Raw genomic sequence first — 55,381 nt, forward strand, 5'->3', positions numbered from 1 at the left:
GACCGACCCTGCACGACGTGCGCGAGGTGATGATCGACGGGGCGTCGGGGCTGAGGTCGCTGCCGCGCTGGGGGACGGGGGCGCGGCCGGTGTTCGAGTCGAGCCGGCGGCGGCTGGTGTTTCCCAACGGGGCGATGGCTTACGCCTTTTCGGCGGAGGATCCGGACAGCCTGCGCGGGCCGCAGTTCTCGGCGGCCTGGGCGGACGAGTTCTGCGTCTGGCGGAATGGAGGGGAGGTTCTCGCGTTGCTGAGGATGGGTCTGCGCTTGCCTCTTTCCGGGGCCGCGGTCGTCGGCCCTTCGGGACCTCCCGACCCTGAGCCTGTCCTCGGGCCGACCAAAGGTCGGACCCGGGGGCGGCCTGGCGCTTCGCGCACGTCAAACCCCGCGGGCGAAGCGCTGGACGGCGCTCAGGCAGCGAGCGCCCGCGGCGCGAGCGGTAGCGCCCCCAGATTATGCGTGACGACCACGCCGCGGCCGACGGCGGCGTTGCGGGGGCTGCGGGCGGAGGCGTCGTGCGTGGAGACCCATGCGGGGACGCGGGAGAATGCGGCGCACCTGTCGCCAGGGTTCCTGGCCGGGCTGGAGGCGCTGTACGGCGGCACGCGGCGGGCGGCGCAGGAGCTGGAGGGGCGGGTGGTCGAGCTGGACGGGGCGCTGTTCACCGCGGAGATGCTGGCGGCGGCGCGGCGACCCCACGGCTCAGGTAGCCCGAAGGGCGGCAGCCCCTGGGACAGGGTGGTGGTGGCGGTGGACCCCAGCGTGACGGCGGGCGGGGACGCCTGCGGCATCGTGGCGGCGGGGCGCTGCGGCGACCGGGCGGTGGTGCTGGCCGACCGCTCGGCGCGCGGGCTGTCGCCGGAGGGCTGGGCGCGGCGGGCGCTGCGCACGGCGGAGGAGTTCGGGGCCCGGACCATCGTCGCCGAGGTCAACCAGGGCGGCGACCTGGTGCGGGCGGTGCTGGCGGCGGCGGGGTCGAGGGTGAAGCTGCGGGCGGTGCGGGCGACGCGCGGCAAGCGGGTGCGGGCCGAGCCGGTGGCGGCCCTGTACGAACAGGGGCGGGTGACCCACGCGGGGACGTTCGGTCCGCTGGAGGAGGAGCTGATGGCCATGGGCGGGCCGGACGAGGCGGCGGAGAGCCTCGACCGCGCCGACGCCCTGGTGTGGGCGATCACCGACCTGCTGATCGACCGCGTCAACGCCGGGGCGGGGCCGCAGGCGCGGCTGCTGGACTGGCGCCCGCCGCCCTCGGGCATTTCCGGCCGGGCGTGGTAGAGGGCGGCGATGAAACCGCTCGAGATCGACGTGCTGGTGGTCGGCGCCGGGGCCGCCGGGATGATGTGCGCCGGGGAGGCCGGGCGGCGCGGGCGCTCGGTGCTGGTCGTGGACCATGCGCGGGCGCCGGGGGAGAAGATCCGCATCTCCGGCGGCGGGCGCTGCAACTTCACCAACCTCGGCTGCGGGCCGCACGCCTTCCTCGGCGAGAACCCCCGCTTCGCCACCAGCGCGCTGAAGCGGTTCACCCAGCACGACTTCCTGAAGCGGGTGGAGGCGGCGGGGATCGCCTGGCACGAAAAGACCCTCGGCCAGTTGTTCTGCGACGACTCGGCGAAGCAGATCGTCCGCATGCTGACCGACGGCATGGCGGCGGCCGGGGCGACGCTGCGGACGGGGACCGGGGTCGACCGGGTGGAGCGGCGCGGCGAGGGGTTCGAGGCGGCGCTGTCGGACGGGTCGGTCGTGCGGGCGCGGTCGCTGGTGCTGGCCACCGGCGGCAAGTCGATCCCGAAGATGGGGGCGACGGGCTGGGCGTACGACGCGGCGCGGCGGTTCGGCCTGCGGGTGACGGAGACGCGGCCGGGGCTGGTCCCGCTGACCTTCGAGGCGGGGCTGCTGGAGACGCTGGCGCCGCTGGCCGGGCTGTCGGTGGAGGCGGTGGTGCGGCACGGCCGGACGAGCTTCGCCGAGGGCCTGCTGTTCACCCACCGGGGCCTGTCGGGGCCGTCGATCCTGCAGATCAGCTCGTACTGGCGCGAGGGCGAGGCGATCACTGTCGCCCTGGCCCCCGGCGTGGACGTGCTCGCGGCGCTGAAGGCGGCCAAGGCGGCGAACGGCAAGCAGGCCGTGCACACGGCGCTGGGCCACATCACCCCGCGGCGGCTGGCCGAGAGCCTGTGCGCGCGCGAGGGGGTGCACGGCAGGCTGGCCGAGGTCGGCGACGCGGCCCTGCGCCGGCTGGACGAGGCGGTGAACCGCTGGACGGTGAAGCCGGTGGGCAGCGAGGGCTACCGCACCGCCGAGGTGACCTTGGGCGGCGTCGCCACCGACCAGCTGGACCAGCAGACGATGCAGGCGAAGTCGGTCCCGGGCCTTTACGTGATCGGCGAGGCCGTCGACGTCACCGGCTGGCTGGGCGGCTACAACTTCCAGTGGGCGTGGTCGTCGGGCTGGGCGGCGGGGCAGGTTTGCTAGGTTCCAGGTTCTAGGTTCTAGGTTCTAGGGTCCAGGTGCTAGGGAAGCCGCCCCGATGTCGCCTCCTGTCCCTTCCTTGTCCCTAGAACCTAACCCCTAGAACCTAACCCCTATGTTCACCGCCACCGTCCTGACCATGTTTCCGGAAGCGTTTCCGGGGCCGCTCGGCGTGTCGCTGATCGGCACGGCGTGGCGCGAGAAGGGGCTGTGGAGCCTCGAAACCCTTGACATCCGGGCCTTCTCCGACGATAGGCGCGGCTTCCTGGACGACACCCCTGCGGGCGGCGGACCGGGAGCGGTGTTGAAGGCGGACGTGGTGGCCCGGGCGGTGGACAGCCTTTCCGGACCGCGGCGGCCGCTTTTGTACATGAGCGCCCGGGGCCGGCCCCTGACCCAGGCGCGGGTGAAGGAATGGGCGCAGGCCGACGGCATCGTCGTGCTGTGCGGCCGTTTCGAGGGGGTGGACCAGCGGGTGCTCGACAGCCGCGGGTTCGAGGAGGTCTCGGTCGGAGACGCGGTTCTCGCCGGCGGCGAGGCGGCGGCGATGGTCGCGATCGAGGCGTGCGTAAGACTGATCCCCGGAGTGCTGGGCCAGGCCGAAAGCCTGGGTTCGGAGAGCTTCGAGGACGGGCTCCTGGAATATCCGCAGTACACGCGACCGCGGAGCTTCGAGGGGCTCGGGATTCCCGAGGTGCTGCTGTCCGGCGATCACAGGAAGATCGCGGAATGGCGCCAGGCGCAGCGGGAAGAGACCACGCGGGAGCGACGGCCGGACCTCTGGGCGGCGCATCTCGCCAACTTACAGGCAAGGGGCGAAAAAGCCCGAGGAGAATAGAGATGAACATCGTCCAGCAGCTCGCTGCCGAAGAAAAGGCCCGCCTCGTCGAGAAGCGCGCCATCCCCGACTTCCAGCCGGGCGACACCCTGCGCGTCAACGTGCGCATCAAGGAAGGCGAGCGCGAACGCGTCCAGGCCTTCGAGGGCGTGTGCATCGCCCGCGCCGGCGGCGGCGTGAACGAGAACTTCACCGTCCGCAAGATCTCGTTCGGCGAGGGCGTCGAGCGCGTCTTCCCGATCCTGTCGCCGAACATCGAATCCATCGAGGTCAAGCGCCGCGGCGTCGTCCGCCGCGCCAAGCTGTATTACCTGCGCGACCGCCGCGGCAAGTCGGCCCGCATCGCCGAACGCCAGACCCAGCGCGCGGTCAAGGGCGAGGTCGCCGTGCCGGAGACCGGCGCCGCCGAGACGCCGGCCGCGGAGAACACCGAAGGCTGATCCGGCTTTCGGATGTGAGATGAACAAGGCCCCGGCGGGAGACCGCCGGGGCCTTTTCTGTGGGGAAGGTCCGGGAAGCGCCAGAAGCGGACATTGGCTTCGGCCCCGTAAGCAGTCGTCCCGTTGGCTCATTCGGCACCCCGGCCTCACATCACCGCCCGTAGATCGGATGCGGCGACGCTGTCGGCAGCCCTCTGTTTGCCCACGAAGGGAACTTTCTGTCGGAGGTTGCTCACCGTGCGAATATGAGCTCCTGCCGAATCGTTCCACTTTTGTCCCATGACACTAGGCTTCGATCCTGACGCGGCTGACCACGTCACCCCCGGCATGAGGCCGTCCGAATACATGCGGATTGCGCGCCCCGAGCTGTTCTCTGACTCGGGGGGACGCTCAGCCTATCGCCTAGATCGCGCCGTATTCGACCATCACCTCGAGACCCTTACCTCACGCAATCAGCATCAGGCTTTTGAGCTCTTCTGCCGCGACCTCTGCGGCCGTCTAATCTGCCCTAACCTGAAGCCGGCGACCGGCCCAGAAGGTGGCGGGGACAGCAAGGCGGATACCGAGACGATCTCGGTCGCCGAGGAGATCAAGGTTCTTCACTATATCGGCCAGCCGGCGGCCGGTCAGGAGCGCTGGGCCTTCGCCTTCAGCGCCAAGGAAGATTGGGCGAGCAAGGTCCGCAGCGATGTAGCAGGCCTCGCGGCTACGGGCCGTCCTTACACGAAGGTGATCTTTGTCACGTCGCGCTTCGCCCCGGCCAAAACGCGGGCCAAGATCGAGGACGAGTTGACTAGGGCAAACGCCTTTACGGTGGAGATACACGACCGAACATGGCTCCTGAAAGCCGTTATAGACGACCGGAACATCGACCTAGCGATCGACCGACTTGGTGTCGGAGAACGCATTGGGGACGCTACGCTTGGGCCCGAAGACTACCGCCGGTCGCAGCGGCTGGAGGCGCTCGAACGCCAGCTTCAGGACCCAACGGCCTACGACCAACGCGAAATGGAGCGCGTCAACGACGCCCTCGCCGCCGCGATTATCTCGCGCAATCTCGAGCGGTCACGCTTTGAGACCGATGGCAGGTTTGACCGCGCTATTCGGTTGGCAGATCGTTTCGGATCGCGGCGTCAGCGCGTAGAGACCAGGTATGAGCAGCTTTGGGCCGCCTTCTTTTGGTTCGACGACATTGATCGCCTGAACGAGGGCTTCGACGCGGTCGCGTCAATCGCTTACGAATCCGACGACGCTGAAACGATCGAGCTCATCAGCAATCTCGTCCAAAACCTCGCGAACGCCGCAGGTCTAGGTCACGCGCCGGCGGAACGCCTCAAGCTCGAGGAGCGTCGCGACGCCTTGGTGGCGGCGCTGGAAGTCCTCGCCGCCGATCCCGAACGCCCGAACAATGCGCTCGAGGCCCGCACGTCACTGCTCTTCACGGCGGCGACCCGGGCGATGATGGCGCGCGACAAAGGCGCCCTGAAGGCCCTCTGGCCCCAGTTCTCGGAGGTGATCACGAGGGCTGAGGGCCTCTCGGAGTATCGCGCAGAGCGTCTCGAGACGATCGTCGAACTCTTCGGGCGCGCGGCTGGCAGTGACGAGACTTACAACCGCCTCGTGGAAGACATGGCCGCCTTTATCTCGAAGCGGACCGGGGACGCTCGAGGCGGCTTGGTTCTGCTCAAACGTGCACATCAACTCGACATCGAGGAAGACCGGCTCGACGTCATCCGGCTGCTGGGCCGCGCCACTAGGCAACTGGCTCAACGGAGTCATGTCGAAAGCTTCATTGAGGCAGCCTATTCGCTCGCGGTGGCCTACCGCGGGGCAGGCATGCTGTGGGCAGCGCGGGCTGCCGCCATGTTTTCGGTTGCGACCGTCTTCGCCGAGACCGAGCGTGAGTCGGACGCACCGGTCTCGATTGTCCCCACCCTGATGCTCCTGGGTTGGATCGACGCCGAACTCAGACTGCTCCCTGAGTTTCTCGACGTGGTCAGGCTAATCAGAGGATGCCGCGCCATGCTCCCCCTAGATGAGCCCTCCCAGGCGAGGGTCGACGAGCGTCTGACGGAGTTCGACGCTCTTCTGGCAACCTCGCTCTTGCGCACGAGCCTGGAGGAACGGCGCGCGCTCGCGGGACTGCCGGATGTTCTGGGTGCGTTGGACCTGCATGCGAGTCAGGCCGCATTGCTCTATGCCCTCGGCCACCAGGATGTCCTCGACGGCGACAGCGCGGACGGCGAAGCAGTCGTCTGGGGAGATGTTTTCAGCAAGTGGGCCGCCGAGCTTCCCGAAGACATCGCCGAGCGCCCTCTGCTCCTGAATGGCGAGAATCCGCAGACGCAGGTCACGAGAGTGGCGGGAATGGAAGTGCGCGTCACGACCTCAGGCTCATCGACGGCGATCGTCGCGGGTCAGGCGCTGCTGACTGTCATCGATGCGGTCTTCTCGACCATGCTGGAGGCCGGCGTGGCCGCCCACGTCGAGCGGTTCGACGTTCAGGTCATCGAGAATGCGACTCTCGCCACGCCGGCCTTTGATTTCGACGAGCTGTCGATGACAGCGCGGTTGAACTGGCCGGCGGGAGAAACGCCCACCTCATCGAAGCTCGACGGCGCCGCCCAGGACGCGTTCACGGACCTGACAGTCCACATCGTGCTGGCCGCCTGCATTGTCAGAGACCCGATGGGTCTGTTTCAGACGCTCTACGAAAAGGAGGCGCTCGGTGAGCGGATTCACGCGGCGATTGGCAGCGTCAACAGCCGGAGCAGGGCGTTCAGCAGCCCCCTGTCACGGATCGAGTCGTGGTCCGAACTGAGCGGTGCGGAATACCCGCTCCGGCCAAACGCCCCGATCTTCGCTGCCGCCCGATCGTCACGTCCCGCAACGACCGTCGAGCATAAACTCGATCGCGAGAGCTGGAAGCGTGACCATCGAAAGGTCGCCGCAAAATCGATCATCAACTATCGGCTCTGGGAACGGGCCGGCTGGCTCGGCCTCATGCTCGCCGTCTATCCCGACGGCGTGCCGCCGCTGATCGGACTGTATTTCACCAACGCGGAGTTGGGCCAAAAGATTTTCGCTGACTGGCGCGAGCGGTTCGGTGAAAGGGATGAGCAAGGCGCGATCCACCTTGCCATCATCAGAGATTTGCCTGGCCATCCATCGTCGCACTATGGGGCCCTGCTACAGCCCGGACTGGATGTGAACGATGAATCCGTGACGGTGATGGTGTCCAGTCGCTTGAAGATTCTCGAACCGGAGACGGACATCAACCTTCGGAGATTCCTGGAGGCCTACGATCGGGAGAAAGCCTACTGGGTGGCTCCGGCGGTCGTTGCGCCCGACGGTTCCCCCCGCATTTCACGCGAACTCGCCATTCTGAAGCATGGGCTTCCGGTTAAGCGCTTCGATGACATCGCGGATGACGATGTGGAAGTGATCGTGCGGACCCTGTTGCGGCCCACCGAAGCCGCGTGAACCCGCATCATCGCGTGTCAGTCGGCCCGTTAACTCGCATCGTCTGTACAGCGGACGTCGCAAACGGGTCCTCTGAGTCAGAACCCGCCCCCTACCGCGGATACAGCCCGCTGCCGGCGTCCCTCTGCCCCTGCAGGCGGTGCTTGAGGTCGCGCATCTGGTCGTGGCCGTCGCGGATGCGGTCCCAGGCGCGGCGGAGGGTTTCGCGGGTGGTGGCGGAGATGGCGGGGTCGTCGACGGCCTTTTCGAAGCGGGCCTTGACCTGGTCCTCGGCGGCCTCGACCGCCTCGACGACGGAGAGCTCGTCGCGCAGCAGGGCGTGCTTGACGTCGGCGAAGGCGCGCTGGGCCTTGGCGAGGATGGAGCCGTCGGCGTGGGGCTCGCCGCCCAGCTGGCGGACGGCGGCGGCCAGCTCGTCGGCGAGGGCGCGGCGCTCGTCGGCGCGGCGTTCGAACAGCGCGCGGTGGCCGGGGTCGGCCGTGCCCCCGGCCGCGTCGCGGTAGCCGTCGGCGCTGTCGAGCGTCGCCCCGATCAGGCCGTTGAGGACATGGACGTCGTGACGGTTGGCGTTGGACATGGGGAGCCTCGGGGGCGGGTCTCGGAACGGGTCGCCAAGGCAACGCCGGGTCGCGCCCGGAGGTTGCGCCCGGGGCGCGCCGGCGCTCAGCCCCCGGCCAGGGCCCGGCAGCGGACCACGAAGCCGTCCGGGGCCATGCCGTCGGCCGGCCGCAGCGGGCCGACCGACCGGGCGCCGTAGACCGCCGAGACCGGCCGGCCGTCGCCGATGCGGCGCAGCAGGTCGAGGTCGATGGCGCCGGAGGCGACCACGCCGGGCGAGGGGTCGGACAGGTCGGCGACGAGGGCGAAGGCCTCGTTCCCGGCGCCGATGGTCAGGCGGTCCTCGCTGCCGATCTTCTCGAACTCCGCCACGCTGGCGCGCAGGGCCGGGCGGGCGCCGCCGAGGCAGTCGAGCAGCAGGCGGGGCTTGCCGGACTCGTCGACGAAGGCGAGGCGCTCGGCGCCGGCGGGCGCGGCGGGAGCCTTCGGGGCGGCGGGCGGCTCCGGGGCGGCCGGGACCGCGGGCGGCGGCGGGCTGTCCGGCGCGGCGGGCGGAGGTTCGCGGCCGCAGGCGGCGAGGGCGAGGAGCAGGGCGGCGGCGACGGCGGGGCGGCGCATGGGGCGTCTCCTCAGAGCTTGCTGCGCAGGGACCAGAGTTCGGGGAAGCAGCGGCGCTGCAGGGTCTCGGCCAGATAGGCCACCCCCGCGGTGCCGCCGGTGCCGGGGCGGCGGCCGATGATGCGCTCGACGGTGACCACATGCTTGTGCCGCCAGGTGAGCAGGGCGTCGTCCAGATCGACCAGCTTCTCGGCCAGCTGGTAGAGCGGCCACCAGCGGGCGGTGTCGCGATAGACCTCCAGCCAGGCCGCCTCGACGGCCTCGGAGGGTTCGTACGGCTGGCGGACGTCGCGGTTCAGCACCGCGGCCGGCACCGGCAGGCCGGCGGCGGCGAGCTGGGACAGGGCGTCGTCGTAGAGGCTGGGGGCGGCCAGCGCCGCCTCGAGGGCGGCGTGGGCGTGGGGGCGGTGTTCGTGGAAGCGCAGGAAACGCGCGTCCTTGAGGCCGAGCATGTATTCGAAGCGGCGGAACTGGTCGCTCTGGAAGCCGGAGGAGGTCCCGAGCTCGCGGCGGAAGCGCAGGTAGTCGGCCGGGGTCATGGTGGCGAGGATGTCCCAGCTCAGGGTCATCACCGTCTGGATGCGGCTGATGCGGGCGAGGCTCTTGTAGGCGGGGACCAGGTCGCCGGCGCGGACCATGGACTGGGCCAGGGCCACCTCGTGCAGGATCTGCTTGAGCCACAGCTCCTTGGTCTGGTGGATGATGACGAACAGCATCTCGTCATGCTGGTCGGACAGCGGGTGCTGGGCGGCGAGCAGCTCGTCGAGGGCGAGGTAGCCGGAGTAGGTGATGTCGGCGGGGGCGTCGGTCATGGGCGACCTATCGCCCGGGCGGCGGCCGGGCTCAAGGTTCGTCGGCCCCGTCGCGGCCGGGATCGAAGGTGTTGTCGACCCGGTCGTCCCAGCCCTCGCGGTCGGACTTGAAGGCCAGGGCCATCAGCCCCCAGGCGAGGCCGACCGTGCCGAGGACGCCGAGGGACAGGGCGATCCAGCCGTGGATCGACAGGTCGCCCCCGCCGATGGCGGCCCAGACGGCGGCGAAGCCCCAGGTGGCGACGGCGGCGACCAGCAGGGCGAGGAACAGGTTGAGGGCGAAGCGCAGCAGGGCGGGCATGGCCGCAGACTAGCACCCGAACGCCGCCTGTCGTTCCCTCAGTGCGCCCCGGCGCCGGCCGGCAGGTGCATCTTCCCGAAGCGGCCGACCCGCTCGACCAGGGTGCGGGCGGCGGCGTTCATGCCGGCGACGTGGACCTCGGCCCCCTGGCGGCGATAGCGGAACACCACCTTGTCGACGGCGGCGACGCCGGTGAGGTCCCAGAGATGGGCGTCGGACAGGTCGATCTCGACCCGCGTCGGATGGCCGTGGTGCTCGAAGCTGGCGGCGAACAGGTCGGCCGAGGCGAAGAACAGGTTGCCGCTGACGCGGTAGCGCAGGCGGCCGTCCTCGAGGACGGGGATCTCCTCGACGACGAGGGTCTTGCCGACCTTGCGCATGAAGAAGATCGCCGACAGCACCACGCCAAGGACCACGCCCTTCGAGAGATCGTGGGTGAGGACCACGGTGACGGTGGTGGCGACCATGACGATCGAGGACTGCAGCGGCGTCGAGCGCAGGTTCAGCACCGACTTCCAGTCGAAGGTGCCGATCGAGACCATGATCATCACGGCGACGAGGGCGGCCATCGGAATGCGGGCGACCTGGTCCTGCAGCACGAGGATCAGGAACAGCAGGAACAGGCCGGCCCACAGGGTCGACAGCCGGCCGCGGGCGCCGGAGGTGACGTTGATGATCGACTGGCCGATCATGGCGCAGCCGGCCATGCCGCCGAACAGGCCGGCGGCGATGTTGGCGACGCCCTGGCCGCGGGTCTCGCGGTCCTTGTCGGACGGGGTGTCGGTGATGTCGTCCAGCAGGTTGGCGGTGAGCAGGCTCTCCAGCAGGCCGACGAAGGCGAGGGTGGCCGACACCGGGGCGATGATCGCCAGGGTCTCCCAGGTCAGGGGCACCATGGGGAGGTGGAACATCGGAAGGGTCGAGGGCATCTCGCCCATGTCGCCGACGGTGCGCACGTCCACGCCGCTCCAGACCACGAAGCCGCTGAGCAGGACGATGGCGACGAGCGGCGAGGGCACGGCGCGGGTGATCCGCGGCAGGCCGTAGATGATCGCCAGGCCGGCGGCGACGAGGGCGAAGGTCTGCCAGTTGGCCCCGATCAGCTCGGGCAGCTGGGCCATGAAGATCAGTACGGCGAGCGAGTTGACGAAGCCGGTCATCACGCTGCGCGAGACGAATTTGATGTAGCGGCCGAGGCGCAGCAGGCCGACGCCGATCTGGATGACGCCGCACAGGATGGAGGCGGCGAACAGGTATTCGAGGCCGTGGTCGCGCACGAGGGTGACCATCACCAGGGCCATGGCCCCGGTGGCGGCGCTGATCATGGCCGGCCGGCCGCCGGTGAAGGCGATGGTCACGGCGATGACGAAGCTGGCGTAGAGGCCGACGGCGGGATCGACGCCGGCGATGATCGAGAAGGCGATGGCCTCGGGGATCAGGGCGAGGGCGACGACCGTGCCGGCCAGCAGGTCCTTGCGAGGATTGGCCAGCCACTGCTGGCGGGCGGAGGCGAAGACGGACATGTGTTGCTCGAACGACGTACGCCGCCGCCGGCGCGAGCCGGGCGTTGCTGTCGGGGCGTGTCAGGTTTCCCGGCGGATCGGCGGCCGGGGTAGCCACCCGGCGGGGCCGGGTCCGTGTGTCGCGCCGCTGATGCATGGGCGCGGCGCGAAAAGCAACAGGTCCGGGTCGCGGGCGCGGCTCAGACCGCGCCCGTGGGCGTCAGCGCTGGACCCACTGGCCCTGGGCGTTGCGGTACCACTGGCCCGAGCTGATGCGCGGCAGGACGATGGTCTCGAAGGCGCGGGCCGCGGCGACGTCGACGGAGACGCCGGTCTCCTGGGCGGCCCGGGCGTAGACCTGGCGGCGACCTTCGTTGACGGCCTGCACGGCCGCGGTCAGCTGCGGATCGGAGCTGCCGGTGCGGAAGGCCAGGTAGCCGGTGGCCAGCTCGCCGACCTCGCCGCGCGCCTTGGCGGCGTCGACCATCGCCTTCTGCTCGGCGGTCTGGGCGAAGGCCGCGCCCGCGGCCACGCCGAGCGCGGCGATCGCCGCCGTCACGACGAAGAGCTTGCGGAAAGTCATGGCGGTAGCCTTTCGCATCAGAACAGGTTCGGGTTTTCGCGCAGGAGCTCCTGGAGCTCCTGGTCGAGGCGGACGCGCACGTCGGCGTCCAGCTTGGCGTAGATCTGGATGGGGTCGACCTGCAGCCGGACGGTCGGCGTGCAGGCCGCGGCGCCGAGGGCCACAAGGCCTGCGAGGGCGACGGTTCTGCGCGTCTTCTGCCGGGTCATGATCGGGGCTCCATGCGGGATCGCCGCCCGTTTAACGCCAGCGAGGGTGAACGGGTTCTGAACGGCCGAGCTGGCATGTCAGGGCGTCTCCGCCGGCTCGCCGTTGCGGGCGCGGTTGTACGCCAGCAGGTCGCTGACCAGCTGGTTGGCGTTGAGGGTGGTGTCGAGGGTCAGGTCGATGCCGGTGCCGGAGGGCAGGGGCAGCTCCCGGTTCAGGAACTCGCGGCTGATGAACTCGGCGATCGACACCCGCAGCTCCCGGCGCTGCGGCGGGTCGTGGCGGCCGCGGATGCGGAACAGCACGCCGAGGCGGCCGGCGTCGAGGCTGTTGACCTCGGCCGAGAGGATGTCGAAGGCGAGGTTCTCCATCGCCTGGTAGGCCAGATCCTGCACCGTGTTGGGCGGCACCGCCTCGCCGCCGCCGCCGGCCTCGAGGCCGCTGAGCGCCTCGCGCTGGATCGACAGGCGGCCGGGCTGGACGGCGTACAGGCTCCCGCCGGCGATGCGCAGGCCAAGGGCCGGATCCCAGGTGAAGGGAAGCCGCCCGGAGACGACCGCGTCGATGCTGACCTTGTCGCCAAAGCCGGCCCCGGCGAGAGCCTGGCCCAGCTGCACGTTCTCGAGCACCAGCACGCCCCCGAAGGCGCGGGTGCGGTCGAGCGGCACCGAGAAGGGCTCGACCCGGAGGACCCCGCCGGCGGCCTCGACCTCGCCGCCCTCCACGGTGACGGCCCCGGCGTCCAGCCCGAAGGTCAGGGCGACGTCGGTCAGCGGGGCGACGGACTCGATGCTGTCGGCGGTGAGGCGCTGCCCCGGCGCGGTGACGAGGGGGGCCAGGCTGGTGAAGTCGAGGGTTCCCCGCAGCCCCTTCACCGGGCCCGCGGGGCTGACGAAGTCGAGGCCGGGGATGGTCAGCCGGCCGCGGCTGGAGCCTTCGGCGCCGTCGCGCCAGTCGACCCGTCCCTCGAAGCTGACCGAGCCGGCCGCCGGGGAGGCGACGAAATCCTCGACCAGCGGGCTGAGATCGGCCGGCTGGAGGCCGTCCTCGGCGAAGACGATCGCCGGCGCGGAGATGTCCAGACCGCCGGCGCCGGCGGCGCCGTCGTGGGCGATCGTCAGGCGGCCGAGCCCGGTCCTCCCGCGGGCGAGATCGAAGGCGCCGTCCCAGCGCTCGTCGGCCAGCCGGACCGCGCCCGCGGCCTGCACGGGGTTGAAGCGGGCGGGGTCGGTCAGGTCGACGACCGTCGCCTCCCGCGCCCGGAGCTCGAGGCCGATCCCGCGGGATCCGCCGGTGGCGGTCAGGGCCCCGCCCGCCTTGCGCACGCCGATGGCGAGGAAGGGGGCGTCGAGATCGACTCCCTGCAGCCGGGCCTCGGACCGCCAGGCGCCGCCGCTGGCGGTGAGCAGGGGACGATCCGACGGGCAGAGGGCGCCGGACAGGTCGGTCACGTCGTTCTCGCCCAGCTCCAGCCGCTCGACCGTGACCGCCGAGCAGCCGGCGGCGGCGTAGGTGAGGCGGCCGTCGGTCGAGGCGAGTTCGCCGCGGGTCTCGAGGCGGACGCCGCGCCCGAGGTCGAAGTCGAGCGCGGCCCGGCCGTCCACGGCGGCGGTGAAGCCGCCGGGGGTCAGACGCCAGCGCGGGATCGAGACGGCGGCCTCCGGCAGGCCGCGGCCGCGCTCCGCCGTCAGGCTCAGGGCGCCGCCCCCGGCCGCGCCGCCCGCGGCCGCGAACAGGGGCGTCGCCGCCGGGGCGAGGGTGAGGACGCCGCCGTTGGCCGGGCGGACCCGGGCGGGCGCGCCGAGCGTCAGCCGGGTGCCGGAGCCGCCGGCCTCAAGGCGGAAGGCGGGGACGGAGACGGAGAAGTCCGCCAGCGCCTGCTTCATCGCCGCGAGGTCTGGCAGGTCGTCGCCGGAGGCCGGACCGAACAGCGGCCAGGCCCCGTGGCCGGCCTGCAGCCGGCCGTCCAGGCGGAGGCGGAGGCCGGCGTCGGCGACGAGGTCGAGGCCGGCCGCGCCGCGCACCTGGCCCAGGACCAGGTCGCCCTGCGACAGGCGGCCGGCGGCGAGCGTCACCGGCCCGCGGGCCTCGACGGCGGATCCCCGCCCGCCGAGCGTGAGGCGGGGGCTGCGCACGGCCAGATCGGCGAGACGGACTCCCGCCAGGGCGCCGGAAGCGGCGGAGGCGGCGGCGGCGCCGTCCATCCGCCAGGCGAGACCGTCGCCGCCGCGCGAGACGGCGACGCGGGCGCCGGTCAGGTCCAGGCGCGGGGCGGTCGCCGCGATCCCGCCGGCCAGCCCGTCGGCGCGCGCCTCGAGACGGCTGTCGCCCTCGATCCGGAAGGCGTCGATCCAGCCGGCGAGCGTCCCGTCGAAGTCGAGGCTGGACGCCAGCTTGCGCGCCGTCGTGTCGCCGACGGCGAAGCGGTCGGCGGTCAGCGCCGCCTGCAGCCGCGCGGCGCCGTCGCTGCGGCGCGAGCCCAGGTCCGGATAGGGAAGGTCTCCGACGAGGCCGAGGCGCAGGGCCTCGCCGGACAGGCCGGGCGCGGCGGCGGCGGCCGCGGCAACTCCCGCCCGCACGGCGACCCGGTCGCCGGAGGTGGTCAGGTCGAGCGTCGCCGACAGGCCGCGGGCGGACAGGTCGCCGCTGCGCAGGTCCGCGGCCGGCATCCGGGCGCTCAGCCGCATCAGCCGGCCGTCGTCGATGCGCGCGTCGCCGTGAATCTCGGTCGGGCCGTAGTCGGTGGCGAGTCGCACCCGGGCGTCCTCGACCAGCACCAGGGGGCCCGGGGCCTCCGGGCGCGGCGGCCGGCGGGTGAAGCGCTCGACCAGCGGGTCCAGCGAGCCGAACGACAGCCGGCCGTCGACGGCGCTGACGCGGACCACCGGCCGGATCAGCCGGATGCGGCGCGGCGTGACGCCGAGGCCCCGGGCCGACCACGGGGCGCCGACCGCGAAATCGACCTCGACCCGCTCGACGGTCACCTCGGGATCGGCGGGGTCGCCGATGCGCAGGCTGGCGACGAGGCTGTCGAGCTCGACCCGCTCGACCTGCATGTCGGCCTCGACGCCCTGCTGTTCCAGCCAGCCGACCAGCAGCTGGCGGGTCGCGGCGCGTCGGTTCAGGTAGAGGGCGGCCAGCAGCACCGCGGCCGCGAGGACGATCACGCCCGCCACGAGCAGGAGACGGCGGAGCGCCGGCGGGAAACCGGACGGCCGGGCCGGGGCGGGGGACGCCGGTGCGTTCATGCCGGCTCCTTAGCGGGCGGACCGTGGCCGAGGGAAGCGGCTCGTGCGGACGCCGGGATGCGGCAGACTATAGGCGCGTGTCGATCGGGTCACAGTATAGTGGCGCATAAGTCACTTAGAGTGCAGGGAGGGCGGCGGGCGATCGTGGACCGGAAACCGCGGCCAATCGACGGCGGAACGGTGGCGATTACATCGCCGAATGCTTGAGACACATCTGAAGGTCCGGATACGGTTTACGTACGGTTACGGCTGCGGTTAACCCGCTGTAACGATCTGGCTTCCCATGATGGGACAGACGGGCTATAGGGCCTGTCTCGCGCAGGGGTTCCGGTCGGGTCGTCCGGCGCGATCCTTGCTTGAGTGGCTTAGGACGCCGGCCGGCGTCGTTGTTTGTCGGGGACCGATGGCTCAGTTCGATCCACGCCGCCAGCCGATGCGTATCGCCCCCCACGCCCTCACGGCGGTCGCGGCGATCTCGGTGGCGCTGCTCGCCGGTCGCGTTTACCAGCCCGCCCGGGCCGAAGAGGCCCCTCCTCTCACCGCCGCCGACATCGCCTATCTCGAGGCGCGCGCCTATGCGGCCGCCGGCGCTCCCGAGGGCCTCGGCGCCCCGGAGGCCATTCCCGTCCAGATCCGCCGCGGCGAGACCTTCGAGCAGGCCGTGCGCCGCACCGGCGTCGCCGCGGATGAAGCCTCCGCCGTCGCCGCCACCCTTTCCAACGCGATGGACGTCGCTTCGATCCCGGCCGGTCAACGTTTCGAGACCGCCATCGCCAAGCCGCGCGGCGGCCGGGGCGACGCCCGCCTGATCGGCCTGACCATGCGCACCGGCCCGGCCAGCCAGCTGACGGTGTCGCGCAGCTTCGACGGCGCCCTGCGCCTGCGGGCGCTGGAGGAGAAGGTCACCCACGAGACGGTGGTCCTGAGCGGCAAGGTCGAGGGTTCGCTGTCTCGCACCGCCCGCCGCGAGGGCGCCCCCGCCGGCATCGCCCGCGCCGCGGCCCGCCTGTTTTCGCACAAGTTCGACCTTGAGCGCGACATCCGCGCCAGCGACGAGTTCCGCTACGTCTTCGACCGCACCGTCACCGAGAGCGGCCGGACCATCGGCTCGGGCGACCTGCTGTACGCCGAGCTGAAGGGCGTGGCCTTCTACCGCTTCCAGCGCCCGGGTTCGGCCAAGGTCGAGTATTTCGACGCCACCGGGAAGAACACGCGGTCGGCCTTCATGCGCACGCCGCTGGAGCGGGGCTTCCGGGTCTCGTCCTCGTTCGGCTTCCGCCGTCACCCGATCGCCGGCTACCGCAAGATGCACCAGGGCATCGACTTCGCCGCCGGCATGGGTACGCCGGTGATCGCGCCGGCCGACGGCGTCGTGGTCGAGGCGCGGCGCTGGGGCGGCTACGGCAACTGGCTGCGCATCCGCCATTCGAACGGCCTCGAGAGCGGCTACGGCCACCTGTCGCGCTACGCCTCGGGCATCCGCGCCGGCCAGCGCGTGCGGCAGGGCCAGGTGGTCGCCTACGTCGGCTCGACCGGCGCCTCGACCGGTCCGCACCTGCACTACGAAATCTGGCGTCGCGGCCAGCGGATCAATCCGGCGGGGGTGCGCACCGAGGAGGGCACGGTGCTCTCCGGGGCCGAGCTCGCCGCCTTCCGCGCCGAAAAGGCCCGCATCGACCGGATCATCGCCGCCGGCGGCGAGCGCCGCGCCCAGCAGCCGGCGCTGGCGGCCGGACTGAGACCCGCCCGGACCTGATCCGCGTCCATCGTGACGCCGCAATCCGCGAACAGGATGCGGCGATCGACGCTGGAGGCCGGATGGCGAACCGACGACAGCTTCTGGGCGGCGCCCTCGGCGCCTTGCTGCCGGCCGGCGGCGTCCCCGCCCACGCCCGGGCGGCCTTCGCCTCGCGCCGTATCGCGGTGCAGACCCGCGGCCGCGGCCCCGACCTGATCCTGATCCCCGGACTCGCCTCGACCGCCGCCGTGTGGAGCCGCACCGCCGAGCGACTGGCGGGCCGACGCCGCCTGCACCTGGTGTCGGTGCGCGGCTTCGGGGAGCTGGAGGCCCAGGCCAATGCGGCGGGCGCCCTGACCAGCGCGGTCGCCGCCGAGCTCCGACGCTACATCGTCGACCAGGCGCTGGACCGCCCGGCGGTGATTGGCCATTCGATGGGCGGCCAGCTGGCCCTGCGCCTCGCGGCCGATGCCCCGGGGCGGGTGTCGCGGGTGATGGCGGTCGACTCCTCCCCCTTCTTTCCGGCCCTGATCAGTCCCGAGGCGACCCTCGGCGACGTCGAGCCGATCGCGCGGGTCGCCTACCAGGCGGTGCAGTTTCTCGGCGACGAGGTGCTGCGCGCCCGCGGCGGGGATCTGGGGCTGGATCTCGGCGGCGCGTCCGACGCCCTGTTCGGCGCCGTGGGCTGGCAGGGCGGCGACCGCCGGGTGCTGGCCCAGGCCCTGTACGAGGTGATGACCGTCGACCTGCGCCGCCGGCTGCCCGAGATCGCCGCGCCGGTGACGGTCGCCTACGGCTGGAGCCCGGACCGCAACTCCCCGCGCAGCCGCACCGACGCCCTGTTCCGGCGGGCCTACGACGGGCTGCGCCGGCCGGCGACGTTCGAGCGCATCGAGGGGGCCGAGCACATGGTGATGATCGACCAGCCGGCGCGTTTCCACGCCGCCGTGGACCGGTTCCTGGCCTGAGCCTCAGTCGGCGTCGGGCTGACGGTCGGGGTGGGCGGCGAGGAAGGCGGGGTGCGCCGCGGCCGCGGCCTCGATGGCGAGCAGGCGGGGGAAGGCGTCGAGCGGGACGTGGAAGCGCCGGGCCGAATAGATCTGCGGGACCAGGTAGCAGTCGGCCAGTCCCGGGGTCGATCCGAAGCACCAGCCGGCGCCGTGGCGCTCCACCTGCGCCTCCAGGGCGGTGAAGCCGGCGACGATCCAGCGGGCGGCCCAGGCGTCGACGGCGGCCTGGTCGGCGCCGAAGCTCTCGCGCAGGGCCTTTCCGACCCGCAGGTTGTTGAGCGGGTGGATATCGCAGGCGATCAGGGCGGCCATGGCCCGGACCACGGCGCGGTCGGCCGGAGTCGCCGGCAGCAGCGGCGGCTCGGGGTGGCGTTCCTCGAGCCATTCGAGGATCGCCGGGCTCTGGGTCAGGACCATCCCGTCGGCCTCGAGGGCGGGCACCATGCCCTGCGGGTTGAGGGCGAGGAAGGCGTCGGAGCGCTGGGCCCCGGTGCGCAGGTCGACGCCCCGCGCCTCCCAGGCCAGCCCCTTGAGCGCGAGGCCGATGCGGGTGCGGTAGGCGGCGCCGGAGCGCCAGTAGCCGTGCAGGATCATCGGGGCCTCAGGGTGAAGGTCAGGGGCGGCAGGCCGCCGATGGCCGCCTCCACCCGCTGGCCGGGCCGGAGCGGGCCGACGCCCTCGGGCGTGCCGGTGAAGATCAGGTCGCCGGGGCGCACCTCCCACAGCTCGCGGGCCTTGGCCAGGATCTCCTGCGGCGACCAGACCATGTCGCCGAGGCGGCCGGCCTGGCGGCGCTCGCCGTCGACCGAGAGGGTGATCGGCGCATCCGGGTCCGGCAGGGCGCCGAGCTGCAGGGCGGCGCAGGGGGCCGACTGGTCGAAGCCCTTGGCGGCGTCCCACGGCCGGCCCTTCGCCTTGGCCGCCGCCTGCAGGTCGCGGCGGGTGAGGTCGCAGCCGACCGCCCAGCCGCAGAACTGGCCGTCGGCCCCGACGGCGCCGACCAGCTCCACCTCGTGATGGAGGTCGTCGGTGGCCGGCGGGTAGAGGGGGTCGGCGCCGTCCGTCGCCACGGCGTCGGCGGGCTTGGAGAAGAAGAAGGGCTCGGCGCGGGCCTGCCCCATCTCGCGGGCGTGGGCGGCGTAGTTCTGGCCGACGCAGAGGATGCGGCGGACCGGAAAGCGAAGCCCGGAGCCGGAGACCGGCAGGGACGGCGTCGGCGCGGGCGGGAACAACCACTGGCTCATGGGGCTTGTCTAGGCCGGAGCGCCGCGCTCCGCCAGCGGGCCCGCCATGCTGCAGCGCGGGAACCCGGAACGTCGCAGTGGCGTTCCGGCCAAGGGTTCTTTATCTAACCGTCAAGCTTGACGATCGGAGCGCGCACAATGGCGACCACCAAGGCGGCACGGGCGGCCGTGAAAAACGACCTGAACACGCTCAAGGACGACCTGAAGACCCTCGGAGCCGAGGAGAAGGCGAACCTGCGCGAGAAGGCCGGCGAGACCGAGGCGCGGCTGCGCGCCCGGGCGGCCGAGGCCGAGGCCCGGCTGCGCGAGCAGGGCGAGGTTCTGCGCGAACGCGCCCGCGGCTACTACGACACCGCCCGGGTTCGCGGCCGCGAATACTACGACGACGCCCAGGAGCGTCTGGACGAGGCCCAGCGCTACCTGACCGAGCGGGTGCAGGAGCGGCCGATCCAGTCGACCGCGATCGCGCTCGGCGTCGGGGTCGTGCTGGGGATGCTGCTGGCCGGTCGTCGTCGCTGATGATCGGCGGCGGACTCGCACGCAGCCTCGTGAAGAAGGCGGTGGCCGCAGCGGTCGCCGCCGGGGCCGCCCTCGTGGCCGTGGTCGCCTTCGGCGCGACGGTGTTCTACGCCCTGTGCCTGGTGGTGCCGCCGCTGGCCGCGGCGGCGATCACCTTCCTGCTGTTCGCGCTCGCGGCCGTGGTGGTGGCGACGGTCTTCCTGCGCCGCGATGCGGCCGAGGCGGAGGAGGCGGAGGACGAGCCGGTCGGCATCGGCCAGCGCGCCTTCATGCTGTTCCGCGAGCGGCCGATCCTCGGCACGGTGGCCGCCCTGGCCGGCGGCTGGATCTTCCTGCGCAACCCCGCGCTCGCCAGCCTGGTCGCTGCGGCCTTTACCGAGAAAACGCACAGTCGTCGCCGGCGCTGACCGGAACGGCACGGCTTCCGGAACGTTGATCAGGCAGGCGCGGTGCAGTTCTACCGCTCCTGAACTGCAACAACCGCTCCGGGAGAGTCGCCTATGCTTCGTTGGGCCCTGATCTTTCTGGTGCTTGCTCTTGTCGCCGGCGCCCTGGGCGCGGGAGGCGTGGCGGGCCTGTCGATGAACATCGCCTATGTGCTGTTCGTCATCTTCCTGATCCTGCTGGTCGTTCACTTCGTCACCGGACGAGGGCGAAAGATCTGACGCAGAGACAGAACCGGAAAAGGCCGCGATCCCCGATCGCGGCCTTTTTCAATCGGGGCGGACGGTCTGTTCGAGGGCGCCCGGCGCGGCCGGATCGGGAGCGGTGGCCCGCCTGCGCGTGTCCTGGCGGCGCGGCAGGCGCCAGGTCTGGGCCGGCTGGAACCCCGCGCCGTCCCAGGCGACCGAGGTGACGACGATCTCGTGCGCGTCCCATTCGATGCGGTTGAAGCTGGGGGGCGCGCCGCGCTCGCGGTGCGACAGGGTCCCGCAGCCGACGGCGTAGGAGCAGTGGTCGCCCATCCGGATCGGCAGGGCGAAGGGCACGTGCACATGGCCGGTCGCGATCAGGTCGACCCCGGCCTCGGCGAAGATCAGGGCGGCGGCGTCGCCGCGCTTGACCTCGCCGGTCATGGGCGTGCCGATCATCTCGACCAGCGGATGGTGGCAGGCGAGCACGCGCAGGGCGCCGGCGGGCGCCTGCCGCAGGGCGGCGGCGGCCTTGCGGGTCTGGTCGAGGTCGATGACGCCCTTCGACCAGTTTGGCCGCGCCTGCCAGCCGCGGGCCGTGACCACCCCCCGCACCATGACCCTGTCGCTGAGAAACTGGTGGTCGTGGGCGGGGTGGCCGATCGCCTGCTCAAAGGCCTTCCACGGGTGGAACAGGCGGGCGGTCAGGCTCCAGTAGGGCACGTCGTGATTGCCGACGATGACGAAGGTCGGCTCCGGCATGCGCCGGATCCACTCGCCCGCGGCGGCGAACTCGTCGGGGAAGCCGCGCTGGGTGACGTCGCCGGTGATCAGGATCAGGTCGGCGGGGTTGGCGTGGGCGTAGTCGAGCGCGGCCGCGCAGGCGTCGCCGTGCTCACATCCGAAATGCACGTCCGAGAACTGGAGAATCCGCCCCACTAGACGCTGTCCTCCGCCGCGGCGGGGATCGGCGCGAGCGCGCGGAAGGCGTGCGGCAGGAAGCGGATCGACGCCTCGTGGTGCAGCAGCAGGGGCTCGCCGTCGATCACCGCCGGAATGCGCGAGCGGGCGCGCAGCCGCACCTGCCGGGTCGCGCGGGTGGTGACCGCCGGGTCGAGCCGCCAGTCGTCGAACACCGCATGCGCCGCCAGCCGGAAGGCTTCGCCCGCGTCGCCGGGGTTCATCGCGGCGGCTTCGAGCCCGATGTCCTCGTCCATGGCGCGCGAGATCATCGGGCTGATCAGGACCAGGGCCTCGGTGCGGCGGTCGGGCTGGTCGTCGAGCGTGTAGCGCAGCCGGCCGGTGAAGGCGCGCTTCAGCGCCCGCCGCGCATACAGCCAGGCGAGGCGGAGACGGCGCAGGCGGATCGCCTCGCGTGCCGGCGCCCAGAGGGCGGGCGCGCCGAAGACCGCGGCGCAGAAGAAGGCGCGCCGGACGTCGCCGTCGATCACCTCGCCGCCCGACACCACGTGCGGGGCGCCTTCCTCGAGCGAGACCTTCAGCGCCGTCTTCCAGTCGCTGGAGCCATAGAGGGCGCGCGGCAGCATGTTCATGGTGCCCCCGGGCAGGGGCGCGATCAGCGGGCCGTCGGCGCCCGCGCGGGAGGCGACCGTGCCGGCGGTGCCGTCGCCGGCGAGAACGAACAGGGCGTCCGGCTTGTCGTTAATGGCCGCCTCGATCTGGGCGTCGAAGGCGCCGGGCTCGAGCGAGACCACGGTGGTCTCGCAGGCGTAGCGGGAGAGGATCTCCAGCGCCTCCTCGGCGGCGCGGGGGCCGACGCTGCCGGAGAGGGGATTGACCAGCATGATCACGCGGGCGAGGCGCACGTGGGACGTCAGCTCGCACGCGCCCCCGTCGCCCGGAACCGCGGCCTCTTCAACCGTCGCCGTTGTGTCGCTCATCCCGCCCGAACGCCCCGGGTCGAGGCGATGTTCCGGCGGCAGGGCCGCCGGCCTACTTCTTCAGTTCCTCGGAAGCGGCGGCGGCTCCGGCCTGGGCGGCGTCGCCGGCCTTTTCCGCGGCGGAGCCGGCCGCGTCGGCGGCCCGTCCGGCGACCTCCGGGGCCTCGCCGCGGACGGCCTCGACGCCGGCCGCGATCCAGCGGTCCATCATGGCCCCGCCTTCCGCCAGCGACTTCTCCTTGATTCCGAGCGCCGCCGTCAGCACGCCGAAGAGGGCCAGCAGCGTCACCACGACGCCGACCAGCGGATTGCCGCCGCGGCGGCGCTTCGGCCGCGCCCAGATCGGCCCGTGATCACCGTCGTCCGCCATGCGGACGGGTCCAGGAACGCGCATCGATAAAGCCCCCATAGCCAGAACAAGATCGGCGACCGGCGCCGCCCGGCCGCCATCAGCAGCCCGCGAAAGGGCCCTGGTCCAGGTCTTTGCCCCGGAACCGCCACGCTTATCCAGCGTTCTCACCCACGGGGCGAAACCCGGACAAAGGATTACACCATGAAAAAGGCGATCATCGCGATTGCGGGCGCGGGTCTCATGGCCACGGCGTGCGCCAGCGACCCGTACTACGGCGGCGGAACCAATGAGACCGTTCGTCAGGGCGCCATCGGGGCCGGCATCGGCGCCGTCGCCGGCGCCATCATCGGCAACAACACGGGCGGCGGCAACGCCGCGACCGGCGCCGCGATCGGCGCGGCGGTCGGCGGCGCGGCCGGCGCCATCCGCGGCTCGCAGCAGGACCGCAACAACCAGCAGCGCTACCGCGACAGCCAGGGCCGGTACTACTATTGCTACGATAACCGCCAGGACGAGTGCTACTGGGAGAACGGGCAGCGCCGCTACTAGGCGCGGGCCTGAGGGAATGCAGGGCGGTTCGCCGATCGGCGGACCGCCCTTTTCGTGAGGAGGGACGGGATGCGCGGACTGGCGATGGCGGCCCTGGCGGCCCTGGCGACGACGGGGTGCGGGCTGACCCGCGGCATCGAGCGCGACGCGCTGGTTGCGGAGACCTCCCCCTGCGCGCCGCAGCGGTTCGAGGTCTATTTCGCCGAGGGCGAGGCGCGGCTGACCAACCCCGCCCTGCAGGCGCTGGGCCTGACCGCCACCCGGCTGCAGGGGTGCGCGATCCGGCGGGTGCAGGTGCTCGGCCTCGCCGACCCCAGCGGCGCCCCCGAGGCCAATCTCGACCTGTCGGAGCGGCGCGCCGTCGCCGTGCGCGAGGCGCTGACCGCCGCCGGCTGGCCGGCGCCGGCGTTCGAACTGGGGGCGGGCGGGGAGTCCGGCGCGCTCGCGGCCAGCGGCGCGGTCCAGCCGATGCGCCGGCGCACCGAGGTGCTGGTCGACGCCGCGCCCCTGTGAGGCGACGCGCCGCTGATCGCGGCAGGTGACGCAGGCGGGGGCCGGCGGCTAAGGTCCGCCCGCCTGTCCGGGAGCTGCCGTGCGTCCGCTGATCCGTCTCCTTTGCCTGCTGGTCGCGCTCGGCGCGCCCCTCGCCGCCGCGGCCCAAACCTCGGGCGGCGTGCAACGCACCGAGCGCATCGCGGCCGAGCTGGTCCCGATGAGCCGCTGGGCCGCGCCCGGGTCGACGGCGGTGGTGGCGGTGCGCCAGGACATCGCTCCCGGCTGGCACACCTACTGGCGCAATCCCGGCGACTCCGGCGGGGCGACCGCCTTGGACTGGACCCTTCCGCCGGGCGTCGTCGCCGGGGACATCGTCTGGCCGCTGCCGGAGCGCCAGCGGCTGCAGCAGCTGGCCAACTACGGCTATTCGGGCGAGGTCTACCTGCCGGTCCCGATCCGGATTCCCGCCACGGCGCGGCCGGGCGCGACCCTGCCGCTCCGCGTCGAGGCGCTGTTCTTCGTGTGCAGCGACGAGATGTGCGTGCCGGAGACGCTGACCCTCGGCCTCGACCTGCCGGTGCGCGAAGGGGCGGCGCCGCCCGACCCGGCGCACGGGGCCGCGATCCGCCGCACCCTGGCGGCGGCGCCGGCCCCGGCGGGAATCGAGGCGCGGGTCCGGCTGGAGAACGGGGTGCTCACTCTCAGCGCCGCCGGCGGGCCGCTGGCGGGCCGCGACCCGGGGACGGCCTACTTCTTCCCGTTCGAGGGCGGCGCCATCGACCACGCCGCGCCGCAGACGGGGGCCTGGGGCCCGCGCGGCCTGACCCTGGCGCTGCAGGCGGGGGCGAAGACCCGATCCGGGCTCGTCGGACCGGTCGAAGGGGTTCTGGCGACCTCGCTGGGGGCGTTCGAGATCCGCGCCGAGCCCGGCCCCGACCTCGCCGGCGTGCGCGGCTCCGGCGAACTGGCGGCGGCGCCGGAGGGAACGGCGCCCGGCCCGCGGCGGGAGGGCGGCGGCGGCTTCCTGCAGGCGGCGCTGTTCGCCTTCCTCGGGGGGCTGATCCTCAACCTGATGCCGTGCGTGTTTCCGATCCTGGCGATGAAGGCGGCGGCCCTGGGGGCCGCGGCCCACGACCCGGCGCGGGCGCGCCGTGACGGCCTCGCCTTCCTCGCCGGGGTGCTGGTCACCTTCCTCGGCCTCGCGGGCGTGCTGCTGGCGCTGCGGGCCGGGGGCGAGGCGATCGGCTGGGGATTCCAGCTGCAGTCCCCCGCGGTGATCGCCGGGCTGTCGCTGCTGATGCTGGCGGTGGCGATGAACCTGTCCGGAGTGTTCCACATGGGCGCGGGGCTGCAGGCGGCGGGCGCCGGGCCGCTGGCGCGCCTGCCCGGCGCGGCCGGGGCCTTCTTCACCGGCCTGCTGGCGGTGGTGGTGGCGGCGCCCTGCACAGCGCCTTTCATGGCCTTCGCCCTCGGGGCGGCGCTGCTGATGCCGTGGCCGATGGCGCTGGCCGTGTTCCTGATGCTGGGGCTGGGGCTGGGGCTGCCCTATGTGCTCGTCAGCCTGACGCCGCGGCTGCTGGCGCGCCTGCCGCGGCCGGGGCCGTGGATGGAGCGGCTGAAGGCGCTGCTGGCCTTCCCGATGTACGGGACGGCGGCCTGGCTGGTCTGGGTCTTCGCGCGGCAGGCGGGGGGCGACGCGCTGGGCCTGCTGCTGCTGGCGGCGGTGCTGGCGGCCTTCGGACTGTGGCTGGCGGGGGTCAACCAGGCGGCGCGGGCCGCCGGCGGGCAGGCCGTGATCAGCGCCGTCGCCGCGGCGCTGGCATTGGTCTCGGCCATCGCCCTCGCCGGCGTCGCGGCGGGCGGGGCGGCGGAGACGCCGGCCCGGGGCGAGCCGGACGCGGCTTTGCCGTCGCAACCCTGGTCCGGGGAGGCGGTGCAGGCGGCGCGGACGGCGGGGCGGCCGGTGCTGGTCAACTTCACCGCCGACTGGTGCGTCACCTGCAAGATCAACGAGCGGACGGCGCTGGAGTCGCCGGCGGTGCGGCGGGCGCTGGAGGCGGCCGACGCCGTCTATCTGGTCGGCGACTGGACCCGGCGGGACGACGCCATCACCGCGGAGCTGATGCGGCACGGCCGGTCCGGCGTGCCGCTGTACCTGGTGTATGCGCCGGGGACAGCGGAGCCGCGCATCCTCCCGCAGCTGCTCACCGAAGGGCTGGTGGTCGACGCGGTCGGGGCGGCCGCGGTCAGACCTCCGGCTGCGGCGGGGCGGTGATGACCTCGACGTTGTCGTTGAGCAGGTAGTGGAGCTCGTCCAGCGCCACCCTGCGCTCGGCCGGGGCGGCGGCGGCCTCGACCGCCTCGAGCCGCCGGGGCATGTCCTCGGCGATGCCGCGCAGGATGCACTTCAGGTCGCCGTCCGTGCCGCGCTCCTTGAGGACCAGGTGGCCCTGCATGTCGAGGGCCGCCAGTTCGGTCGCGCGGGCGCGGAAGCTGGTCCACGCCTCGCCGGCGGCGAAGTCGGCGCGCTCGGCGGCGCCGGCGGCCATCCAGGCCCCGACGCGGCCGCGGAGGTCTCCGGAGCGGGCGACGATGTCGGCGAACAGGGGCTCCCCGGCCACGGAGACCGGCGCGCCGGCCTCGGCCGGAGGCCGGGCCGCGGCCTCGGCGACGGCGGGGTCGGCGAGCAGGAGGGAGACGGCCAGGGCGACGCCGCAGGACATGGCGAACCTCTCTTGTGAGCCCGAATCGTGGATTCGGCGTTGAACCGGCTTACGCCCCACCCGTAAACGGGGCTTTACCTTCCGCTTGCCGAGATCGCCCATGACCGCCCGCACCCAGGCCCTCGATCTGCTCCGCGCCGTCGCGCGCAAGGACCGGGACGCCCGCATCGCGCACCACTTCGCCACCGATCCCGGCCGGCTGGAGCGGATGGGGGTGGAGGCGGCCGGCCTGTATCTCGACCTGTCGAAGCAGGCGTGGAGCGCCGAGGGTTTCGAGGCGGCGCTGGACGTGGCGCGCGCCTGCGACGTCGAGGGCCGGCGGGCGGCCCTGTTCGGCGGCGAGGCGGTGAACAACACCGAAGGCCGGGCGGTGCTGCACCCGGCGCTGCGCGCCGCCGACGACGCCGACTTCCGGGCGCTGGGCGAGCCGGTGTCGGCCGAGGTGGCGGAGACCCGCCGGGCGATGGCGCTCTTCGCCGCCGACGTGGGCTCCGGGGCCGAGACGGGCGGGACCAAGCAGCCGTTCCAGGCCATCGTCCACATCGGCATCGGCGGCTCCGATCTGGGGCCGCGCCTGCTGTGGGACGCGCTGCGGCCGCTGGAGCCGACGATCGACCTGCGCTTCGTCGCCAACATCGATCCCCGCGACATGGCCGAGGCGCTGGCGGGACTGGACCCGGAGACCACCCTGGTGGTGGTGGTGTCCAAGACCTTCACCACCCAGGAGACCCTGGCCAACGCCGAGCTGGCGAAGGCCTGGCTGGCGGCGTCGCTGTCGCCCAAGCGGATGGCGCGGCATCTGGTCGGGGTGACCGCGGCGCCGGAGAAGGCCGAGGCCTTCGGCTGCGGCCGCACCTTCGGCTTCCGCGACTGGGTCGGCGGCCGCTATTCGCTGTGGTCGGCGGTCAGCCTGTCGGTGGCCGTGGCGCTGGGCTGGGACGTGTTCGAGCGGGTGCTGGACGGGGCCCGGGCCATGGACCAGCACTTCCTCGAGGCGGATCTGGAGCGGAACGCGCCCGTGCTGCTGGCGCTGGCCCAGCTGTTCAACGTCGAGGGCCTCGGCCGCCCGGCCCGCACCGTGGCGCCCTACGCCCACGGCCTGCGCCGCCTGCCGGCCTTCCTGCAGCAGCTGGAGATGGAGTCGAACGGCAAGGGGGTGAGGCGCGACGGATCGCCGGTGGACATGGCCACCAGCCCGGTGGTGTTCGGCGAGCCGGGCACCAACGGCCAACACGCCTTCTTCCAGCAGATCCACCAGGGGCCGCAGGTGGTGCCGGCGGAGTTCATCGTCGTCGGCCACACCTCGGAGGCGGCGCGCGACGACCGCGAGGGCGACGCGCCGCTGTGGGCCAATGCGCTGGCCCAGGCCCAGGCGCTGATGGTCGGCAAGACGGCGGCCGAGGCGCACGCCGAACTGGTCGCCGCCGGGGCGGACGCGGCCGAGGCCGACCGGCTGGCCCCGCACAAGGCCTTCCCCGGCGACCGGCCGTCGACGACGATCGTCATGGACGCCCTGACCCCCGAGGCCGTCGGCGCCCTGATCGCCCTCTATGAGCACAAGACCTTCGTCGAAGGGGTGGTCCAGGACATCAACAGCTTCGACCAGTGGGGCGTCGAACTGGGCAAGGTGCTGGCGAAGGCGATCCTTCGCGACGTGCAGGCGGGCGGGCCGTCGGAGGGGCTGGACCCGTCGACGGCCGAGCTGATGAAGCGGCTGATGGTCTGAGGCGCCGACGCCCCGGGTCCGTCAGCGCCGGGCGGCGCTGCGGTCGGCGGAATCCGATCCCTGGCGCGCGCTGGCCGGCGCGCCGGGCCACCGTTGCATGGGGCGGTCGCCCCAGCCCAGTCCGGCGGCGCGGGGCTGGATGCAGCTGTCCTCGCCCTCTCTCTGGCAGACAGGGTAGACGACGCCCTCGACGCGGACCGACTTGACGCGGCCGTCGGGGCCCCGTTCGACGACTTCCGGCGACCGGGCGGCGACGCCCGCCGCGCGATCCTGGGTCCAGGCGGGGGCGGCCGCGGCGCTTCCCGCGGCGACCACGGCGGCGAGGACGAGGTTCAGGGTTCGTTTCGGCATCGGCGTTCTCCTGACGACGGGGTGGGTGTCGCAGGGGCCGGAGCGGCCGGCGGCGGAAGGACCGCGCGATGGCGTACCGGCGCTCTGCGACGGGTCAGGCGATGAACCGGCGGCGGGCGGCATCGTTCCGGCCCTCACGGAGGCGTGTGGCGCTCGCCGGCGACCCGCGCGGCCGGACGGAGTCGAAAAAGGCGGGCCCCGTCGCCGGAGCCCGCCTTTCCGCCCACGCGTCCGGCCGTGCAGGCGGCCGGACGAAGGGTGTCTCTCACCAGCGGCGGTCGTAGCGCCAGTCGCGGCGCTGGTCCCGGCGCTCGTACCGGTCGTAGCGGCGGAGCTCCCGGCGGCTGTAGCCGTCGCGGCTGTTGATGCCGTGCTCGCGCTCCCAGTGGCCCTGGTTCCGGTAGCAGCGGCCGCCGCGGTAGTAGCCGCAGTCGTTCCCGCCGGACGAGGCGCCGAGGGCCGCGCCGGCGAGGGCGCCGCCGGCGATGTAGGTTCCCTCGCCGTTTCCGATCATGGCTCCGGCGATCGCGCCGACGGCGGCGCCGATCAGCGCGCTTTCGGTGCGGTCGTCGTCGCCCCGGTCGCGGTCGTAGCGGCTCTGGGCGGCGGCGGGGGCGGCCGCGGCGACGAGGGCGACGGCGCCGAGGACGGCGGGGGCGGCGAAGCTGACCTTCGAGGAGAGTTTCATGTTCCGGTCCTTTCCTGTCCGGCCACGGCCGGTGCATTGGACCTTTGTACGCGAGCCGGGCTGAACCCCCGGCAGCGGGTCATTCATCCGCGGTTCAGACGGCCCCCCGCGGCCCGCCGCGAAAGCGACGGAATTCCGCCCCGCGGCGCTTGACGCTCCCGGTCCGCCGCCCTACCTGCCGCTCGCGTTAGCACTCTCGCCCGGTGGCTGCCAAAAGCGGCGCCGCGGGAGCGTTCATCGAGAACCTTTGGGAGAAGATACAGATGGCGTTTCGTCCGCTCGGCGACCGCGTGCTCGTGAAGCGCGTGGAAGAGGAATCCAAGACCAAGGGCGGGATCATCATCCCCGACACCGCCAAGGAGAAGCCGCAGGAAGGCGAAGTCGTCGCTGTCGGCCCCGGCGCCCGGGACGACTCCGGCAAGGTCAACGCCCTGGAGCTGAAGGCCGGCGACCGCATCCTGTTCGGCAAGTGGTCGGGCACCGAGGTCAAGATCGACGGCGAAGACCTGATCATCATGAAGGAATCGGACGTCCTGGGCGTCCTGTCCTGAGTGAGTAGTGAGTCGTGACTGGTGAGCAGAGACTCTGCTCCCGGCGCAAACCCTTCCTACTCACCACTCACTAGCACTCTTTACTAAAGGAGCAGCCTGATGGCCGCCAAACAAGTTCAGTTCTCCACCGACGCCCGCGAAAAGATGCTGCGCGGCGTCAACGTCCTCGCCAATGCGGTGAAGGTGACCCTCGGTCCGAAGGGCCGCAACGTCGTGATCCAGAAGTCCTTCGGCGCCCCGCGCTCGACCAAGGACGGCGTCTCGGTGGCCAAGGAGATCGAACTCGAGGACGCCTTCGAGAACATGGGCGCCCAGATGATCCGCGAAGTCGCGTCGAAGACGAACGACAAGGCGGGCGACGGCACCACCACCGCCACCGTGCTGGCCCAGGCCATCGTGCAGGAAGGCCTGAAGGCCGTGGCCGCCGGCATGAACCCGATGGACCTGAAGCGCGGCATCGACAAGGCCGTCACCGTGGTCATCGAGAACGTCAAGTCGTCGTCCAAGAAGGTCTCGGCCAACTCGGAAATCGCCCAGGTCGGCACCATCTCGGCCAACGGCGACATCGAGGTCGGCGAGATGATCGCCCGGGCCATGGAAAAGGTCGGCAACGAGGGCGTGATCACCGTTGAGGAGGCCAAGACCGCCGAGACCGAACTCGACGTCGTCGAGGGCATGCAGTTCGACCGCGGCTACCTGTCGCCGTACTTCATCACCAACGCCGACAAGATGGAGGCCCAGCTCGAGGAGCCGCTCATCCTGCTCCACGAGAAGAAGCTGTCCTCGCTGCAGGCCATGCTGCCGATCCTCGAGGCCGTGGTGCAGTCGGGCCGTCCGCTGCTGATCATCGCCGAGGACATCGAGGGCGAGGCCCTGGCCACCCTGGTGGTCAACAAGCTGCGCGGCGGCCTGCGCGTCGCCGCCGTCAAGGCCCCGGGCTTCGGCGACCGCCGCAAGGCCATGCTGGAGGATATCGCCGTCCTGACCGGCGGCCAGGTGATCTCGGAAGACCTCGGCATCAAGCTCGAGAACGTCACCCTCGACATGCTCGGCAAGGCCAAGAAGGTCACCATCACCAAGGACGACACCACCATCGTGGACGGCGTCGGTGAGAAGTCGGCCATCGAGGCCCGCATCGCCCAGATCAAGACCCAGATCGAGGCGACCACCTCGGACTATGACCGCGAGAAGCTGCAGGAGCGTCTGGCCAAGCTGGCCGGCGGCGTCGCGGTCATCCGCGTCGGCGGCTCGACCGAGGTCGAGGTCAAGGAGAAGAAGGACCGCGTCGACGACGCCCTCAACGCCACCCGCGCGGCGGTCGAGGAAGGCATCGTCCCGGGCGGCGGCATCGCCCTGCTGAAGGCGTCCAAGGCGCTGGAAGGCCTGGAAGGCGACAACGCCGACCAGAAGGCGGGCATCGCCATCATCCGCCGCGCCCTGCAGGCCCCGATCCGTCAGATCTCGGAGAACGCCGGGGTCGAGGGCTCGATCGTGGTCGGCAAGGTGCTGGAGTCGAACGACGCCGCCTTCGGCTTCAACGCCCAGACGGAAGAGTACGGCGACCTGGTGAAGATGGGCGTCATCGACCCCGCCAAGGTGGTCCGCACCGCCCTGCAGGACGCGGCCTCGGTGGCCGGCATCCTGATCACCACCGAAGCGGCCGTGGCCGATGCGCCGAAGAAGGCTTCGGCCGGCGGCGCCGGCGGCGGCATGCCGGGCGGCATGGGCGGCATGGGCGACATGGACTTCTAAGCGGTCCAACGTCCAGCCGAGGCTGACACGGGAAGGGCGGGTCCGGAAACGGGCCCGCCCTTTCTGCGTCCGGCGACGGCTTTCAGCCGGCCTGCGCCGCCGCCGGGCTCTCCTCGTCGGCCACGGCGTCGAAGACGATCAGGTCGGTGACGGTCTGGATCGCCGCCGCCAGGGCCTCGCGCTGGTCGGCGGGCAACGCGGCCAGGGCCCGCATCGCCCGCGGGCGCAGCAGGCCCGGGGCGCCAGCCACGGCGGCCTCGCCCTCCGGCGTCAGCCGGGCGTGGACGATGCGCCGGTCGCTGGTCGAGCGATAGCGGACGATCAGGCCGCGCGCCTCCAGCCGGTCCAGCACGGCGACCACGGTCGGGGCGGACATGGAGACGTCGCGCGAGACGGCGTGGGTGCTGACCTCGCCCAGGGCGCGGATCGACTGCAGCACCAGCAGCTGCGGCAGGGTCAGGCCGGTCAGGCGGGCCATCTCGCGCGAGCGCACGTCGATGGCCTGGGCGATGCGCCGCACCGAACGGACGAGGGCGGCGGTCGGGTCCGGGGCGGCGTCGGGCGAAAAGTCGCTCATCGGGTTGAAACTCTTTCGTGCACTAACCATTTGTCCACGCTGCTTCCACAAATCAAGGAGGGCCCATGTGCGGTCTGAGCGGCGAGATCAATTTCGACGGGCGGCCGGCCGACGCGGGCGCGCTGCAGCGGATGACGGATGCGCTCTCGCCCCGCGGACCGGACGGCGAGGGCCTGGTGCTGCGCGGCCCGGTGGGGCTGGGGCACCGCCGGCTGAAGATCATCGACCTGTCGGAGAAGGCCCAGCAGCCGATGGTCGACGCCGACCTCGGGATCACCCTGGCCTTCAACGGCTGCATCTACAATTATCCGGAGCTGCGTGAGGAGCTGCAGGGGCTGGGCTTCCGCTTCTTCTCGCACGGCGATACCGAGGTGATCATCAAGGCCTGGAAGGCCTGGGGCGACCGCTGCGTCGACCGCTTCAAGGGCATGTTCGCCTTCGTCCTGCACGAGCGGGACAGCGGGCGGGTGGTGATCGCCCGCGACCGCTTCGGCATCAAGCCGCTGTATCTCGCCGAAAAGGGCAGGCGGCTGCGCTTCGCCTCCAGCCTGCCGGCCCTGCTGGCGGCTGGCGACGTGGACACCGCGATCGATCCGGTCGGCCTGCACCACTACATGACCTTCCATGCGGTGGTCCCGCCGCCGCACACCCTGCTGAAGGGCGTGAAGAAGTTCCCGCCGGCGACGATCCGGGTGATCGAGGCGGACGGGACGGCGAAGGACCGGCTGTACTGGCGGCCCGACATGACCCGTCATGCGGAGGACGCCTCGCTGACCGCCGAGGACTGGCGCGACCGGGTGCTGGACAGCCTGCGCGCGGCGGTGAAACGGCGCATGGTCGCCGACGTGCCGGTGGGCGTGCTGCTGTCGGGCGGGGTCGACTCCAGCCTGATCGTCGGCCTGCTGGCCGAGCTGGGCCAGAAGGATCTGATGACCTTCTCGGTCGGCTTCGAGGAGGCCAACGGGGAGAAGGGCGACGAGTTCGTCTGGTCCGACCTGATCGCGAAGCACTACGGCACGAAGCACCACAAGATCTTCGTGCCGCACCAGCGGCTGATGGAGGCCCTGCCCGGGACCATCGGCGCGATGTCGGAGCCGATGGTGAGCTACGACAACGTCGGCTTCTACCTGCTCAGCCAGGAGGTCTCGAAGCACATCAAGGTGGTGCAGTCGGGCCAGGGCGCGGACGAGGTGTTCGGCGGCTACCACTGGTACCCGCCGATGGTCGACGCCGCCGACCCGGTCGAGACCTATGCGAAGGCCTTCTTCGACCGCAGCCACGAGACGCTGAAGACCCAGCTGAACGGGGCGTACATGGCCGACACCGACGTCAGCCGGGCGCTGGTCGAGGCGCATTTCGCGCAGCCCGGCGCCGACACGCCGGTGGACAAGGCGCTGCGGCTGGACAGCCAGGTGATGCTGGTCGACGACCCGGTGAAGCGGGTCGACAACATGACCATGGCGTGGGGCCTGGAGGCGCGGGTGCCCTTCCTCGACCACGAGCTGGTCGAGCTGGCGGGCCGGATCCCGCCCGAACACAAGCTGGCCCAGGGCGGCAAGGGGGTGCTGAAGGAGGCGGCGCGTCTGGTGATCCCGTCCGAGGTCATCGACCGCAAGAAGGGCTACTTCCCCGTCCCGGCCCTGAAATACATCCAGGGGCCGTACCTCGACCTGGTGCGCGACGCCCTGACCAATCAGGCGGCGCGGGACCGCGGCCTGTTCGATCCCGCCTATCTCGGGCGCCTGTTCGACGATCCCACGGCACATATCACCCCGCTGCGGGGTTCAGAGCTGTGGCAAGTCGCCGTTCTCGAGATGTGGATGCAGCAGCATGGCCTCTGACGCCCGGCCCCTCACGCGCAACGCCCACCGGCTGAAGCGCCTGCGGCACGAGGGGCTGAAGCCGCCCGTGCAGACCGGCGAAGGGCCGGTCCCCAATGCGGTGCTGGATTGCGGATGGGGGCGGCTGCTGTTCGCCCAGACCTTCGACAGCGCCGACCCGCTGGTGGAGGCCCTGCGGGCCGAGCAGCCGGACCGCCGCGACATCGCCTTCTACGTGCGCAATCCGCATGTCCTGCTGGCCCAGGCGCCGCAGGAGGTCTTCCTCGACCCCTCGCACGCCTACCGGCTGGACCTGTCGACCTATCGCGCCAGCCGGCGCCAGCCGCGCGGCTTCACGGTCCGCCGGCTGATCCCCGAGGCCGACGCCCACGCCGTGAACGAGATCTACGCCAAGCGCCGGATGGTGCAGGTGCCGCCCGAGTTCTTCGCATCGACCCGCGACGATCGGGCCCTGATCTATTTCGTGGCCGAGGACACCACCACCGGTGCGGTGATCGGCACGGTGACGGGCGTCAACCACGCCCGCGCCTTCGAGGATCCCGAGTGCGGCTCGTCGCTGTGGTGCCTCGCCGTCGATCCCCAGGCCAGCCAGCCCGGCATCGGCGAGGCCCTGGTGCGCCGGCTGGCCGAGCATTTCGAGACCCTCGGGCTGGCCTACATGGATCTGTCGGTGATGCACGACAACGTCCAGGCCATCGCCCTGTACGAGAAGCTGGGCTTCCGGCGCGTCCACTTCTTCGGGGTCAAGCGCAAGAACCCGATCAACGAGGTGCTGTTCGTGGGGCCCAGCGAGGACCGGGGCCTCAATCCCTATGGCCGCATCATCGTCGACGAGGCGCGGCGCCGGGGCATCCACGCCGAGATCATCGACGCCGAGGGCGGCCTGTTCCGGCTGAGCTGGGGCGGCCGCTCGGTGCGCTGCCGGGAGAGCCTGTCGGAGCTGACCTCGGCGGTGGCCCTGAGCATCTGCGACGACAAGCGGATGACGCGGCGCATCGTCGAGGCCGCCGGCGTGCGGGCGCCCGCACGCATCGATCCGGACGACGAGGCCGCCATCCGCGCCGCCCTGGAGACCTACGGCAGCCTGGTGGTCAAGCCGGCGCGCGGCGAGCAGGGCAAGGGCGTCGCCGTGGGCCTGACCGGGATGGACGAGGTGCAGGCGGCGCTGGAGCGGGCGCGCCGGATCTGCTCGGAGGTGCTGATCGAGGAACAGGTGCAGGGCGAGGACCTGCGGCTGGTGGTGATCGACTACCAGGTGGTGGCGTGCGCCCTGCGCCGGCCGCCGCGCGTCGTCGGCGACGGGAGCTCCAGCCTGCGCGCCCTGATCGAACACCAGAGCCGCCGGCGCGAGGCCGCGACCGGGGGCGAGTCCCGCATCCCGATCGACGACGAGACGGAGCGGACCCTCGCCGAGGCCGGCTACCGGCTCGACGACGTGGCCCCGGCGGGCGAGGAGATCATGGTGCGAAAGGCCGCCAACCTGCACCTCGGCGGCACCATTCACGACGTGACCGAAGAGGTGCACCCGGAGCTGATCCGGGCGGCCGTCGCCGCCGCCCGCGCCATCGACATCCCGGTGACCGGCATCGACCTGATGGTCCGCTCGCACCGCGAGCCGGAGTACGCCTTCATCGAGGCCAACGAACGGCCCGGCCTGGCCAACCATGAGCCGCAGCCCACCGCCGAGCGGTTCATCGACCTGCTGTTTCCGCTGTCGGCGTCCGCCGCCGCCCGGACCGCGGCCCGCCCGGACCTCGCCAGCCCCGCATGAGCCCGAAGCCCGAAGGAGCGCCCTTGCCCCGACCCGCGATCGACCTCGCCTATCTGAAGACCCGCCTGGCGGACCTGCTCAACACCCCCAGCCCCACCGGCTACACGGACGAGGCGGTGTGGGTGGTGTGCCGCGAGCTGGGGCGGCTGGGCCTGACCTATGAGCTGACCCGCCGGGGGGCGATCCGCGCCCGCCTGCCGGGCCGGAACCCGCGCCCGGCCCGCGCCGTCGTCGCCCACGTCGACACCCTGGGCGCGCAGGTGAAGGCGGTGAAGGACAGCGGCCGCCTCGAACTCGTGCCCATCGGCCACTGGTCGTCGCGCTTCGCCGAGGGGGCGCGGGCGACGATCTTCTCCGAAGGGGGGACCTACCGCGGCACCATCCTGCCGCTGAAGGCGTCCGGCCACACCTTCAACGAGGAGGTCGACAGCCAGCCGGTCAGCTGGCGGCAGGTCGAGCTGCGCATCGACGCCGTGACCCGCAGCCGGGCCGAGACGCACGCCCTGGGCGTCGAGATCGGCGACATCGTCGCGATCGATCCGCAGCCGGAGTTTCTGGACAGCGGCTACATCGTCTCGCGCCACCTCGACGACAAGGCCGGGGTGGCGACCATGCTGGCGGCGCTGGAGTGCATGATCCGGGAGGAGCGGGTCCCGACCGTCGACACCTGGTGGCTGTTCACCATCGCCGAGGAGGTCGGGCACGGCGCCTCCTCGGTGCTGGTCCCCGACGTGGCCTCGATGGTGACGGTCGACAACGGCACGACCGCCCCCGGACAGAATTCATCCGAGTTCGGCGTCACCATCGCCATGGCCGACCAGACCGGGCCGTTCGACTGGCACCTGACGCGCAAGCTGGTCCACCTCGCCCGCGACCACGACATTCCGCACCAGAAGGACGTGTTCCGCTACTACCGCTCGGACTCGGCCTCGGCGCTGGAGGCGGGGGCCGACATCCGGACCGCCCTTCTGACCTTCGGCATCGACGCCAGCCACGGCTACGAGCGCATCCACGAGAGCGCGCTGGGGGACCTCGCCCGCCTGCTGATCGCCTATGCCGAGAGCGAGGTGGAGATCGGCCGCGACGCCGACGCCCTGAGCGGGGTCAAGGGCTTCACCCACCAGCCTATCGACGACGCTGGCTGACGCGAAAAAGGGCGGGCCCTGCGGCCCGCCCTTCCTGTCCGGTCAGCCGGACGGTTTCGATCCTGGCCGGTCAGCCCTCGCGGCGGGCGCCGGCGAGGGCGACGCGCGCCTGGAGCCGCTCGTCGGCGCGCAGCGCGGCCGAGATGGCGTTGAACCGCTCCAGCTCCAGGCCGGAGGCGGCGATGGCCTCGGCCATGGCCGTCTGCTGCTCGGCGGTCGGCGCGGCGCCGTTGAGTTGCTCCGCAATCGGACGGACGCCGGCCATGGCCGCGGCGAACTGGTCGAGCTCGGCGTCGGTGACGGCGGCGCCGACCGAGCCGGCCGGCGAGTCTGGCGCGCGGGCGACGGCGAGGCGGGCGGCGAGGACATCGTCGCCGGCCTGGACGGTCTGGGAGATGGCGTTGAAGCGTTCGAGCGTCAGGCCCGCGCCCTCGATGGCGGCGACCATGGCGGCCTGCTGTTCCGGGGTGATCTGGCCCTGCACCTGGGCCTGCACGGCCCGCACGCCTTCCTCCGCGGCGGCGTAGCTGTCCAGTTCGGCGTCGGTCACGTCCTGCCGCGCGACAGCGGCAGAGGGGACGGCGGCGGCGGCGGCGATCGCCGGAGCGCCGGCGAAGGCGAGCGCGGAGGCGGCGGCGAGAAGGGTGAGGCGCATCAACTGTTTCCTTTCGTTCTCCGCACGACGAGCGGTGGCTCAAGGCGTGACCGCAGGGTCACGTCTCCCGGACGCGCGGAAGCACTGAGGGAGAAGGGGGAGGGCCCTGAACCTGGGGGAGCGGCCGCCGGGTGTCAAACCGGGGGACGGGATCGTGATCGGCGCGTGATCAGTCGACGGCCACGATCTCCACGGTCTGGCCCGCCACCACCGCCTCGTCGCCGGGGCGTTTTCCGAGCAGGGCGCGGGCCAGGGGCGAGACGTGGCTGACCGAGCCGGCGGCGGGATCCGCCTCGTCCTCGCCGACGATCCGCCAGGTCTGGCGACGGCCGTCGTCGCGCTCGATGGCCACCGACCCGCCGAAGCGCACGCGTCCGTCCGGCGCCGTCTCGACCAGCTGGGCCGACGCCCGCCGCGCCGACCAGTAGCGCAGGTCGCGGGTCGCCCGGGCCATGGCGGTGCGGTCGGCCTCGATCGATCCCTGCGCCTGGGCCGCGGCCCAGGCCGCCCGGGCCGCGGCCAGGGCCGCGTCGATGGCGGCGAGGCCCGCAGGCGTGACGAGATTTGGATGCGGCGAGATCGGACGGTCGGGCAGGTCGGCGGCCGTGGCCTCCAGATCCTCCTCGCGGGTAAAGGCGACGCTCATGGACAGGGAGCGTATGGCGCCGCCCGCCGTTCCGGTCCATCTGGACCCCATGGATGCAATGAAGACGGTGCACGTGATCGGGGCCGGCCCGGCGGGGCTGATGGCCGCCGAACGGCTGGCGCAGGCCGGGGGGCGGGCGGTCGTCCACGAGGCCATGCCCTCGGTCGCGCGCAAATTCCTGATGGCCGGGCGGGGCGGCCTGAACCTGACCCATTCGGAGCCGTCCGAGGCCTTCGTCGCGCGCTACGGCGAGGCGGCGCCGACGGTCGCCCGATGGCTGGAGCGGTTCTCCCCGACGCATCTGGTCGGCTGGGCCGAAGGGCTGGGGCAGACGACCTTCACCGGTTCCTCCGGCCGCGTGTTCCCGCAGACGATGAAGGCCTCGCCGCTGCTGCGGGCGTGGCTGGGGCGGCTGGCGGATCTGGGCGTCGAGGTGCGGACCCGGTCGCGCTGGACCGGAGCCCGCCTGGGCGGGGATGACAACAGGCTGGAGCTGGTCCTTGCGACGCCGGAGGGGGAGCGCATCGAGCGGCCGGACGCGGTGGTGCTGGCGCTCGGCGGGGCGAGCTGGCCGCGGCTGGGCAGCGACGGCGCCTGGACCGACCAGCTGGCCGCGGCGGGAGTGGAGGTCGCGCCGCTCACCGCCTCCAACATGGGCTTCGACGTGGCGTGGTCGCCGGTCTTCGCCGACCGCTTCGCCGGCCAGCCCCTGAAGAATGTGGCGCTCAGCCATGCCGGACGAACCGTTCGCGGCGAGGCCATGGTGACGCGGTACGGGCTGGAGGGCGGGGCGGTCTACGCCCTGTCGGCGGCGCTGCGCGAGACCGTGGCCCGGGACGGGGCGGCGGAGCTGGTCGTGGATCTGCGGCCCGATCTGGGGGAGGCGGCGCTGGCGGCGCGGCTGGCGCGGCCGCGCGGCAAGGACAGCGTGTCGAACTGGCTGCGGAAGGCGGCCGGGCTGTCGCCGGCGGCGGTCGGCCTGCTGCGCGAGATCCCGGGCGACATTCCGGCCGGAGCGGAGAAGCTGGCGAAGCGGATCAAGGCGGTGCGGCTGCGCCTCGCCGGGGCCCAGGGGCTGGCGCGGGCGATCTCCTCCGCCGGCGGCGTGCGGCTGGACCAGGTCGACGAGCGGCTGATGCTGAAGGCCGTGCCGGGCGTCTTCGTGGCCGGCGAAATGCTGGACTGGGAGGCGCCGACCGGGGGCTATCTGCTGCAGGCCTGCTTCGCCTCCGGCGTGGTCGCGGGCGAGGGGGCGCGGGACTGGCTGGCGGAACGGTGACGCTCGACTCTGCTCCGCGAGGGGGTCAGGGTGCGCCCCTCCCCGACCAGAGAGAGACCGCCATGCGCCCGTTCCGCCTCGCCCTGCTCGCCTCCGCCGCCGTGCTGACCGCCGGTCCGGCGCTCGCCCAGAACGCCGATCCGGCCCGTCTGAACGAGCACACCCGGGTGCTGGCCTCCGACGCGTTCGAAGGCCGGGGCGTGGCGACGCCGGGCGAGGAGAAGACGATCGAATACCTCGTCGCGCAGTTCGAGGCGCTGGGGCTGGAGCCGGGCGGTCCGGACGGATCCTGGACCCAGACGGCGCAGCTGAGCCGCACCCAGCAGTCGGGCCCGGCGACGATCGTCGCCCGCACGCCGCAGGGCGAGATGCGGCTGGAGCGCGGTCCGGAGGTGCTGGTCGCCAGCGACCGGCCGGTGGAGCGGATCACCGTCACCGACGCCCCGGTGGTCTTCGCCGGCTATGGCGTGGAGGCCCCGGAGCGGAACTGGGACGACTTCAAGGGCATGGACCTGAAGGACAAGATCCTGCTGGTCATCGTCAACGACCCGGATTTCAACGCCCCCGAGGGACACCCGGTGGCGGACCGCTTCGACGGGCGGGCGATGACCTTCTACGGGCGCTGGACCTACAAGTTCCAGGAGGCGGCGGAGCAGGGGGCGGCCGGCGTGCTGGTCATCCATGACGACGAGGGCGCCGGTTACGGCTGGTCGGTGCTGGAGGGCTCGTCGACGGCGCCGGACTTCGACATCGTGCGCGAGAACTGGGCGGCCGAGCGGGTTCCGGCCCAGGGCTGGATCCAGGGTCCGGTGGCCGAGCGGCTGCTGGCGGCGGCGGGGCTCGACCTGGACGAGCTGCGGACGCAGGCGCGCTCGGCCGACTTCCGGCCGGTCGAACTGCCGGGGACGACCCTGTCGATCGACTTCGGCCAGACCCACGCCAACATCGAGAGCCGCAACGTGCTGGCCCGCGTCCCCGGGGCCGAGCGGCCGGACGAGACGGTGCTGTACGGCGCCCACTGGGACGCCTACGGGCGGGCCACGCCGGTGGACGGGGACGACATCTACAACGGGGCCGTGGACAACGCGACCGGCGTCGCCGCCCTGCTGGAGCTGGCGCGGCTGTTCAGGGAAGGCGCGCCGCCGGAGCGGTCGGTGGTGTTCGCCGCCTGGACCGCCGAGGAGTCGGGCCTGCTCGGGGCCGAGTACTACGCCGCCAACCCGGTCTGGCCGCTGGAGACGACGGTGGCCAACATCAACATCGACAGCCTTCTTCCCGGGACGGAGGTTTCGCCCGAGATCGTGGTCATCGGCCCGGGCAAGAGCGAGACCGATCAATGGCTGGAGCGCCGCGCCGAGGCGGCGGGGCGGCGGTTGATCCCCGATCCGGCGCCGCACGCCGGCGGCTTCTATCGCTCGGACCACTTCCCGCTGGCGAAGACGGGGGTGCCGGCCCTGTTCGGGGTCGCCGGCTTCACCGGCCACAACGCCGCCAGCGCCGACTATGTCGCCAACCGCTACCACAAGCCCTCGGACGAATGGACGCCGGAGTGGACCATGGACGCGGCGGCCGTCGACGTGGACCTGCTCTATGCGGTGGGGCGCGACCTGGCGGACAGCGAGGCCTGGCCCGAATGGAATGCGGGGGCGGAGTTCGAGGCGGCGCGGCAGGCGTCGGCGGCGGCGCGGGAGTAGCCGTCAGACCACGGACGGAGCGGCGGCCAGCCAGCCGATGCAGGCGGCGATGAACACCAGCTCGCTCACGACCAGAACGAAGACCCAGTGGAGCCGGAGAAAACGGAGCATCGGAAAGGGCCTCGAACCACGCGTACAGGGAACCGGGCGGGGGCGGCGATCCGCCCCGGCCGCCCTAACCGCCGGGAGCCGCAGGAGTTCCAGGACAATCCGGCCCGGGGCGCCGTCGACGGGCCGGCGTGGGCGCGATAACAGGACCCCATGACCGACCTGCCCGAGATCCGCGGCGTCTGCCCGCCTGAATTCGCCGCGCTGAAGGACGCCTTCGCCGCCAACTTCACGGACGCGCCCGAGGGGCTGGACGAGCAGGGCGCGCGGTTCAGCCTCTGCATCGACGGCGAGGTGGCGGTCGACCTGATCGGCGGCTGGGCCGATGCGGCGGGGACCGTCCCGTATGCGGCGGAGACCCTGACGCCGGTGTTCTCCACCGGCAAGGCGGTGATGGCCCTGCTGATCGCGACCTGCGTCGAGCGCGGCCTGCTGGATTACGAGCGGCCCGTCGCCGACTTCTGGCCGGCCTTCGGGCAGGCGGGCAAGGACGCCGTCACCGTCGCCCAGTTGATGAGCCACCAGGCGGGGCTGCCGGGCTTCGACGCGGCGGTCGAGCCGGCCATCTGGTTCGACCGTGCGGCGGTGCTGGACCGGCTGTGCGCCCAGGCGCCGATGTGGGCCCCCGGAACCGCCAGCGGCTATCACCCGATCACCATCGGCTATCTGGCGGGGGAGCTGTTCCGGATCGTCGACGGCCGGACCATGGGGACGGCGCTGCGCGAGGACTTCCCCGGGCTGGACCTGTGGATCGGCCTGCCGGAGTCCGAACACGGACGGGTGGCGCAGATGAAGAAGCCGACCGCCGCGCCGGACCTGGGCGAGATCGACGACATCAAGCGATCGGCCTTCCTCGACCGGGGCTCGGCGCCGGGCGGGCGCGGCTCGACCGAGTGGCGAATGGCGGAGATTCCGTCGGCCAACCTGCACGGCACGGCCCGCGATCTGGCGCGGATCATGGCGGTGGTCGCCACCGGCGCCTTCGAGGGGCGGCCGGTGCTGTCGGAGGCGACGCGGGCGGCGGCGCTGCAGGAGCGCATCCGCGGCCAGGACCGGGTGCTGCCCTTCGACATGGGCTGGGCGGCGGGCTGGACCCGCAACGTCGGGCTGAAGGTGTTCGGCCCCGGCGAGCAGACGGTCGGCCACTACGGCTGGGGCGGCTCGTGCGCCTTCGCCGACCCGGAGCGGCGGCTGTCGGGCAGCTATGTGATGACGCGCCAGTCGCGGCATCTGATCGGGGATCCGCGCGCGGTGCGGCTGATCGAGGCGGCGTACAGGAGGTTTTAGGTTCCAGGTTCTAGGTTCTAGGTTCTAGGTTCTAGGTATTAGGTTCTAGGGGCTAGGGAACCGAACACCGCCGCCCTTCCCTGGAACCTAGCACCTGGAACCTGGAACCTAGAACCTACACAGGCTCCGCCGCGTCCTTCAGGGCGCGCCGGGCGGCCTGCCGGCGGTGCAGGGCCGCCGCCGCGAACACCGCCGCCCCGCCCCAGATGAAGGCGAAGGACGCCACGCGGAGGCCGGTCAGGGGCTCCCCCGCCGCGACCCCGACCGCGAACTGGAGGGTCGGGGCGAGGAACTGGATGAAGCCGATGGTCGACAGCGGCAGGCGGCGGGCGGACCAGGCGAACAGGGCCAGCGGCAGCACGGTGGCGGGGCCGTTGGCCAGCGCCCAGAGGGTGTTCCCCGCGCTGTCGAAGGCGGCGCCGGCGCCGGTCGACTGCAGCCAGATCACCCAGGCGAGGCCGAGCGGCGCCAGCAGCAGGCACTCGACGAACAGGCCGGCCTGGGCGTCGACCGGAATGCGCTTGCGGATCACGCCGTAGGTGGCGAACGACAGGGCCAGCACGATGGAGATCCACGGCGGACGGCCCAGCGCGGCGGTCTGGAAGGCGACGCCGACGGCGGCCAGGCCGATGGCGACCCAGCCCCATCGGTCGATCCGTTCCCGGAACAGCCACAGGCCCACGACCATGTTGAGCAGCGGGTTGATGTAGTAGCCGAGGCTGGCCTCGAGCGTGGCGCCATGGGTGGTGGCCCAGACGTAGATGCCCCAGTTGAGGCCGATCAGGGCCGTGGAGAAGGCCAGCCAGGCGAGGGTGCGGGGGCTGCGGAAGACGGCCGTGACCTGGCCGCCCTGCCGCGCCAGCCAGACCAGAAGGGCCGCCACGGCCACCGCCCAGACGCAGCGGTGGGCGAGGATCTCCAGCGAATCGAAGCCCGCCGCCGCCTGGCCCATGAACAGCAGGGGCATGAGCCCCCACAGGGTGTAGCAGGCGAAGGCGGACAGCAGGGCGGCGCGGCCCGTGTCGGCGCCGGAGGGGGTGGCCATGATCTACTCCTGCCGTGGGGAGCCGGCGGACGGAGGGGTCAGACGGTGATCGAGCGATAGCCGCTCTTCGGCTGGATGGTCCCGGACTCGTCGAGCAGCTGGGCGATCTGGACGGCGTTCAGGGCCGCGCCCTTGCGCAGGTTGTCGGAGACGACCCAGAAGCTCAGGCCGTTGGGAACGGTCGGATCCTGGCGGATGCGGGAGACATGGACGGCGAACTCGCCGGCGGCGTCGACCGGGGTGACGTAGCCGTCGGCCTCCTGCTTGTCGACGACCATGACGCCGGGCGCCTCGCGCAGGATGGCGCGGGCCTCGTCGGGGGTGATCGGACGGTCGAACTCGACGGTGACGGCCTCCGAGTGGCCCACGAAGACCGGCACCCGCACGCAGGTGACGGTGAGCCGGATGTCGGGGTCCAGCATCTTGTGGGTCTCGTCCCACATCTTGGCCTCTTCATCGGTGTAGCCGTCGTCGCGGAACGAGCCGATGAAGGGGATGACGTTGAAGGCGATCTGCTTGGGGAAGAATTTCGGGCTGGCGTCGCCGAGGCCGTAGATGGCCTTGGTCTGGTTCCACAGCTCGTCCATGCCCTCCTTCCCGGCGCCGGAGACCGACTGGTAGGTCGAGACCACGGCGCGGGTGATCTTCGCCGCGTCGTGCAGGGGCTTCAGCGCCACCACCAGCTGGGCGGTCGAGCAGTTCGGGTTGGCGACGATGTTCTTCCTCGTGGCCAGCTTCACATCGTCGGGGTTCACCTCGGGGACGATCAGCGGCACGTCCGGGTCCATGCGGAAGGCCGAGGAATTGTCGATGACCATGGCCCCGGCCTTGCCGATCTTTTCGGACCATTCCTTCGACACCGCCCCGCCGGCGGACATCAGCACGATGTCGACGGTCGAGAAGTCGAAGGTCTCGAGATCCTCGCACTTCACGGTGCGGTCGCCGAAGGCCACCTCGACGCCCTTGGACTTGCGGGAGGCGAGGGCGTGAAGCTTCGAGACCGGAAATTGCAGCTCGTCCAGGATGTTGAGCATCTCCTGGCCGACATTGCCGGTGGCGCCCACGACGGCGACGACATAGCTCATGCTTGGTAGTCCTTCGGACGCGCTGTCGCTCGCGACGCGGTCGCACGCGGCTTGAGCGCGATTTGGTGGTGAGGCGTGCATGTAGGCCTTCGCGGGCGCGAAGCAATCGCTTTTCAGGCGCGGCGGGGGCGGCTAAGCCCGAGAACGATGCCCTCCCGCATTCGCACCGCTTATGAAGAGCGGCTGGCCGACGGCCGGCTGACCCCCGATCCGTCGCAGCGCCCGGTGGTCGACGCCCTCGCCCGGGTCGAGCGGGATCTGGCGAAGCGCGGCCTGTTCGGGCGCACGCCCGAGGTGCGCGGCCTGTACCTGTGGGGCCCGCCGGGGCGGGGCAAGTCGCTGCTGATGGACCTGTTCTGCGCCTGCGCGCCCGAGCCGCGGAAGACGCGGGCGCACTTCCACGTGTTCATGGCGCGGGTGCACGGCCTGATCCGTCAGTGGCGCGAGGGCGACGCCGCCGCGCGGAAGCAGGTGTTCGGCCAGTCGAAGGGGGATGACCCGATCCGTCCGACGGCGGAGCTGATCGCCTCCGAGGCGCGGCTGCTGTGTTTCGACGAGCTGCAGGTCACCGACATCGGCGACGCGATGATCCTGGGCCGGCTGTTCGAGGTCCTGTTCGAGAAGAAGGTGGTGCTGGTCGTCACCTCCAACCGCGCGCCGGACCAGCTGTACCTGAACGGGCTCAACCGGCAGCTCTTCCTGCCCTTCATCGACATGATCGAGAGCCGCTGCGCGGTGGTCGAGGTGGGCGGCGCGCGCGACTGGCGGCTGGACCGGATCATGGGCGGGCGGGTCTGGTACGCCCCGGCCGACACGGGGCGGCGGCAGGGATTCGAGCACCTGTGGGACCAGTTGAAGGGCGAGCAGGACGAGGCGCCGACGACCCTGCACGTGCAGGGCCGGGAGGTGACGCTGGAGCGGACGGACGGGGGGCTGGCGCGCGCCACCTTCGCCGAGCTCTGCGCCCGGCCGCTGGGCGCGGCGGACTATCTGGCCATCGCGGAGCGGTTCCACACCCTGTTCCTCGAGGACGTGCCGGTGCTGGGGCCCGACAATCACCACGAGGCGCGGCGCTTCGTGACCCTCGTCGACGCCCTCTACGAGGCGGGCACCCGGCTGGTGGTCCTGGCGGCGGCGCGGCCGGAAGCCCTGTACCGCCAGGGCGTCGGCGCCTTCGAGTTCGAGCGCACCGTATCCCGCCTCAATGAGATGGCCAGCGCGGACTGGCTGGCGCGGGAGCGGGATTGAGCGCTAGGTTGGGTCCGCATCGCCGGAGACCCCCATGCGCCTGACCGCCTGTTTCGCCGCCCTCTCCCTCCTGGTCGCCGCCGCGCCCGCCGCGGCCCAGACATCGCAACCTGGACTGCCCATCAGCGAGGTCTCGACCTGGATCGCCTCCAAGGGCGGCGAGGTGCAGCCGGTCCAGCGGCAGGGCGAGGACACCTGGATCACGGTCCGGGACGGCGCCCTCACCTGGCTGGTGTTCTTCTACGGCTGTCAGAACGACGTCTGCAGCGACGTCCAGTACTCGGCCAGCTTCACCAATGAGGCGATCACCCCCGAGATCCTGAACGTCTGGAATCGCGATCACCGCTTCCTCAAGGCCTTCCACATCCCGGCGGAGGGCGGCGGGATCACCGCGGTGGTGCAGTACGATCTGCTGCTGCAGCCGGGCGGGGTGGAGCAGTTGAACGATCCGACCAGCGTCTGGGTGGGGCTGCTGGAGGCCTTCGCCCGTGAGGTCGGTTACCTGCCGCCGGCCGCGGCGCAGCCGTCGCCGCAATAGAAAAGGGCCGCGGTCGCCCGCGGCCCCTTCACGCCTGGTGGTTTCCGGCGGGTCAGGCCAGCGAGGCGTCCTGCTGCTTGCAGGCCTCGATCAGGCCCTTCACCGAGTCGACCGACTTCGCCAGCATGGCCTTCTCGTCGTCGGTGGTGGTGAACTCGACGATCTTCTCGACGCCGCCGGCGCCGATCAGGGCCGGCAGGCCGACGTAGAGGTCGTTCAGGCCGTACTGGCCCGACACCCAGACGGCGCAGGGCAGGACGCGCTTCTGGTCGAGCAGGTAGGAGCGGGCCATGGCGATGGCGCTCTCGGCCGGGGCGTAGAAGGCCGAGCCGGTCTTGAGCAGGGCGACGATCTCGCCGCCGCCCTTGCGGGTGCGCTCGACGATGGCGTCGAGGTCGACCTGGGTCATGAAGCCGGCCTTGACGGCGTCCGGCAGGGGCAGGCCGCCGACGGTCGAGTGGCGCACCATCGGCACCATGTCGTCGCCGTGGCCGCCCAGGGTCCAGGCGTGGATGTCCTGCACCGAGACGCCGGTCTTTTCAGCCAGGAAGTAGGCGAAGCGCGCCGAGTCCAGCACGCCGGCCATGCCGACGACCTTCTCCTTGGGCAGGCCCGAGAACTTCTGCAGCGCCCAGACCATGGCGTCGAGCGGGTTGGTGATGCAGATCACGAAGGCGTTCGGAGCGTGCTTCGCGATGCCCTCGCCGACGGCCTTCATGACCTTCAGGTTGATGCCGATCAGGTCGTCGCGGCTCATGCCCGGCTTGCGCGGCACGCCGGCGGTGACGATGCAGACGTCGGCGCCGGCGATGTCGGCGTAGTCGTTGGCGCCCTTCAGGGCCACGTCCTGGCCGAACACGGCGGTGGCCTCGGCGATGTCGAGGCCCTTGCCCTGCGGGGTGCCCTCGGCGATGTCGAACAGGATCACGTCGCCCAGCGCCTCGCGCGCGCAGATGTGGGCCAGGGTGCCGCCGATCATGCCGGCGCCGATGAGGGCGATCTTCGCGCGAGCCATGCGTTGTGTCTCCGGGAGGAATGGGGTGTGCGGTTGCGAAACCGCGATCGACCGGGGGTCTAGACCCGGCGGCGCGACCCTGCAACCGTGACGCCGCGTCACGGAGAGAGCATGGCCCGACCGCCCGAGAGTCCCCGCCGGACCCTGCCCGAGATGGTGGCGCCGGAAGACGTGCCCGGGGGCCTGCTGACGGTCGCCGACGAGGGCGCGATCCAGGCCGAACTGGCGGCCTGGCGCGCGAAGGTGCTGAAGCGCCCGGGGCTGTGGGACCGGGCCTCGCGCGCGACCCAGGCCCGGATCAACCGGGCCATCCCCGAGCGGGTGCACGCCATCGTCACCTCCGGGGTGGAGGCGATGACGAAAGGAATCCTGACCGGGTCGGAGGTGCTGAACGTCCGGCCGCCGGCGGGCGGATCGCTGGCGGCGCGCGAGGCGAAGGCGCGGGCGCTGATCCGCACCTACCGCAACACCGCAGGCGTCGAGGGCGGCGTCGCCGGGGCGGGCGGTTTCGTGCTGGCGGCGGCGGACTTCCCGGCCCTGATGGCGATCAAGGTGCGGATGCTGGCCGACATCGCCTCGGTCTACGGCTGGGGCGGCGGGGCGCCGCGCGAACGGCTGTTCCTGCTGCACGTCTTCCACCTGGCCTTCGCCAGCGCCGAACGTCGCCCGGAGGCGCTGCGGGCGCTGGAGGAGTGGATCGCCGGCGCGGGGGCGGCCGAGGTCGCCGACTACGACTGGCGGCGCTTCCAGCAGGAGTACCGGGACTACATCGACCTCGCCAAGATGGCCCAGCTGATCCCGGTGGTCGGCGCGCCGATCGGGGCGGTGGTCAACTGGCGGCTGGTCGACCGCCTCGGCGAGACGGCGATGATGGCGTGCCGGATGCGGTGGTTCGCGGCGGTATAAGCTGAGCCGCTGACGCCGACAAAATCTATCGATTTTACTTTGCCCGGGAGCGGGCACAGGCTGACCCTCGAACCCGCTGGAAGCAGGAGGAGGAAAGCCATGGACGGATCCGCTGGAAGCCCGCTGAGCGACCCGAAAAAGGAGCCGGCGGCGCTGAGATCGCTGCTGGGTCGCACCAATCGCGACTGGTGGCCGAACCAGCTGTCGCTCGACATCCTGCACCAGCACGGCAAGTCGGGCGACCCGATGGGCGACGACTTCGACTACGCCGAGGCTTTCCTGTCGCTGGACTACGAGGCGGTGAAGCGCGACCTGACCGCGCTCATGACCGACAGCCAGCCGTGGTGGCCGGCGGACTACGGCCACTACGGTCCCTTCTTCATCCGCATGGCCTGGCACTCGGCCGGGACCTACCGCACCGGCGACGGCCGCGGCGGCGCCACCTCCGGCTCGCAGCGCTTCGCCCCGCTGAACAGCTGGCCGGACAACGCCAACCTCGACAAGGCCCGCCGCCTGCTGTGGCCGATCAAGCAGAAGTACGGGGCGAAGCTGTCGTGGGCCGACCTGATGATCATGGCCGGCAATGTGGCCATCGAGAGCATGGGCGGGCCGGTGTTCGGCTTCGGCGGCGGCCGCAAGGACATCTGGGAGCCGATGCGCGACATCTACTGGGGCACCGAGGAGGAGTGGCTCGGCGAGACCCGCATCGACGAGGAATCCGGCAAGGCGCTGGAGAACCCGCTGGCCGCGATCCAGATGGGCCTGATCTACGTCAATCCCGAGGGGCCCGGCGGCAAGCCCGACCCGCTGCAGTCGGCGCGCGACATCCGCGAGACCTTCGCGCGCATGGGCATGAACGACGAGGAGACCCTCGCCCTGACCGCCGGCGGCCACACCTTCGGCAAGTGCCACGGCGCCGGCGACGCCTCCAAGGTCGGGGCCGAGCCGGAAGGGTCGGACATCGCCCAGCAGGGGCTCGGCTGGCAGAGCAGCCATGAGAGCGGCATGGGCGACCACACCATCACCTCGGGCCTCGAGGGGGCGTGGACGCCGACCCCGATCCGCTGGTCGATGAACTACTTCCGCATGCTGCTGGAGTACGACTACGAGCTGGTGAAGAGTCCCGCCGGCGCGTGGCAGTGGCAGCCGAAGGACCAGAAGCCCGAGGACATGGCGCCGGCGGCGCACAACCCGTCCCGGCGGGTCCCGACGATGATGACCACGGCCGACATGGCCTTCAAGGTCGACCCGAAGTACCGGGAGATCGCCGAGCGCCTCTACCGCAACCCGGACCAGTTCGCCGACGCCTTCGCCCGCGCCTGGTTCAAGCTGTGCCACCGCGACATGGGCCCGAAGGCCCGCTACCTCGGGCCGGAGGTTCCGGTGGAGGACCTGATCTGGCAGGACCCGATCCCCGAGGCCGACTACGCCCCGATCGACGCCGCCGACGTGGCGACGCTGAAGCGGCGCATCGCGGAGAGCGGCCTGTCGGTGGCCGATCTGGTCAAGACCGCCTGGGCCTCGGCCTCGACCTACCGCTGCTCGGACCACCGCGGCGGGGCCAACGGGGCGCGCATCCGGCTGGAGCCGCAGCGCAACTGGGAGGTCAACGAGCCGGCCGAACTGGACCGGGTGCTGAAGACCTACGAGCGTATCAAGGCCGACTTCGACGGTTCGGCGACCGGCGGCAAGAAGGTGTCGCTGGCCGACCTGATCGTGCTGGGCGGCTCGGTCGGGATCGAACAGGCGGCCAGGGCGGCGGGTCACGACATCGAGGTTCCCTTCTCCCCGGGCCGCACCGACGCCTCGGCCGCGCAGACCGACGCCGACAGCTTCGACGTGCTGGAGCCCAGGGCCGACGGCTTCCGCAACTATCTGAGCGTGCGCTTCAGCGTGCCGACCGAGGAGCTGCTGGTCGACCGCTCGCAACTGCTGGGCCTGACCGCCCCGCAGATGACGGTGCTGGTCGGGGGGCTGCGGGTGCTGGGGGCCAACCATGGCGGCTCCAGGCACGGCGTGCTGACCGATCGTCCGGGCCAGCTGACCAACGACTTCTTCGTCCACCTGCTCGACATGGGCACGGCGTGGAAGGAGGTCGACGACCGCGGCGACGAGGTCTTCGTCGGCGCCTGCCGCAGGACCGGCGAGGAGAAGTGGACCGCCACCCGCACCGACCTGGTGTTCGGCTCCAACTCGCAGCTGCGGGCGCTGTCGGAGGTCTATGCGTCGGCGGATGCGGGCGAGAAGTTCGTCCGCGACTTCGTTCGCGCCTGGACCCAGGTGATGAACGCCGACCGCTTCGACCTGTCGCGGCCGCAGCGGCGGGCCGCCTGATCCGCACCCTCCCCGGGGCCGGTCGCGGGCGCTTCGGCGCCGGCGGCCGGTCCGGTGCGACGCGGCCGATCGATAAGAAAGCTCAATCAGCCTTTGCGACCGGCATAGGAAAGCCCTATGTCGGCCGCATGCTCCCGACCCTGCGCCAGCTCCACTATCTCAAGCTCCTCGCCGAGCACGCCTCCTTCAGCCGCGCCGCCGAGGCGGCGCACGTCAGCCAGCCCGCCCTGTCGGCCGGGGTGCAGGAGCTGGAGAAGATTCTCGGCGCGCCGGTGGTGGAGCGCACGCGCGGCAATGTGCAGCTGACGGCGGTCGGGGCCGAGGCGGTGAAGCGGGCCGAGGACGTGCTGGCCCGCACCGAGGATCTGGTCGAGGCCGCGCGCAACGCGGGCAAGCCGCTGTCGGGCCGCTTCCGCCTGGGGGTGATCCCGACCGTGGCGCCCTTCCTGCTGCCGGCCCGGCTGCCCGACCTGCGCGAGGCCTATCCCAAGCTGCGCCTGTTCATCCGCGAGGACCTGACGCCGCGGCTGGTGGCGGCGCTCAAGGCGGGGCATCTCGACGCCGCGGTGATCGCCCTGCCCTACACGGCCCACGGCGTGGACCACGCGCGCATCGGCGACGACGAGATCCTCGCCGCCGCCCCGGCCGGGCATGCGCTGGCCGGGGAGGGGCCGATCGCCCCCGGCTCGCTGAAGGCCGACGACCTGATCCTGCTGGAGGACGGCCACTGCCTGCGCGACCAGGCGCTGGCCGCCTGCAACATCGAGGCGCCCAAGGGCGACGACGTCTTCGCCGCGACCAGCCTGCACACCCTGGTGCAGATGGTGTCCTCGGGGCTGGGGGTCAGCTTCCTGCCCGAGATGGCCGTGCGGGCCGGGCTGGCGGACGCGCCGGGCGTGGTGGTGCGGCCGATTTCGGCCCGGGCGCCGCGGCGGGAGATCGTGGTCGCCTGGCGCACCGGGTCCAGCCGCGCCGGCGAAGCCCGGCTGCTGGCCGAGGCGCTGAAGCTGGACTGATCCTGCATTACGACTCCGTAAGGTGCGGGGCGGGATTTCGGCCTGTTAGGGTCTCGCGCGCCCGTCCCGTCGTTCCCGGAGCCCGTCCATGAAGTCCCGCCTGATTCTGTCCGCCGCCGCCTCGGCGCTTCTGCTGGGCCTGCCGGCCGCGGCCATTGCTGACGTCGCCGCCCCCGCGGTCGCCGCCGCCCCGGCCCAGGCCGCGGTCGAGGTGCCGCCGCTGGGCTTCACCCGCCGGGTGCTGGACAACGGGCTGGAGGTCTACTCCGCCCGCGACGCCTCGACCTCCAACGTGACCGTGCAGGTCTGGTACCGGGTCGGGTCCAAGGACGATCCGGCCGGCCGCTCGGGCTTCGCCCACCTGTTCGAGCACCTGATGTTCAAGGCGACGGAGAACATGCCGTCGGAGAGCTTCGACCGGCTCACCGAGGACGTGGGCGGCATGAACAACGCCTTCACCGCCGACGACGTCACCGCCTACTACGAGGTGGTGCCGGCCAATCACCTCGAGCGCATCCTGTTCGCCGAGGCGGACCGCATGGGCTCGCTGGTGGTCGACGAGCCGACCTTCGTGTCCGAACGGGACGTGGTGAAGGAGGAGTACCGGCAGCGCATCCTCGCCAGCCCCTACGGACGGCTGTTCGGCCTGTTCGCGCCGCAGACCATCTACCAGGAACATCCGTACCGGCGGCCCGGCATCGGCTCCATCGAGGAGCTGGACTCCTCGACCCTTGAGGACGTGCTGCGCTTCCACGCCACCTACTACCGGCCCGACAACGCCATCCTGATCGTCGCCGGCAATTTCGACCCGGCCCAGCTGGACGCGTGGGTCGACCGGTACTTCGCGCCGCTGCAGCGGCCGTCGACGCCGCTGCCCACCAATGCGGTCGCCGAGCCGGAGCCGACGCAGCCGCGCTCGGCCACCTACCATGCGCCGAACGTGCCGCTGCCCGCCGTGGTGCTGGGCTGGAACACCGTGCCCTACGGCCACCCCGACCGCGCCGCCCTGACGGTGCTGGACGGCATCCTGTCCACCGGCGAGAGCAGCCGCCTGTACCGGTCGCTGGTCTATGAACAGCAGATCGCCGCCCAGGCGAGCTCCAGCCCCGACTTCGCCCAGCAGGCCGGCAATCTGACCGCCTACGCCATCATGGCCCAGGGCCAGACGGTGGAGGCCGGCAAGGCGGCGCTGGAGGCCGAGGTCGGCCGCCTGCGCGACGCCCCGGTGAGCGCCGCGGAACTGGCCGAGGCGAAGAACGAGCTGGTGGCCAACGCCCTGCGCGGCCGCGAGAGCATCGAGGATCGCGCCACCACGCTCGGCATGGCCCTGATCATGACCGGCGATCCGACCGCCGCGGACCGCGAGATCGCCGAGATCCAGGCGGTGACGGCGGCCGACGTGCAGCGGGTGGCCCGGCGCTACCTGACGCCGCAGCGCCAGATCACCATCAACTACCTGCCGGCCGACGAGCAGAACGCGCCGAGCGTGCAGAACATGAACGTCGACGCCCCGATCACCGTCGCCGCCCTGGCGCCGGCCCGGCCGGTCGCGACCCTGCTGCCCGAGGCCGAGCGGGCGCGGCTGCCGGAGGCGGGGCCGGAGGTCTCGCCGGCGACGCCGGCGATCGCCGACTTCCGCCTCGACAACGGCCTGCGCGTGCTGGTCGCGCCGATGGAGGGCCTGCCGCTGGTCTCGGCGCGCCTGAACTTCGACGCCGGCTCCGCCCACGATCCGGCCGGCCGCCCCGGGGTGGCGTCGATGACCGCCGCCCTGCTGACCCAGGGCACCGCCAGCCGCTCGGCCCCGGAGATCGCCACCGCCATCGAGCGTCTCGGCGCCGCCGTCGGCGCCGGCTCGGGTCCGGACTTCACCAACGTCTACGCCAACGCGCCCAAGGACGTGTTCGACGAGACGGTGGCCCTGATGGCCGATCTGGTCCGCAACCCCGCCTTCGCCGGGGAGGAGCTGGAGCGACAGCAGGCCCAGACGCTGGACAACCTGCGCGTGGCGCTCAGCCAGCCGGGCTCGGTCGCCGGCCAGTCGGTGGGCCGGGTGGTCTATGGCGACGCGCCCTACGCCGCCCCCGGGGGCGGCACCCTGGAGAGCGTGCCCGCCATCACCCGCGAGGACGTCGCCGCCTTCCACGCCGCGCGCTACCGCCCGTCCGACGCCACCCTGGTGTTCTCCGGCGACATCACCGAGGCCGAGGCCCGGGCGCTGGCGCAGCAGGCCTTCGGCGACTGGCGCGACCCGGCGGGCGCCGCTCCGGCGGTCGCCGACAAGGCCGGCCCGGCGCTGCCGCCGCGGATCGTGGTCATCGACCAGCCGGGCGCCGGCCAGGCGGCGGTGACCGCCGCCATCCGCGGCGTCTCACGCACGGACGCCGACTACTTCCCGCTGACGCTGGGCAACACCCTGCTGGGCGGCGGCTTCTCCTCGCGCCTCAACCAGGAGATCCGCATCAAGCGGGGCCTGAGCTACGGCGCCCGCGCCGGGCTGGGGGCGCGCGAGGACGAGGGCCTGTTCACCGCCTCGACCCAGACCAAGAACGAGACCGCGGTCGAGGTCGCCGACCTCATCCTCGCCGAGATCGGCCGGATGGGGACGAGCGCGCCGACCCAGGCCGAACTGGCGCCGCGCCGGGCGACGCTGATCGGCGGCTTCGGCCGCTCGCTGGAGACGGTGGACGGCCTCGGGGGGCTCGTCGCCGAGCTGGCGTTGTACGACCTGCCGATGAGCGAGCTGGCGGACTACGCCGGCCGGGTGCGGGCGGTGACGCCGGAGGAGGTGCAGGCGGCCTTCGCCGAGCACCTGCCGGCGGATCGGGCCAGCCTGGTGATCGTCGGCGACGCCTCGGTGTTCCTCGAGGCGCTGCGGGCGAAGTATCCCTCGGTCGAGGTCATTCCGCTGTCGGAGCTGGACCTCGGATCGGCCGCGCTGCGGTAGGCTTCACGCGGACAGGCAGACGACCTGCGCCACGCGGAGCTCGCGGCGCAGTTCGTCGGCCACCAGGCCATAGTTGTCGATGGTGACGATGCGGCCCGTCAGGGGCTCGTCGGCCTTCTGCAGGCCGCGCACCGCGGGGCCGAAGGTGTCGGGGGCGGTGGTGTAGATCCGGCCGCGGCGGGGGCTCTCGGCGATGGTCACGCCGACCGCGCGTCCCTGCCGGTCGAGCACCGGGCTCCCCGACAGCCCCGCCAGGGTGCCGCCGAGGCCATCGGTGCGGCCCACCTCGGCCCAGGCCAGCACCGGCTCGTCCCGCTGGCCGCGGCCGCGTACCTTGAGGGTCTCACGGCCCAGCAGCCGGGATGCGACCTCGCCGGCGCGCGCCTGCGGAAAGCCCGGGTGGAAGCCGCGCTGGTTCTCGCGCAGGCCGCCCAGCTCCGCCACGGGGATGGCCGGCGGACCGCCCCGGGTCTGGAGAACCGCGACGTCGGCGCGGGGGGCGAGGCGCACGTCGGCGGCCACGGCCCGGCCGCCGCCGACCTTGATCGCCGGCTGCCGACAGCCCTCGACGACATGCCGGGCCGTCACCCACAGGCCCTCGTCCGCGATCGAGAAGGCGGTGCCGGAGCTCGGCTGGAAAGGGATGTCCGGCGCGTGGACCGTCACCGAGGGATCGAACGGGGTGACAGGGCCCAGCAGGGCGCCCTCCGTCTCGTCCGGCGGCGGCGGCGCCGGCGGCGCGTCGGCGTTCTCGCGGCGGTTCAGGGAGGCGATGAGCAGGACGCCCACGACAGCAGCGTAGATGGTCCAGTCGGGGACGCGCATGGAGCAGGTTCTAGGTTCTAGGGGCCAGGTTCTAGGGGGCTCGGAGAGGAGGCGAGGCGGCTTCTCAAGGATGTCAGCATTCGCCCGACCTCCTCCGCCTGCACAAGGAGGGAGTTGATGGGGGTCGGGG

Annotated in this window: 52 protein-coding genes and 1 other annotated feature (1 of these 53 cut by a window edge); of the genes, 28 read left to right on the forward strand and 24 right to left on the reverse strand. The window is 72.1% G+C overall.

Annotation, left to right across the window (positions count from 1 at the left end; all coding sequences use genetic code 11):
* From H2038_RS01820 to H2038_RS01840, 5 genes are all read left to right on the forward strand, one after another.
* Positions 1–1,274 (forward strand): terminase family protein (locus H2038_RS01820; RefSeq protein ID WP_292108751.1); only part of this gene is annotated, 1,274 nt, incomplete at its 5' end.
* A 9-nt stretch (positions 1,275–1,283) separates the two neighbouring features.
* Complete coding sequence (locus H2038_RS01825; RefSeq protein WP_292108752.1) at positions 1,284–2,471, forward strand: NAD(P)/FAD-dependent oxidoreductase; 1,188 nt, start codon at positions 1,284–1,286, stop codon at positions 2,469–2,471.
* A 112-nt stretch (positions 2,472–2,583) separates the two neighbouring features.
* The gene (gene trmD, locus H2038_RS01830; RefSeq protein ID WP_292108753.1) at positions 2,584–3,306 is read left to right on the forward strand and encodes a tRNA (guanosine(37)-N1)-methyltransferase TrmD; all 723 of its coding nucleotides are present in this window, start codon (positions 2,584–2,586) and stop codon (positions 3,304–3,306) included.
* A 2-nt stretch (positions 3,307–3,308) separates the two neighbouring features.
* Positions 3,309–3,746 (forward strand): 50S ribosomal protein L19, encoded by a 438-nt coding sequence (gene rplS, locus H2038_RS01835; protein ID WP_292108754.1) that lies wholly within the window; start codon positions 3,309–3,311, stop codon positions 3,744–3,746.
* 345 nt (positions 3,747–4,091) lie between these two features.
* Positions 4,092–7,229 carry a hypothetical protein gene (locus H2038_RS01840; RefSeq protein WP_292108755.1) on the forward strand — a complete coding sequence of 1,046 codons (3,138 nt, stop codon included), beginning with the start codon at positions 4,092–4,094 and terminating at the stop codon, positions 7,227–7,229.
* A gap of 91 nt (positions 7,230–7,320) precedes the next feature.
* Here H2038_RS01840 and H2038_RS01845 read toward each other — a convergent pair whose 3' ends face one another.
* The 8 genes from H2038_RS01845 to H2038_RS01880 all read right to left on the reverse strand — a co-directional run bounded on the left by H2038_RS01845 (position 7,321) and on the right by H2038_RS01880 (position 15,058).
* Positions 7,321–7,806 (reverse strand): PA2169 family four-helix-bundle protein, encoded by a 486-nt coding sequence (locus H2038_RS01845; protein ID WP_292108756.1) that lies wholly within the window; start codon positions 7,804–7,806, stop codon positions 7,321–7,323.
* A gap of 86 nt (positions 7,807–7,892) precedes the next feature.
* Positions 7,893–8,405, reverse strand: a complete 513-nt coding sequence (locus H2038_RS01850) for a hypothetical protein (protein ID WP_292108757.1) — start codon at positions 8,403–8,405, stop codon at positions 7,893–7,895.
* Positions 8,406–8,416: 11 nt separating this feature from the next.
* Positions 8,417–9,217 carry a tryptophan 2,3-dioxygenase gene (locus tag H2038_RS01855; protein WP_292108758.1) on the reverse strand — a complete coding sequence of 267 codons (801 nt, stop codon included), beginning with the start codon at positions 9,215–9,217 and terminating at the stop codon, positions 8,417–8,419.
* A gap of 31 nt (positions 9,218–9,248) precedes the next feature.
* Positions 9,249–9,518 (reverse strand): hypothetical protein, encoded by a 270-nt coding sequence (locus tag H2038_RS01860; RefSeq protein ID WP_292108759.1) that lies wholly within the window; start codon positions 9,516–9,518, stop codon positions 9,249–9,251.
* 38 nt (positions 9,519–9,556) lie between these two features.
* On the reverse strand, positions 9,557–11,041 hold the full coding sequence (locus H2038_RS01865) for a SulP family inorganic anion transporter (RefSeq protein ID WP_292108760.1): 1,485 nt from the start codon (positions 11,039–11,041) through the stop codon (positions 9,557–9,559).
* 63 nt (positions 11,042–11,104) lie between these two features.
* Positions 11,105–11,158, reverse strand: a sequence feature (sul1 is cis-regulatory element that is thought to sense ions involved in sulfur or methionine metabolism; They are found in Alphaproteobacteria).
* An 82-nt stretch (positions 11,159–11,240) separates the two neighbouring features.
* Positions 11,241–11,603: a YdbL family protein gene (locus H2038_RS01870; RefSeq protein ID WP_292108761.1), complete on the reverse strand. Its 363-nt coding sequence runs from the start codon at positions 11,601–11,603 to the stop codon at positions 11,241–11,243.
* 17 nt (positions 11,604–11,620) lie between these two features.
* Positions 11,621–11,812 carry a YnbE family lipoprotein gene (locus H2038_RS01875; protein ID WP_292108762.1) on the reverse strand — a complete coding sequence of 64 codons (192 nt, stop codon included), beginning with the start codon at positions 11,810–11,812 and terminating at the stop codon, positions 11,621–11,623.
* A 78-nt stretch (positions 11,813–11,890) separates the two neighbouring features.
* Positions 11,891–15,058, reverse strand: coding sequence for a YdbH domain-containing protein (locus H2038_RS01880; RefSeq protein WP_292108763.1), 3,168 nt, complete (start codon positions 15,056–15,058; stop codon positions 11,891–11,893).
* Positions 15,059–15,491: 433 nt separating this feature from the next.
* On the opposite strand from H2038_RS01880, the gene H2038_RS01885 reads away from it, so the two are divergent.
* Positions 15,492–16,814 (forward strand): M23 family metallopeptidase, encoded by a 1,323-nt coding sequence (locus tag H2038_RS01885; protein ID WP_292108764.1) that lies wholly within the window; start codon positions 15,492–15,494, stop codon positions 16,812–16,814.
* 62 nt (positions 16,815–16,876) lie between these two features.
* A complete protein-coding gene (locus H2038_RS01890) occupies positions 16,877–17,764 on the forward strand; it encodes an alpha/beta hydrolase (RefSeq protein WP_292108765.1) in 888 nt (295 codons plus the stop codon).
* Between the two features lie 3 nt (positions 17,765–17,767).
* Here the strand turns inward: H2038_RS01890 and maiA are convergent, their stop codons facing one another.
* Positions 17,768–18,400 carry a maleylacetoacetate isomerase gene (gene maiA / locus H2038_RS01895; RefSeq protein ID WP_292108766.1) on the reverse strand — a complete coding sequence of 211 codons (633 nt, stop codon included), beginning with the start codon at positions 18,398–18,400 and terminating at the stop codon, positions 17,768–17,770.
* On the reverse strand, positions 18,397–19,050 hold the full coding sequence (locus H2038_RS01900) for a fumarylacetoacetate hydrolase family protein (RefSeq protein WP_292108767.1): 654 nt from the start codon (positions 19,048–19,050) through the stop codon (positions 18,397–18,399). Before H2038_RS01900 ends, maiA begins: the two co-directional genes overlap by 4 nt.
* Before the next feature lie 138 nt (positions 19,051–19,188).
* Here H2038_RS01900 and H2038_RS01905 point away from each other — a divergent pair, with 138 nt between their 5' ends.
* The 3 genes from H2038_RS01905 to H2038_RS01915 all read left to right on the forward strand — a co-directional run bounded on the left by H2038_RS01905 (position 19,189) and on the right by H2038_RS01915 (position 20,234).
* The gene (locus H2038_RS01905) at positions 19,189–19,569 is read left to right on the forward strand and encodes a DUF883 domain-containing protein (RefSeq protein WP_292108768.1); all 381 of its coding nucleotides are present in this window, start codon (positions 19,189–19,191) and stop codon (positions 19,567–19,569) included.
* Positions 19,569–19,976: a hypothetical protein gene (locus H2038_RS01910; RefSeq protein ID WP_292108769.1), complete on the forward strand. Its 408-nt coding sequence runs from the start codon at positions 19,569–19,571 to the stop codon at positions 19,974–19,976. Before H2038_RS01905 ends, H2038_RS01910 begins: the two co-directional genes overlap by 1 nt.
* Before the next feature lie 93 nt (positions 19,977–20,069).
* Entirely contained in the window at positions 20,070–20,234 is a 165-nt protein-coding gene (locus tag H2038_RS01915) for a DUF1328 family protein (protein WP_292108770.1), read from the forward strand.
* Between the two features lie 48 nt (positions 20,235–20,282).
* Here H2038_RS01915 and H2038_RS01920 read toward each other — a convergent pair whose 3' ends face one another.
* The 3 genes from H2038_RS01920 to H2038_RS01930 are packed head-to-tail and all read right to left on the reverse strand — an operon-like array spanning position 20,283 to position 22,472.
* Positions 20,283–21,140, reverse strand: a complete 858-nt coding sequence (locus tag H2038_RS01920) for a metallophosphoesterase (RefSeq protein ID WP_292108771.1) — start codon at positions 21,138–21,140, stop codon at positions 20,283–20,285.
* Positions 21,140–22,102 (reverse strand): diacylglycerol kinase family protein, encoded by a 963-nt coding sequence (locus tag H2038_RS01925; RefSeq protein WP_292108772.1) that lies wholly within the window; start codon positions 22,100–22,102, stop codon positions 21,140–21,142. The genes H2038_RS01920 and H2038_RS01925 overlap by 1 nt, the downstream gene beginning before the upstream one ends.
* 52 nt (positions 22,103–22,154) lie before the next feature.
* On the reverse strand, positions 22,155–22,472 hold the full coding sequence (locus H2038_RS01930; protein WP_292108773.1) for a hypothetical protein: 318 nt from the start codon (positions 22,470–22,472) through the stop codon (positions 22,155–22,157).
* A 183-nt stretch (positions 22,473–22,655) separates the two neighbouring features.
* On the opposite strand from H2038_RS01930, the gene H2038_RS01935 reads away from it, so the two are divergent.
* From H2038_RS01935 to H2038_RS01945, 3 genes are all read left to right on the forward strand, one after another.
* Positions 22,656–23,003 carry a glycine zipper domain-containing protein gene (locus tag H2038_RS01935; RefSeq protein WP_292108774.1) on the forward strand — a complete coding sequence of 116 codons (348 nt, stop codon included), beginning with the start codon at positions 22,656–22,658 and terminating at the stop codon, positions 23,001–23,003.
* A 69-nt stretch (positions 23,004–23,072) separates the two neighbouring features.
* Positions 23,073–23,516, forward strand: coding sequence for an OmpA family protein (locus H2038_RS01940; RefSeq protein ID WP_292108775.1), 444 nt, complete (start codon positions 23,073–23,075; stop codon positions 23,514–23,516).
* A gap of 79 nt (positions 23,517–23,595) precedes the next feature.
* The gene (locus tag H2038_RS01945) at positions 23,596–25,773 is read left to right on the forward strand and encodes a thioredoxin family protein (protein WP_292108776.1); all 2,178 of its coding nucleotides are present in this window, start codon (positions 23,596–23,598) and stop codon (positions 25,771–25,773) included.
* Here the strand turns inward: H2038_RS01945 and H2038_RS01950 are convergent.
* Positions 25,745–26,221: a hypothetical protein gene (locus H2038_RS01950; RefSeq protein ID WP_292108777.1), complete on the reverse strand. Its 477-nt coding sequence runs from the start codon at positions 26,219–26,221 to the stop codon at positions 25,745–25,747. The genes H2038_RS01945 and H2038_RS01950 overlap by 29 nt on opposite strands.
* Before the next feature lie 100 nt (positions 26,222–26,321).
* On the opposite strand from H2038_RS01950, the gene pgi reads away from it, so the two are divergent.
* Positions 26,322–27,947 (forward strand): glucose-6-phosphate isomerase, encoded by a 1,626-nt coding sequence (gene pgi / locus H2038_RS01955; RefSeq protein ID WP_292108778.1) that lies wholly within the window; start codon positions 26,322–26,324, stop codon positions 27,945–27,947.
* A gap of 21 nt (positions 27,948–27,968) precedes the next feature.
* On the opposite strand, the gene H2038_RS01960 is transcribed toward pgi, so the two are convergent.
* Both H2038_RS01960 and H2038_RS01965 read right to left on the reverse strand, forming a co-directional pair.
* Entirely contained in the window at positions 27,969–28,298 is a 330-nt protein-coding gene (locus H2038_RS01960; protein ID WP_292108779.1) for a hypothetical protein, read from the reverse strand.
* A 265-nt stretch (positions 28,299–28,563) separates the two neighbouring features.
* Positions 28,564–28,986, reverse strand: coding sequence for a hypothetical protein (locus H2038_RS01965; RefSeq protein WP_292108780.1), 423 nt, complete (start codon positions 28,984–28,986; stop codon positions 28,564–28,566).
* Between the two features lie 263 nt (positions 28,987–29,249).
* Here H2038_RS01965 and groES point away from each other — a divergent pair, with 263 nt between their 5' ends.
* Together groES and groL are read left to right on the forward strand one after the other, a co-directional pair.
* Positions 29,250–29,537: a co-chaperone GroES gene (groES, locus tag H2038_RS01970; protein ID WP_054764370.1), complete on the forward strand. Its 288-nt coding sequence runs from the start codon at positions 29,250–29,252 to the stop codon at positions 29,535–29,537.
* Positions 29,538–29,636: 99 nt separating this feature from the next.
* Entirely contained in the window at positions 29,637–31,289 is a 1,653-nt protein-coding gene (gene groL, locus H2038_RS01975) for a chaperonin GroEL (RefSeq protein WP_292108781.1), read from the forward strand.
* A gap of 82 nt (positions 31,290–31,371) precedes the next feature.
* On the opposite strand, the gene H2038_RS01980 is transcribed toward groL, so the two are convergent.
* Positions 31,372–31,866, reverse strand: a complete 495-nt coding sequence (locus H2038_RS01980; protein WP_292108782.1) for a MarR family transcriptional regulator — start codon at positions 31,864–31,866, stop codon at positions 31,372–31,374.
* Between the two features lie 65 nt (positions 31,867–31,931).
* Between H2038_RS01980 and H2038_RS01985 the strand changes: the two genes are divergently transcribed.
* Genes H2038_RS01985 through H2038_RS01995 form a run of 3 tightly spaced genes read left to right on the forward strand, consistent with a single transcriptional unit; the run spans position 31,932 to position 36,623 of the window.
* The gene (locus H2038_RS01985; RefSeq protein ID WP_292108783.1) at positions 31,932–33,707 is read left to right on the forward strand and encodes an N-acetylglutaminylglutamine amidotransferase; all 1,776 of its coding nucleotides are present in this window, start codon (positions 31,932–31,934) and stop codon (positions 33,705–33,707) included.
* Positions 33,697–35,478, forward strand: a complete 1,782-nt coding sequence (ngg, locus tag H2038_RS01990; RefSeq protein WP_292108784.1) for an N-acetylglutaminylglutamine synthetase — start codon at positions 33,697–33,699, stop codon at positions 35,476–35,478. The genes H2038_RS01985 and ngg overlap by 11 nt, the downstream gene beginning before the upstream one ends.
* Before the next feature lie 23 nt (positions 35,479–35,501).
* Positions 35,502–36,623: an osmoprotectant NAGGN system M42 family peptidase gene (locus tag H2038_RS01995; protein ID WP_292108785.1), complete on the forward strand. Its 1,122-nt coding sequence runs from the start codon at positions 35,502–35,504 to the stop codon at positions 36,621–36,623.
* A 70-nt stretch (positions 36,624–36,693) separates the two neighbouring features.
* Here the strand turns inward: H2038_RS01995 and H2038_RS02000 are convergent, their stop codons facing one another.
* Together H2038_RS02000 and greA are read right to left on the reverse strand one after the other, a co-directional pair.
* The gene (locus H2038_RS02000) at positions 36,694–37,278 is read right to left on the reverse strand and encodes a DUF4168 domain-containing protein (protein WP_292108786.1); all 585 of its coding nucleotides are present in this window, start codon (positions 37,276–37,278) and stop codon (positions 36,694–36,696) included.
* 169 nt (positions 37,279–37,447) lie between these two features.
* Entirely contained in the window at positions 37,448–37,924 is a 477-nt protein-coding gene (gene greA / locus H2038_RS02005; protein WP_292108787.1) for a transcription elongation factor GreA, read from the reverse strand.
* 49 nt (positions 37,925–37,973) lie between these two features.
* Here greA and H2038_RS02010 point away from each other — a divergent pair, with 49 nt between their 5' ends.
* The 3 genes from H2038_RS02010 to H2038_RS02020 all read left to right on the forward strand — a co-directional run bounded on the left by H2038_RS02010 (position 37,974) and on the right by H2038_RS02020 (position 42,292).
* On the forward strand, positions 37,974–39,203 hold the full coding sequence (locus H2038_RS02010; protein ID WP_292109078.1) for a TIGR03862 family flavoprotein: 1,230 nt from the start codon (positions 37,974–37,976) through the stop codon (positions 39,201–39,203).
* A 62-nt stretch (positions 39,204–39,265) separates the two neighbouring features.
* The gene (locus tag H2038_RS02015; RefSeq protein WP_292108788.1) at positions 39,266–40,897 is read left to right on the forward strand and encodes a M20/M25/M40 family metallo-hydrolase; all 1,632 of its coding nucleotides are present in this window, start codon (positions 39,266–39,268) and stop codon (positions 40,895–40,897) included.
* Positions 40,898–41,158: 261 nt separating this feature from the next.
* The gene (locus H2038_RS02020; RefSeq protein WP_292108789.1) at positions 41,159–42,292 is read left to right on the forward strand and encodes a serine hydrolase domain-containing protein; all 1,134 of its coding nucleotides are present in this window, start codon (positions 41,159–41,161) and stop codon (positions 42,290–42,292) included.
* A gap of 115 nt (positions 42,293–42,407) precedes the next feature.
* Here the strand turns inward: H2038_RS02020 and rarD are convergent, their stop codons facing one another.
* Together rarD and H2038_RS02030 are read right to left on the reverse strand one after the other, a co-directional pair.
* Positions 42,408–43,337: an EamA family transporter RarD gene (rarD, locus tag H2038_RS02025; protein ID WP_292108790.1), complete on the reverse strand. Its 930-nt coding sequence runs from the start codon at positions 43,335–43,337 to the stop codon at positions 42,408–42,410.
* Positions 43,338–43,375: 38 nt separating this feature from the next.
* Positions 43,376–44,422 carry an aspartate-semialdehyde dehydrogenase gene (locus H2038_RS02030; protein ID WP_292108791.1) on the reverse strand — a complete coding sequence of 349 codons (1,047 nt, stop codon included), beginning with the start codon at positions 44,420–44,422 and terminating at the stop codon, positions 43,376–43,378.
* Between the two features lie 147 nt (positions 44,423–44,569).
* On the opposite strand from H2038_RS02030, the gene zapE reads away from it, so the two are divergent.
* Together zapE and H2038_RS02040 are read left to right on the forward strand one after the other, a co-directional pair.
* Entirely contained in the window at positions 44,570–45,670 is a 1,101-nt protein-coding gene (zapE, locus tag H2038_RS02035; protein ID WP_292108792.1) for a cell division protein ZapE, read from the forward strand.
* A gap of 34 nt (positions 45,671–45,704) precedes the next feature.
* The gene (locus tag H2038_RS02040) at positions 45,705–46,208 is read left to right on the forward strand and encodes a YbjN domain-containing protein (RefSeq protein WP_292108793.1); all 504 of its coding nucleotides are present in this window, start codon (positions 45,705–45,707) and stop codon (positions 46,206–46,208) included.
* A 52-nt stretch (positions 46,209–46,260) separates the two neighbouring features.
* On the opposite strand, the gene mdh is transcribed toward H2038_RS02040, so the two are convergent.
* Entirely contained in the window at positions 46,261–47,223 is a 963-nt protein-coding gene (gene mdh / locus H2038_RS02045; protein ID WP_292108794.1) for a malate dehydrogenase, read from the reverse strand.
* 111 nt (positions 47,224–47,334) lie between these two features.
* Here mdh and H2038_RS02050 point away from each other — a divergent pair, with 111 nt between their 5' ends.
* From H2038_RS02050 to H2038_RS02065, 4 genes are all read left to right on the forward strand, one after another.
* On the forward strand, positions 47,335–48,129 hold the full coding sequence (locus H2038_RS02050; RefSeq protein WP_292108795.1) for an EcsC family protein: 795 nt from the start codon (positions 47,335–47,337) through the stop codon (positions 48,127–48,129).
* A gap of 99 nt (positions 48,130–48,228) precedes the next feature.
* A complete protein-coding gene (katG, locus tag H2038_RS02055) occupies positions 48,229–50,463 on the forward strand; it encodes a catalase/peroxidase HPI (protein ID WP_292108796.1) in 2,235 nt (744 codons plus the stop codon).
* Positions 50,464–50,591: 128 nt separating this feature from the next.
* Positions 50,592–51,479, forward strand: coding sequence for a hydrogen peroxide-inducible genes activator (locus tag H2038_RS02060; RefSeq protein ID WP_292108797.1), 888 nt, complete (start codon positions 50,592–50,594; stop codon positions 51,477–51,479).
* A gap of 88 nt (positions 51,480–51,567) precedes the next feature.
* Complete coding sequence (locus tag H2038_RS02065) at positions 51,568–54,426, forward strand: pitrilysin family protein (RefSeq protein WP_292108798.1); 2,859 nt, start codon at positions 51,568–51,570, stop codon at positions 54,424–54,426.
* Between the two features lie 3 nt (positions 54,427–54,429).
* On the opposite strand, the gene H2038_RS02070 is transcribed toward H2038_RS02065, so the two are convergent.
* Positions 54,430–55,251 (reverse strand): serine protease, encoded by an 822-nt coding sequence (locus tag H2038_RS02070; protein WP_292108799.1) that lies wholly within the window; start codon positions 55,249–55,251, stop codon positions 54,430–54,432.
* Between the two features lie 17 nt (positions 55,252–55,268).
* Positions 55,269–55,381 carry the final stretch of a four helix bundle protein gene (locus H2038_RS02075; protein ID WP_292108800.1) on the reverse strand. Its footprint extends 274 nt past the window's final position, so only the last 113 of its 387 coding nucleotides appear in the window; its start codon lies off the right edge, out of view; its stop codon occupies positions 55,269–55,271.

The organism is Brevundimonas sp., assembly GCF_013912005.1.
Lineage (GTDB): Bacteria > Pseudomonadota > Alphaproteobacteria > Caulobacterales > Caulobacteraceae > Brevundimonas.

Coding starts and splice junctions, on each gene's coding strand:
- H2038_RS01825 (WP_292108752.1), top strand. CDS start 1,284: ATGAAACCGCTCGAGATCGACGTGCTGGTGGTCGGCGCCGGGGCCGCC.
- trmD (WP_292108753.1), top strand. CDS start 2,584: ATGTTCACCGCCACCGTCCTGACCATGTTTCCGGAAGCGTTTCCGGGG.
- rplS (WP_292108754.1), top strand. CDS start 3,309: ATGAACATCGTCCAGCAGCTCGCTGCCGAAGAAAAGGCCCGCCTCGTC.
- H2038_RS01840 (WP_292108755.1), top strand. CDS start 4,092: ATGCGGATTGCGCGCCCCGAGCTGTTCTCTGACTCGGGGGGACGCTCA.
- H2038_RS01845 (WP_292108756.1), bottom strand. CDS start 7,806: ATGTCCAACGCCAACCGTCACGACGTCCATGTCCTCAACGGCCTGATC.
- H2038_RS01850 (WP_292108757.1), bottom strand. CDS start 8,405: ATGCGCCGCCCCGCCGTCGCCGCCGCCCTGCTCCTCGCCCTCGCCGCC.
- H2038_RS01855 (WP_292108758.1), bottom strand. CDS start 9,217: ATGACCGACGCCCCCGCCGACATCACCTACTCCGGCTACCTCGCCCTC.
- H2038_RS01860 (WP_292108759.1), bottom strand. CDS start 9,518: ATGCCCGCCCTGCTGCGCTTCGCCCTCAACCTGTTCCTCGCCCTGCTG.
- H2038_RS01865 (WP_292108760.1), bottom strand. CDS start 11,041: ATGTCCGTCTTCGCCTCCGCCCGCCAGCAGTGGCTGGCCAATCCTCGC.
- H2038_RS01870 (WP_292108761.1), bottom strand. CDS start 11,603: ATGACTTTCCGCAAGCTCTTCGTCGTGACGGCGGCGATCGCCGCGCTC.
- H2038_RS01875 (WP_292108762.1), bottom strand. CDS start 11,812: ATGACCCGGCAGAAGACGCGCAGAACCGTCGCCCTCGCAGGCCTTGTG.
- H2038_RS01880 (WP_292108763.1), bottom strand. CDS start 15,058: ATGAACGCACCGGCGTCCCCCGCCCCGGCCCGGCCGTCCGGTTTCCCG.
- H2038_RS01885 (WP_292108764.1), top strand. CDS start 15,492: ATGCGTATCGCCCCCCACGCCCTCACGGCGGTCGCGGCGATCTCGGTG.
- H2038_RS01890 (WP_292108765.1), top strand. CDS start 16,877: ATGGCGAACCGACGACAGCTTCTGGGCGGCGCCCTCGGCGCCTTGCTG.
- maiA (WP_292108766.1), bottom strand. CDS start 18,400: ATGATCCTGCACGGCTACTGGCGCTCCGGCGCCGCCTACCGCACCCGC.
- H2038_RS01900 (WP_292108767.1), bottom strand. CDS start 19,050: ATGAGCCAGTGGTTGTTCCCGCCCGCGCCGACGCCGTCCCTGCCGGTC.
- H2038_RS01905 (WP_292108768.1), top strand. CDS start 19,189: ATGGCGACCACCAAGGCGGCACGGGCGGCCGTGAAAAACGACCTGAAC.
- H2038_RS01910 (WP_292108769.1), top strand. CDS start 19,569: ATGATCGGCGGCGGACTCGCACGCAGCCTCGTGAAGAAGGCGGTGGCC.
- H2038_RS01915 (WP_292108770.1), top strand. CDS start 20,070: ATGCTTCGTTGGGCCCTGATCTTTCTGGTGCTTGCTCTTGTCGCCGGC.
- H2038_RS01925 (WP_292108772.1), bottom strand. CDS start 22,102: ATGAGCGACACAACGGCGACGGTTGAAGAGGCCGCGGTTCCGGGCGAC.
- H2038_RS01930 (WP_292108773.1), bottom strand. CDS start 22,472: ATGGCGGACGACGGTGATCACGGGCCGATCTGGGCGCGGCCGAAGCGC.
- H2038_RS01935 (WP_292108774.1), top strand. CDS start 22,656: ATGAAAAAGGCGATCATCGCGATTGCGGGCGCGGGTCTCATGGCCACG.
- H2038_RS01940 (WP_292108775.1), top strand. CDS start 23,073: ATGCGCGGACTGGCGATGGCGGCCCTGGCGGCCCTGGCGACGACGGGG.
- H2038_RS01950 (WP_292108777.1), bottom strand. CDS start 26,221: ATGTCCTGCGGCGTCGCCCTGGCCGTCTCCCTCCTGCTCGCCGACCCC.
- pgi (WP_292108778.1), top strand. CDS start 26,322: ATGACCGCCCGCACCCAGGCCCTCGATCTGCTCCGCGCCGTCGCGCGC.
- H2038_RS01960 (WP_292108779.1), bottom strand. CDS start 28,298: ATGCCGAAACGAACCCTGAACCTCGTCCTCGCCGCCGTGGTCGCCGCG.
- H2038_RS01965 (WP_292108780.1), bottom strand. CDS start 28,986: ATGAAACTCTCCTCGAAGGTCAGCTTCGCCGCCCCCGCCGTCCTCGGC.
- groES (WP_054764370.1), top strand. CDS start 29,250: ATGGCGTTTCGTCCGCTCGGCGACCGCGTGCTCGTGAAGCGCGTGGAA.
- groL (WP_292108781.1), top strand. CDS start 29,637: ATGGCCGCCAAACAAGTTCAGTTCTCCACCGACGCCCGCGAAAAGATG.
- H2038_RS01980 (WP_292108782.1), bottom strand. CDS start 31,866: ATGAGCGACTTTTCGCCCGACGCCGCCCCGGACCCGACCGCCGCCCTC.
- H2038_RS01985 (WP_292108783.1), top strand. CDS start 31,932: ATGTGCGGTCTGAGCGGCGAGATCAATTTCGACGGGCGGCCGGCCGAC.
- ngg (WP_292108784.1), top strand. CDS start 33,697: ATGGCCTCTGACGCCCGGCCCCTCACGCGCAACGCCCACCGGCTGAAG.
- H2038_RS02000 (WP_292108786.1), bottom strand. CDS start 37,278: ATGCGCCTCACCCTTCTCGCCGCCGCCTCCGCGCTCGCCTTCGCCGGC.
- greA (WP_292108787.1), bottom strand. CDS start 37,924: ATGAGCGTCGCCTTTACCCGCGAGGAGGATCTGGAGGCCACGGCCGCC.
- H2038_RS02010 (WP_292109078.1), top strand. CDS start 37,974: ATGGATGCAATGAAGACGGTGCACGTGATCGGGGCCGGCCCGGCGGGG.
- H2038_RS02015 (WP_292108788.1), top strand. CDS start 39,266: ATGCGCCCGTTCCGCCTCGCCCTGCTCGCCTCCGCCGCCGTGCTGACC.
- H2038_RS02020 (WP_292108789.1), top strand. CDS start 41,159: ATGACCGACCTGCCCGAGATCCGCGGCGTCTGCCCGCCTGAATTCGCC.
- rarD (WP_292108790.1), bottom strand. CDS start 43,337: ATGGCCACCCCCTCCGGCGCCGACACGGGCCGCGCCGCCCTGCTGTCC.
- H2038_RS02030 (WP_292108791.1), bottom strand. CDS start 44,422: ATGAGCTATGTCGTCGCCGTCGTGGGCGCCACCGGCAATGTCGGCCAG.
- zapE (WP_292108792.1), top strand. CDS start 44,570: ATGCCCTCCCGCATTCGCACCGCTTATGAAGAGCGGCTGGCCGACGGC.
- H2038_RS02040 (WP_292108793.1), top strand. CDS start 45,705: ATGCGCCTGACCGCCTGTTTCGCCGCCCTCTCCCTCCTGGTCGCCGCC.
- mdh (WP_292108794.1), bottom strand. CDS start 47,223: ATGGCTCGCGCGAAGATCGCCCTCATCGGCGCCGGCATGATCGGCGGC.
- H2038_RS02050 (WP_292108795.1), top strand. CDS start 47,335: ATGGCCCGACCGCCCGAGAGTCCCCGCCGGACCCTGCCCGAGATGGTG.
- katG (WP_292108796.1), top strand. CDS start 48,229: ATGGACGGATCCGCTGGAAGCCCGCTGAGCGACCCGAAAAAGGAGCCG.
- H2038_RS02060 (WP_292108797.1), top strand. CDS start 50,592: ATGCTCCCGACCCTGCGCCAGCTCCACTATCTCAAGCTCCTCGCCGAG.
- H2038_RS02065 (WP_292108798.1), top strand. CDS start 51,568: ATGAAGTCCCGCCTGATTCTGTCCGCCGCCGCCTCGGCGCTTCTGCTG.
- H2038_RS02070 (WP_292108799.1), bottom strand. CDS start 55,251: ATGCGCGTCCCCGACTGGACCATCTACGCTGCTGTCGTGGGCGTCCTG.